Below are 55,879 nucleotides of genomic sequence, written 5' to 3' on the forward strand. Positions count from 1 at the left end.
ATCGCGGCGCCGGCCCACAGATCCTTCTTGCGCATCAGCAACAGGAGGAAGGCAACTTCGCCCAGCAGGACGAGGCCGTTGATGTTGGTGAACACCAACGTGTTGGTGACCGTCTCCGACATGAACGCGCCGAGCACCAGAATCGGCGCCGCGATGGAACTGATCGTCAGGTCGAACAAGCGCAACAGCAGGTAGAGAGCCACGAGAATGGCGACGGCATTGACACCGATGAACAGCCACCGTGAGCGCTCGGGATCGAGGATCGCCAGGGGTGCCATCAACAAGGAACCCGATGGTGGGTACAGGTAATGGGGGTCTACGGAGTTGAAATCTGCGGTGTAGACGTCGCGCCCGTTCCAGAACGCCAGCGCGGCGTTGTAGACCGGTCGGAAGTCATCGGTGATGGCGCCGTTGACTGCTGTGACGATGACACGATTGAGCACTGTCATCACGGCGATCGGCCACAAAACGAAGTTGACGACTTGTTGGGTTGTCCGCCCGGTACGCGGCTCGAGCTGTCGAAGGAACACTTCGGCACGGTACACCGGAGCAGGGTGTGATCGGGGGATGCACCCCTTTTCGGTCGTGGTGGACGAGCGCCCGAGTCAGGCCGGGCACACGCTTCCGTTACTGGGAAGGGAGGCGTCGCTGAGGTAGAGGCGCATCGCCTGTTGAGCGCAGGTGGATTGTGCCGCGGGGTGACCCGCACCTTGCCAGTCCAGAGTTGCGAAGCGCGATCCTGCATTGGTCACGACGCCGGTGACGGTCGAGAGTCCGGAGTTCCCGACGGCCGGGTCACCCTGACCGCTCAGCACGAGGACTGGGGGCTTCAACTGATTCGGCAGGGGGGAGTTGGCGGTCGACGGCCAGCTGGCGCACGCCAGCAACCCGAGCGCGGCTTCTCGCCCGAACACCGGATAGTTGGTGCCCCAGGTGTCCGCAAGCTCGCGCGCACGCCCGATGCCCGGCCATTGCATGCCGTCGGTGCACCGTCCGATGAACTGGCCGTCGCCGTCCACCTCGTTCTCCGCCCGGGCGGCGCGCTCTCGAATCGGCGAAGCGTTGCCGGTACCGAGCGCGGACAGAGCGTCGGACAGTGAGCGGGTCTCCTGCTCACGGTTGGTTCCGGCAGTCCACAGGCTGGCCGAAATCGCGTTCGACACCGCAGCGGCGGACAGCGGCTGGAATTCATCGGCTCGAGCGCGCTCCATCAAGTCCGTGACCGATTTCTTCGGATCAGGTCCGAGCGAGCACCCCAGCGCCACACATCGCTGAGCGAATGCCGCCAATGCCGCTTCCTCGCCCTGCACGCGACTCTCTGCCTCGGTGGCAGCGTCGGTGGCCACCGGAGCGGGAGAATCGAGGATCAACCTCGCGAGGTTGTTCGGGTGGGCCGCCGCATAGCTCAGCGCGATGTCCGAGCCGGACCCTGCCGACCACAGAGCGATGGTCTCGACGCCCCACCGCGTACGTAGAGCGTCGATGTCCTCGGCAGCGGAGTCCGCGCCGAACTTCAGTTCTTGAGGGTCGAGGTAGTCGGTGCAGGCAATGGTGGCGTCGTGACCGAGAGCGGCGACCGCATCGGCGGCGTCACCGGTGGAATCCGCGTCGAACTGGCCCAGATCGTGAAGGCCGCGCCGAATTTCCGGCGTCATGCAGTCGATTGCGGTGGACCTGTCGATTCCGCGTCGATCGAGGGCAACCACGGGATGTTCGGCGAGAACCGTGTTCAAGCCGGATGCGGCGAGCATGGCCAGAGAGTTTCCCGACGAACGATCGGTGCCCGATGTGAACACGATCGGATACGCGTCGGCAGGCGTCGACGAGGTCCGAGCGCGGGTCAAGCCGGCAGTGAAGTTGCCGTCGATGGCGCCGGTCACGTCGATGGGGGCATTGAATTCCGCGCATTCGAGAATGACGCCGGCGCTCGACGCCGCGAGAGCCTGGTCGGCGAGTGACGTGCCGGTGCAGTCTCGCCACGGTATGTCATCGGTCGGGACGCCAGGGTCAACCGGCGGCGCATCGGGCGACGGTCCCTCGCTCTGGGCAGGGCTGCCGTCGGTGCGGCCTTCGACCGCGACGGCGGGCCGAAGCGACGGACCGGCGCCGCACGCACAACACGTCGCGAGGACGACGGCCATCAAAGCAACTCTGCGCATGCCGACCAGAGTGCCAGGTTCACCGACGTGGCTGCTGACGAACCCATCGAGTGAGGATCGTGCCGTCCGTATCACCGAGAATGTGCGCGGGACGCATGGCTGTGGGCATTGCGTTGGGGGAGAGTGAGATTCGGCCGACTTTGCTCCCCACCAGTTGAGGTGACGTGGTGATGCAGAGTTCGTCGACGGCATTGTCCTCGATCAACTGCCCGAAAAGTGACGGTCCGCCCTCGCACAGCACGCGACGGAGCTTGCGAGCCGACAAGGCCCTGTCGATGTCGCCGCTGGTGACGTTCGGTGAGTCCGTCACCTCCACCTGCGCTCCGGCAGATCTCAGCGCCGAAATTGCCGCGGAGTCCGCGTCGCGACCGACAACAAGGATCGGTGGAACTTCGGTATCGCGAAGGAGTCGGCTTTCGGGGTCGATCGACGCGTGCGCCGAGACGACGAGGATCGGTGGGACCGGAGCGAGGCCGCTCGCCTTTCGTCGCGCCCGGGCTTCGTCCGAGACCTGCACACCCCCGTAGTTCTCGGCTCGCGCTGTGCCTGCGCCGACCACGACGACGTCACAAAGTTCGCGCAAGATCCCGAATACCGACTTGTCTGCCGGTGTGCCCAGTCCACCGCTCACTCCGTCGACGGCGACGCACCCGTCGATGCTGGAAACGAAGTTCACGCGCATCCAGGGTTGCGAGAGGTTCTCCGGATAGGCGTACAAGCCGCGGAGTTCGTCGTCGTGGCCTGGTGTGAAGTAGGTCGCAATATCCATACGGTGCACATGAGAGATCACATCACGTAGATACCCTTGACGGATGCATGAACGTCTTGTCGATCGCAGCCCGGTGGTACCCGCCGATCAACTGGTAGCTCAAATGGTGCCTCCCGCAATGTTCGACGAGGTGAGTTTTGCGTCCTACATTCCTGATCCGAAGGAACCGAGCCAGGCAGCTGCTGTCGCCAAGGCCGAGGAATTCTCCAAGCGCGTCACCAAGATCCGTAGTGGTGGACGCCGCGGACTGTTCGGCAAGAAGACTCAGGCGACCGGCGCCGGCCTGTACCTCGACGGCGGGTTCGGTGTCGGTAAGACTCACTTGCTGGCGTCGATCTTCCACAGCGTTCCGTCGCCGAAGGCTTTCGGAACCTTCGTCGAGCTGACGCACGTCGTCGGCGCTCTCGGCTTCAACAAGGCGGTCGAAGCGCTCGCCGACCACAGCGTTCTCTGCATCGACGAGTTCGAGCTCGACGATCCGGGCGACACCATGCTCGTATCCCGCCTCCTTTCGGAGCTTTCCGCGCGAGGCGTGTCCATCGTCGCGACGTCGAACACGCTTCCCGGCCAGCTCGGGGAGGGTCGCTTCGCCGCCCAGGACTTCCTGCGCGAGATCAAGAAGCTCGGCTCGATCTTCGAGACGATTCGCGTCGACGGCCCCGACTACCGTCACCGCGATCTCCCGCCCGCACCCGAGCCCATCTCCTCGGAGGAGTTGGTCTCTCGGGCCGACGCCATCGACGGCGCCACGCTCGACAACTTCGACGAGCTGTGCAAGCACCTCAGCACCCTGCACCCGTCGCGGTACAACAAGCTGGTCGAGGGTGTGAAGGCCGTGTTCATCGACGGTGTCCACCCGGCAACGGATCAGTCCGTTGCACTGCGCATCGTGGTTCTCGCCGACCGCCTGTACGACGCGAGCATCCCGGTCACCGTTTCCGGCGCACGCCTCGACGAGATCTTCACCCCCGAGATGCTCGCCGGTGGGTACAAGAAGAAGTACTTGCGCGCGACCTCGCGCCTGCTCGCACTTTCTCGTTTCGAGGTCGCGGCCGGCTAGTCTGCACGCCTGTCAGCTGACGGGGCGCTCCATCACGAAATCGTGGTGGAGTTGTGCGCCCACGAGGAAAGTCTTCGTGCCGACCTGTGTGAAACCGTGCTTTGCGTAGAACTTCTGGGCGCGCAGGTTCTCCTGATTGACGCCCAGCCAGATCCCGGCACTTCCGCTGCGTCGCGCGTGGTCGACAACCGCGTCCATCAAGGATGCTGCCGCGCCGGTTCCGTGGTTACCCGGAAGCACGTACAACTTGCTCAGTTCCGTTGTCGGGCGAAGTGTCACAGCAGCTTTGACGTCCGGGTCGGAGGGCTCGTCGTCGACAAGCATCGCGTAGCCGACGATCGAACCGTCGCGAATGACCTTGAGAACGGTTCGTGTCGGATCGGTCAGGTACTCGGAGAACTTGTCGACGGAGAGAACGTTGTCGATGAAGGCACTGATGTCGTCGTCGGATGCGTCCGGCGGACACGCCAGTGGAAATGTCACCGCTGCCACGTCGGCTATTGCTTCGGAATCCCAGATCCCGGCCCGGTCAACGGTGATCGTCACGTCAGTTTCTGCCTCTCGTGCACACAATTCGGTCGATCAAGTACACCACTTTCCTCGGGCGCAATGCTCAAGCGGCGTTCTCGGCGACCGGAGTTGTGGCTCGTTTCGGTGCGAACGCGGGAGCAAGAACTATCAAGATCGCGCAGAACGCCAGCGGAATCAGGAACCCGATTCGAAGGTCACTGAAGGCAGCGACCGCGCCGACGATGCCGCCGCCGACGACTGTGCCGACGTAGTTGAAGAGGTTGATGCGTGCGATCACCGCATCGACCTGATCCGGGGGAGCCATCCTGCCGGCAGCGCTGAAGCAGATCGGAGCGATCACCGGTACCCCGAGCCCGACGATGAGGAACCCGGCGATGGCAACGGCGGGAGATTGCGCGAGGACGACAACTGTCATACCGACTACGCCGATGAGAGAGCCGATCCGCACGACGGTGGTCTCACCGAATTTCCCGACCCAGTAGTCCCCGGTCAGTCGTGCGACAAGTGCTGCGATCTGATACGCCGCCACGGAAAGGGCAGCGGTCCCGGCGTCGGCGAGCAGTTCGTCTTTGACGTACAGAGTCGACCAGTTTCCGACGCTGAAGTCGACCGCGTAGAACAATGCCATCGCGACGCCGAGGAGGACGAAGGCGCGGGTGGGTACCGCGAATTTTGCGGTGCTCGTGATGTTTGCCTCGGCAACCGGAGACTCGGACCGATCGAGCAGTTGCGGGCCGAAGGCCAGAAGCATCAGTCCGACAACAACTCCCGCGATCACCTGCGTGACGCGGATCGAAATGTCGAGGCCTGCGGTAGCAGAGATGAACAGGGCGCCGACAATCGCTCCGACGCTCCAGGAAGCATGGAACGAGGAGAGGATGAAGCGGCCCTTGGCGTGTTGGATCGAGACTGCCTGCATGTTGGCGGCCGCGTCGACCATGCCGAGTCCGATGCCGTAGATCGCCAGGAAGACGAAGAACATCGCTGCGTTGGGCGCAATTCCGGTTGCCCCGCCGAAGACTGCGATGACGGCGAGCCCAGTTCGCAGGGTCATCTTGCTCGACGTTCTCACGGCCAGCATCTCGGCGAGCACGCTGCCGAGCCCGGCGATGACGGACACGGTGACAACCGCAACCACAACCAGTGTCTCGCTCAGCTCGAACAAGTCCTTGTACTGCGGCAGCTGCGTCAGAATGGCGGCGAGCAGAAATCCTTGAAGTCCGAAGGCCACCGAAGTGGCGATCCGAGCCCTCGTCAGGGTGCGGGTGTTATCCGTCATCAAGCAGGGCCTTTGTCTCGTTCGTTCGGTTAGGCCGAACGGTACTGGATCTTGATACTGGTCGAGTGTCCAACAAAGCTGCGTGTTTTGCACGGTTCTTTGATTAACTGACCGACATGACTCGGCAGCCGACACCAGAATTTCCGACTTCCTTCGTCTGGGGAACCGCCACTGCGGCCTATCAAATCGAAGGAGGTGTGGCCGAAGACGGTCGCGGACCGTCGATCTGGGACGAGTTCTGTGACCGTCCCGGTGTTGTCGTCGGGGGCGACACCGGGACGGTCGCTGCCGATCATTATCACCGCTGGGAGTCGGACATCGAGCTGATGAATCAGCTCGGGCTCGACGCTTATCGGCTGTCTCTGTCGTGGTCGCGCATTCTGCCCACCGGATCGGGGGCAGTGAATGCCAAGGGGCTCGACTTCTACGACCGCCTGATCGACCGACTGTGTTCGGCGGGAATTACTGCCGCTGTCACGCTCTTTCACTGGGATCTGCCCCTTGCCTTGCAGGAGCAGGGCGGCTGGATGAACCGCGACACCTCGTATCGGCTGGGGGAGTATGCGCAGGTCGTCGGCGAGCGGCTGTCGGATCGGGTCGGAATGTGGATGCCGCTCAACGAACCAGTTGTGCACACGCTTTACGGGCATGCCCTCGGAGTTCACGCCCCCGGACTGGCCTTGGGGTTCGAGGCTTTCCAAGCCGCACATCACCAGCTGCTCGGGCATGGCCTCGCTGTCGAAGCGCTTCGGGCAACCGGATGCACGAACATCGGAATCGCCTCGAACCATGCTCCGGTGCGTGCCGCTTCGGATTCGCCGGAAGACGTGATGGCTGCCGACATCTACGACCACGTCGTCAATTGGATGTTCGCCGACCCGGTTCTGGTCGGGAAGTACCCGGCCGACGAATTCGCTCAGCTGCTCAGCGGTCCTGTCGACGAGGACTTGAAAATCATCGGGGCGCCGCTCGACTGGTACGGGATCAACTACTACGAGCCGACGATGATTGCTGCTCCGGTGGAAGGCCAGGGGACCGAAGGTGTGCTCGAAGTCGACCTGCCCCCGGGCCTGCCCTTTGCCCCTGTCGCGATTACCGGTTATCCCACAACCGATTTCGGTTGGCCGATCGTTCCCGAGGGGCTGGGCGAGATCTTGCGGACGTTCCACGCCCGCTTCGGTGACGCACTGCCGCCGATCTACATCACCGAAAGCGGATGTTCATTCCACGACGCCCCGGATGCCGCAGGCGTCGTCGACGACGAAGCACGAATCGACTACCACGATGCGCACCTTCGCGCCCTCCGATCGGCAATGGACGACGGTGTCGACGTCCGCGGTTATTTTGTGTGGTCATTTCTCGACAACTTCGAATGGGCTGCGGGATACAAAGAGCGATTCGGCCTGGTGCACGTCGATTTCGACACCCAGAAGCGCACTCCGAAGACCTCGTTCGAGTGGTATCGCGCCCTCATCGCCGAGCACAAAGCGGCTCAGGTCTGACCTGTGCGGAGGCGGTCTGGGTTGCATTCTCGAACCGGGCCGCCTAGCCTCGTCTCTCATGAAGCGAATTCTCGTAGTAAGCCGCCGTAGCGGGGTCTGAATCGGACCGACCCCTCGCTGCGGGTCGTCTTGCTACCAGTTGGTCCTCCACTTCATTCCAGGAAGACCACGATCATGACTTACAACTTCGCTTTCGCTTCTGATTCTTCTTCTGCTGCTGATCCCTTCGCGGCGCGTCACGGCAAATCTCTGCCCGCCGGCTTGCGTGCCGAATGCTCAGCGATGTCGTGGACCGAGTTCGAGTCCACGTATGCGGCCATGAGCGGCCCGATCCGTCTGGGTGCGTGGTCCTCCGAGAAGATTGCGCCGGGTCGTTGGACCTTCGAAGCGACTCTCGGTCTGGGGGAGCGTATCCAGAAAGCGTCCGCCACCTCGACCGGCGCGATCTCGGCCATGACGTCGATGCTGCACGACGCGGGAATCTCGCTCGAGATCCTGTCTTTCCATCAGCACCAGATCGGCCACCGCACTGCGACGTTCATCTTCACCGAGTGCGACGGCCGTCGGAGCTGGGCGATGGGTATTGCGGAGTCGTCGACGGAGTCCTCGCTGCGCGCGATGACTTCGGCAGCGAACCGCTTCTCTCACTGAGCAGTTACAACAATCTGATCAGCTACATCAACCGCAGTACTGACGTGGATTCCCGAGGGGCTTGCGTCAGTACTGCGGCCCGTGTGTTCGGCGCTCGAACGCAAAAAGCCGGAACCCTGAGGTTCCGGCTTCTTGCATTCTCAAATGGTGCGCGATACTGGGATTGAACCAGTGACCTCTTCCGTGTCAGGGAAGCGCTCTCCCGCTGAGCTAATCGCGCGGGTTCTGGAGAAAAATGGAGCGGACGACGGGATTCGAACCCGCGACCCCAACCTTGGCAAGGTTGTGCGCTACCAGCTGCGCCACGTCCGCATGAGCAATGAACTCCGTTACCGGAACTCAGTACTTTTCTAACTTATCAGACCTGCAAGCAGGTCTTGACCATCAGGCCCTGGGGCCTGACGTGGTGCGCGATACTGGGATTGAACCAGTGACCTCTTCCGTGTCAGGGAAGCGCTCTCCCGCTGAGCTAATCGCGCGAGGTGGAGACGGGAATCGAACCCGTGTGCACGGCTTTGCAGGCCGTTGCCTCACCACTCGGCCACTCCACCGTAAAAGGTTGAGTCACACCTCTCGAGCGGACGACGGGATTCGAACCCGCGACCCCAACCTTGGCAAGGTTGTGCGCTACCAGCTGCGCCACGTCCGCATCGCACCGTGTTGCTTGGGGAGCTGCTCGCTCTCCTCGGTGCGTTGGAAACATTAGCCGACCGTGTCGGATACACACAAATCCCCAGCTCAGTGGCGTGTTCGGAGTCGAATCGGCCCGTCGCGCGCGTTGCAACTGTCCGTCTTGGCGATGAATACGGTCTGAAATCAGTTCGAAATTCGTAGATTTCGGAGCGGCCTGGATGCAAAACGAATGCCAACCTGGTGATTCGTATTCATCGCGCAGCCGTGTTAATGTTCCAACTCGTTCGAGCGCATGCGTTCGTATGACTTACGGTCCCGTGGCTCAGTGGGAGAGCGTCCGCTTCACACGCGGAAGGTCGCTGGTTCGATCCCAGCCGGGACCACAGAAAAACACTGAAGGCGTTCCCGATCATCGGGGACGCCTTCAGTCGTTCGAGAGCACAGCTGTTCGAGGGCACGGTTATTTCGGGATGCAGACCGTCGTCGCAGGTCGCCGGGCGACGATTTCGGTAGCCTGGTCGAAGAGACATTTCGCGACCGAAAAGGTGACTGCTTTGAGTACCGAAAAGGTCGATTCTTCCGTCGACGATTCAGACCTGTCCGTCTTCCAGGACGCAGAGTCCCGCTGGGAGCGGTGGCGCGCGGGAATCGCCGCGCGGCCCACCCTCAATCTTGCGTACCGCATCGGCGTCGGAGTCGTGGGCACGATCGTGTTCGCCGCCGGCATCGTGGCTATTCCGTACCCCGGGCCCGGTTGGCTCATCGTTTTCGCCGGCCTCGGCATCCTGGCGTCGGAGTTCGCGTGGGCACATCGACTCCTTCATTTCGCGAAGGCTCGATACGACCGGTTCATGGAATGGTTCGGCAAGCAGTCGCTGTTCGTCAAAGGGTTGGGCGTTCTGTTCACCACAGTGATCGTCTTGGCGACTTTGTGGGTGCTCGGCACTTTCGGCCTGATCGGGACATGGGTGGGCCTGGACTACTCGTGGCTCGAGTCGCCGCTGTGAGTTGAACGCGGCCCGGTTTCCTTCACTCGGTTGTCTCACCATGTCGGTAGGGCCGATAACATGATCGTGCGCGTGCTCGCAGTGGGTACGACGCCTGTCTAACTTGTCGCAATACCTTTAGGAGCACATCGCCGTGACCAGTCCCGCGCCAGAGCACTCAGCCGCCCCACTTCGGGTGCCCGCGGGGACGACCGCCGGGACTGCAGTGCGCGAAGCCGGATACCCCACGAAGGGGCCCGACGTGATCGTCGTTGTCCGCGATGGCGAGGGAACGCTCAAGGATCTGTCGTGGACACCTGAGGTCGATGTCGACGTCGAGCCGGTGGCAGCATCCACCGAGGACGGCCGCAGCGTCATCCGGCACTCCGCGGCCCACGTCCTCGCGCAGGCGGTTCAGAAAGAATTCCCCGACGCGAAGCTCGGCATCGGTCCGCCGATCAAGGACGGCTTCTACTACGACTTCGCGGTGGACCGCCCGTTCACTCCGGAGGATCTGGCCAAGCTCGAAAAGCGTATGAAGCAGATCATCAAGGGATCACAGCGCTTTTCGCGTCGAGTGGTCGATTCGATCGAGGACGCTCGGGTCGAGTTGGCCGACGAGCCCTTCAAGCTCGAATTGATCGACGACAAGTCCGGTATCGACGATCCCGAGATCATGGAGGTGGGCGGCAACGAGCTGACCATCTACGACAATCTCGATCCTCGTACCGGCGACAAGATCTGGTCCGATCTGTGCCGCGGCCCGCACATTCCGACCACCAAGCACATCCCGGCCTTCAAGTTGACCCGAAGCTCCGCCGCCTACTGGCGTGGCAACCAGGACAACGCCGATCTTCAGCGTGTCTACGGCACCGCGTGGGAGTCCACTGAGGCTCAGGACGAATACCTCGAACTGCTCGCCGAGGCCGAGCGTCGTGATCACCGCAAGCTCGGTACCGAACTGGACCTCTTCAGCTTCCCCGACGAGCTCGGTTCGGGTCTGCCGGTGTTTCATCCCAAGGGCGGCATCATCCGCACCGAGATGGAGAACTACTCGCGCAGCCGTCACATCGAGGCGGGCTACGAGTTCGTCAACACTCCGCACATCACCAAGGGGCATCTGTACGAGGTTTCCGGTCACCTCGACTGGTACCGCGACGGCATGTTCCCGGCGATGCACGTCGACGAGGAACTGAACGAGGACGGCACCGTGCGCAAGCCGGGCCAGGACTACTACCTCAAGCCGATGAACTGCCCGATGCACAACCTGATCTTCCGTGCTCGCGGACGCTCGTACCGTGAATTGCCGTTGCGGCTCTTCGAATTCGGCTCGGTCTACCGCTACGAGAAGTCCGGCGTCATCCACGGCCTGACCCGCGTGCGCGGCATGACCCAGGACGACGCTCACATCTACTGCACCCGTGAGCAGATGCGCGACGAGCTGACCACCACCCTGCAGTTCGTTCTGAACCTGCTCAAGGACTACGGCCTCGACGACTTCTACCTCGAGCTGTCCACCAAAAACCCGGACAAGTTCGTCGGTAGCGACGACGTCTGGGAAGAGGCGACCGCAACGCTCGCCGAGGTCGGCGAAGCTTCCGGCCTGACTCTGGTGCCGGATCCGGGCGGAGCCGCGTTCTACGGTCCCAAGATCTCCGTTCAGGTCAAGGACGCACTCGGCCGCACCTGGCAGATGTCGACCATCCAGCTCGACTTCAACCTGCCCGAGCGGTTCGAGCTCGAATACACCGGCAACGACGGCGTCAAGACTCGTCCGGTCATGATCCACCGCGCGCTGTTCGGCTCGATCGAGCGGTTCTTCGGTGTCCTGACCGAGCACTACGCGGGCGCGTTCCCGGCGTGGCTGGCGCCGGTGCAGGTCGTCGGAATCCCGGTGGCCGAGGCGTTCGCCGATCACCTGTTCGACGTCACGAAGAAGCTCAAGGCAGCCGGTGTTCGCGCCGAGGTCGACTTCAGTGACGACCGTATGCAGAAGAAGATCCGTAACCACACCACGCAAAAGGTCCCGTTCATGCTCCTCGCGGGCGAGCGTGACGTGGAGGCCGGCGCGGTCAGCTTCCGTTTCCGTGACGGCACGCAGATCAACGGCATTCCCGTCGACGACGCCGTCCGGATCATCACCGAGTGGATCGGCCGCCGCGAGAACGCCTCGCCGACAGCCGAACTGGTGCAGCCAAGCGTGGCGCAGTGAGCGCCCCCGGTGACGACGGTCCGGGTTCGCTGATCGACCACGGCGTCGGTGACCCTGACCATTTGCAGCGCATTTGGTCGCCGCATCGGATGTCGTACATCACCGAGGCGCCCAACACCCCGGGCACGACAGGTGAACCGTTCATCGACATTCCGAAGATGTCGGACGAAGAAGGACTGATCGTTGCCCGCGGTGAGCATGTCTATGCGGTTCTGAACCTGTATCCGTACAACCCGGGGCACCTGATGGTGGTTCCGTACCGCAAGGTCGCGGCACTCGAAGACCTGACGCCGGAGGAGAGCGCCGAGTTGATGGCGTTCACCCAGCAGGCGTTGCGGGTGATCAAGAGCGTGTCGAATCCTCACGGATTCAACGTCGGCCTGAATCTCGGTGCCGCTGCGGGCGGTTCGCTGTCCGAGCACCTTCACCAACACGTAGTGCCACGTTGGGGCGGCGACGCCAACTTCATCACCGTGCTCGGTGGGGTAAAGGTGATGCCGCAATTGCTGCGGGAGACCAGGGGACTACTCGCCGGTGCCTGGCAACAATAGGTTGACGCATCCGGCTTCATGGCAGGATGCATTGCTGCAACGAGTTCCGAACCGGAACTCACGACGGGGAGGGTTCCTGCGGTGTTGAGCTTCTTCGGGCGCGCATCGGTGTCCAAGGTGACGGCACCTATGGGGAAGGCGCTGGTCAAGACCGGTCTGACGCCGGACTCGGTGACGGTGATCGGCACGGTGGCAAGCGTCGCCGGTGCGGTGACGCTGTTTCCGTCCGGACATCTGTTCTGGGGAACCATGTTCATCTGGTTCTTCGTCATGTTCGACATGCTCGACGGCGCAATGGCTCGTGCTCGCGGCGGCGGAACGCGGTACGGGGCGGTACTGGACGCGACCTGCGACCGCGTCGCCGACGGCGCGATTTTTGCCGGCCTGGCCTGGTGGGCGGTCTACCACGAGAACAGCAAGTGGCTGCTCGTCGCGACGCTCATCTGCCTCGTCACCTCGCAGGTCATCTCGTACGCGAAGGCGCGCGCGGAGGCGAGCGGGCTGACTGCGGACGGCGGGTGGATCGAGCGCCCGGACCGATTGATCATCGTGTTGGTCGGATCCGGCCTGACGGGTATGGGTCTTCCGTGGGCAATCCACATCGCGATGTGGGTACTTGCCGCCGGAAGCATCGTGACGGTCTTCCAGCGAGTGCTCGCGGTGCGCAATTCCCCTGGCGCCCGGGAACTTCTGCCGATCGCCCCGGCCGCATCGACGGTCGAAGGTGCGCCGAACACGGACGGCGAGGCAGAGAAATGAGCTTTGCCGAGCGTGCAACCGACCTGGGATACGCCGCGGGTTGGCGTCTGGTGCGAAGCCTGCCGGAATCGGTGGCGGTCAAGCTGTTCGACGCCGGAGCGGATTTCGCGGTACGCAAGGGCGGACCCGAACAACTCAGGAAGAACCTCGCGAGAGTTCTGGGCACGACGCCGGAGGAAGTTCCGGATCAGTTGATCAAGGATTCTATGCGCTCGTACGCCCGGTACTGGCGTGAGGCATTCCGTCTACCGTCGATGGACCTGGTCGCGACAGGTAAGGCGTTGCATGCGCTGGTCGAGGGCCAGGAACATCTGGAAAAAGCAATGGCAGCAGGTCATGGCGCGGTATTGGCGCTGCCCCACAGCGGTAATTGGGACATGGCCGGCGTGTGGTGTGTTCAGCAATGGGGTGGGTTGACCTCCGTTGCCGAACGGCTCAAGCCCGAATCCCTGTACGAACGGTTTGTCGAATACCGCGAGAGTCTCGGTTTCGAGATCTTTCCGCTCAGCGGCGGGGAGCATCCTCCGTTCGTCGAACTGTCCAAGCATCTGCGCGAGAACAAGATCGTGTGCTTGCTGGGGGAGCGCGATCTGGCGAAGAAGGGTGTGCCCGTCACCTTCTTCGGAGAACCCACTCGCATGCCCGCCGGCCCGGCGAAGCTCGCGATCGATACCGGCGCGCCGCTACTTCCGGTCCACTGCTGGTTCACTCCCGACGGTTGGGGTTTCAAGATCGACCCGCCGATCGACGTATCCGGCGGAGTCGGCCCGGCCACGCAAGCACTTGCCGACCGTTTCGCGGTCAACATCGCAGCGCACCCCGCTGACTGGCACATGCTTCAACCGCTGTGGCGCTCGGACCTTTCCGAATCGCGGCTCGCCCGCATGGAGGGTGAATGAAAATCGGCATGATCTGCCCGTACTCCTTCGACGTCCCCGGCGGCGTCCAGGCGCACGTGGTGGATCTGGCCGAGGTGCTGATCGAACGTGGTCACAAAGTGAGTGTGCTTGCGCCGTCGTCCGATGACGACGAGTTGCCGGATTTTGTGGTTTCCGCAGGTAAAGCCGTCGCGATTCCCTACAACGGTTCTGTTGCGCGGTTGTCTTTCGGCCCGACGGCGAACAACCGCCTCCGCAAGTTCATCGCGGAAGGTGACTTCGACGTTCTACATATCCACGAACCCAATGCGCCGAGTCTGTCCATGCTCGCGTTGCGCATCGCGGAAGGCCCGATCGTCGCCACCTTCCACACGTCGACCACGAAGTCGTTGGTGCTGAGCACGTTTCAGGGTGTCTTGGCTCCGTATCTCGAGAAGATCAGCGGCCGGATCGCAGTCTCTGAGTTGGCGCGTCGTTGGCAGGTCGAGTCTCTCGGATCCGACGCGGTCGAGATCCCCAACGGCGTCGATGTCGCAGCGTTTGCCGAGGCCGATCTGTTGCCCGGCTACCCGCGCGAAGGTGGAACCATTCTGTTCCTCGGTCGCTACGACGAACCGCGCAAGGGGATGGCCGTCCTCCTCGGTGCGCTGCCGGAGTTGGTCGAGCGTCACCCGGATCTCGAAGTGATCGTGGTCGGACGCGGCGACGAGGAGAAACTCCGCAAAGAGGCGGGTAAGTACTTCAAGCATCTCCGCCTGCTCGGGCAGGTCAGTGACGAGGAGAAAGCGTCGGCGCTTCGCAGTGCGGACGTCTACTGCGCGCCCAATCTCGGCGGTGAGAGCTTCGGGATCGTGCTGGTCGAGGCCATGGCGGCCGGTACCGCCGTCGTCGCGAGTGAGTTGGACGCCTTCCGTCGTGTTCTTCGCGACGGCCAGGCCGGCTTGCTGGTCCCCATCGGGAACTCCGATGCCCTGGCCGAGGCAATCGATTCCGTTCTCGGTGACCCGGATCGACGACGCGCGCTGGTCAACACCGCGACAAGTGTTGTTGCCGAATACGACTGGCCGGTGGTGGCCGAACAGATCCTGCGTGTCTACGAGACCGTCACGGTTGGCGGCGCCGGCGTACGCGTGGTGGGTTCATGACCTTCTCCGCTCTGACGATCTTCATTCTCGGGCTTGTCGCTGCCGTCGTCCTGGTCGTCGGACTGTGGGCGTACGGGACGGCGAACCGACTCGATCGACTGCATGTGCGTTCGGATCAGTCGTGGTTGGCGCTCGATGCGGCTCTGTCCCGTCGTGCCGCGGTTGTCCGCGCGGCGGCGGTGGACATGAACGCCGACGACGCGCGCAGATTCGTCACCTTGGCGGACGCCGCCGAACGTGCGGATCGTCAGGATCGCGAGCTTGCCGAGAACCGGCTGTCCAATGCTCTCGCTGCCTACGGCACGACGTCGCTGCGACCTCAACTGGTGGCCGAGTTGGCCGATGCCGAGGCGAGGGTCCTGATCGCTCGGCGGTTCCACAACGACGCGGTGCGCGACACTCTCGCGTTGCGTACGCGTCGACTTGTTCGCTGGCTGCACCTCGGGGGAACGGCACCGCTACCTCAGTACTTCGAGATATCGGAGCGCACGACCGCGGCGGCGGTGCCCGAGGGCATCACCGTGGATACGTCACGGACCTCTGCCCGCGTGGTGATGCTGGACGAGGACGATCGGGTGCTGCTGTTGCGCGGCCACGATCCCAAGATCCCGAACACTTACTTCTGGTTCACCGTCGGCGGCGGGCTCGAACGGGGCGAACACCTGCGGGCGGCTGCCGTTCGTGAGATCGAGGAGGAGACCGGATTCGTCGTGGCTCCGGAGAATCTGCGAGGTCCACTCTGGCGTCGTGTGGCGATTTTCCCGTTCGACGGTGAGCTGATCCGTTCGGAAGAGCTGTTCTTCGCTACGCGCACTCACGGCTTCGAGCCGGTCTTCCAAGGCCACACGGAATTGGAGCAGCGTGCCATCACCGGCCATCGCTGGTGCAGCGCCGACGAGATCCGCCAATTGGCCAAGTCCGGTGAGCCGGTCTACCCGTTGGATCTGGCAAACCTCCTGGTGGAAGCGGCGACGATCGCGGACGGTACCGAGGATCCGGAAGTGCGTTCCATCCGCTGATCTTTCGGTCGTTCAGTGCTCGCGGGCAGTCTAAGGCCAGCAATGGCAAATTGGATACGGAATCGAAGGCCGGTTAGTCCTAGAGTTCTGGCCAGAGGCCTCCGAGCGAATGAACTCGTGTGTTCGCCGTGCCTCGTTTCTTTTGTCACGCCACTACTGCAGGAGTTTGCTGTGAGCACCCCCGACTCTGCCCCCACCACCGCCATCGGCACCGCCCGCGTCAAGCGCGGCATGGCTGAAATGCTCAAGGGCGGTGTGATCATGGACGTGGTCACCGCTGAGCAGGCCAAGATCGCCGAAGACGCAGGCGCCGTCGCCGTCATGGCACTCGAGCGGGTCCCCGCAGACATTCGCGCACAGGGCGGCGTCTCGCGCATGAGCGACCCGGACATGATCGACAGCATCATCTCCACCGTCAGCATCCCCGTCATGGCCAAGGCACGCATCGGTCACTTCGTCGAAGCGCAGATCCTGCAGAGCCTCGGCGTCGACTACATCGACGAGTCCGAGGTCCTGACCCCGGCCGACTACGCCAACCACATCGACAAGTGGAAGTTCACCGCTCCCTTCGTCTGTGGCGCCACCAACCTCGGCGAAGCGCTCCGTCGCATCAACGAAGGCGCGGCCATGATCCGCTCGAAGGGTGAAGCAGGCACCGGAGACGTCTCCAACGCCACCACCCATATGCGCACCATCCGCGGCGAGATCCGCCGGTTGACCTCGCTGAGCGAGGACGAACTGTACGTAGCCGCCAAGGAACTGCAGGCCCCGTACGAACTGGTCGTCGAGGTCGCCAAGGCCGGCAAGCTGCCGGTCACCATGTTCACCGCGGGCGGCATCGCCACCCCGGCAGACGCTGCCATGATGATGCAGCTCGGCGCCGAGGGCGTGTTCGTCGGATCGGGCATCTTCAAGTCCGGCAACCCGAAGCAGCGCGCCGAGGCCATCGTCAAGGCCACCACGTTCTACGACGACCCGGACGTGCTCGCCAAGGTCTCGCGCGGACTCGGCGAGGCAATGGTCGGTATCAACGTCGACGACCTGCCCGTCGGACACCGCCTCGCAGAGCGCGGTTGGTGACAGCAGGTTCGACGACCGGGCTCAGTGCCTGAAAGTCCTCACAGACGAAGGGGCGGCGGTTGCGTTGGCAACCGCCGCCCCTTCGGGGTGTGGCAGACCGATCAGATGCTGTCCGATACCTCGAACACGAACTCGACCTCGACGGCACTGTTTCGGGGTAGTTCGGCGACGCCGATCGCGGAGCGTGCGTGTTGTCCTGCCGTGCCGAAGATCTCGGCCAGCAGGTCGGAGGCGCCGTTGATCACCTGGGGTTGCTGCGAGAATCCGGATCCGGAAGCAACAAATCCAACAACCTTGACGACGCGAACGATGCGATCGAGCCCGACCAAGGCATCGACGGCCGCGAGTCCGTTGAGTGTGCACAACCGCGCCGCCTGGGCGGCGTCTTCGACGGAGACACCTTCGCCCAACTTGCCGATGCACGTCGTAGTGCCGTCGACGAGCGGCAATTGTCCCGACGTGTAGACGTATGCCCCCGTCTGAACAGCGGGGAGGTAGGAGCCTGCCGGGGTAGCGACCGGCGGGAGGGTCAGGTCGAGTGCTGCGAGTCGTGCGGTCCAGGTACTAGCGTCGTTCATCGAGTTCCTCAATGGATTCTTTTGTCTGGGAATGATGCTCGAGTCTGTCATCGGGAGTCTCGGCAAGTCCAAGTCGTATTTGCGCCCACCCCATCACTTTTGGTGATATTCGCCGTCGTCGGATTCAAAATGGTGTTCGAGTTGGCTACCTAAACTGTGTCGTATGTCGTCAATTCGTAACATCTCACTGGGGATACCTGTCCGTTCCGGTCACATACTCATACTCGACGGCACGGACTCTGTCACGGGGGAGAACTTTCATCGATTGATCGGTGGCGGTATCGAGTTCGGTGAGACGGCCGAGGCAGCGCTGCGGCGCGAGTTCGCGGAGGAACTCGGCGTCCCGTTGGGAAGCGTCGAGTTGCTCGAGGTCGTAGAGAACATCTTCGAGTTCGAGGGGCGACCTGGGCATGAGATTGTCCATGTCTTTGGAGTCGACTCGGCTGACATCGATGCGTTTCCGCTCGACGTGCAACTCCGAGTCCTAGACGAAGGTAGTCCAGTCCACTGGGTATTGAGTGGTGGGTCCGACCGCCCTATCTACCCGGCCGAAGCTGCCCGCATTATCAACGCCCTGGTTCAGTAGGGGAATCCGTTGCCGGAACACGAGTGGCCGCAAAGGTTGCTCCGCAACAATTTTCGGTCAATCAGGATTGTTCGGACTGATTCCTGGAAATCATGGATATCGAACGTATATTCGAATAATGTTGAGGAATGTTCGATGATGGAGTAGGAAGTTCGGGTACCGCAGCGCAGCTGTCCGGTGCTGAATCCGACTGCGCCCTCATCGATCTCATCGCCGATCTGCATGCGCGCGAATCGATGCTCGTGGAACGGAAACTGGCTGCCATTGCCGAGTTTTTCGAGCGTCGCAGCGCTGACCACACTGATAACGGTGCTTGGTCGTCTACCGCTCACGAACTGGCTGAGGCCGAGCTCGGCGCGGCATTGACCATGGGCCGTGCCGCAGCGGGAAAGTTGATCGGTCTCGGCTTTTCTCTCAAGACTCGCCTCCATCGCACGCGTGCCGCCATGGCGCGCGGAGAACTGGATTTGTATCGAGTCGGATTGATCGACTCCGCTACGGCCAACGTAGCCGACGATTTGATCGACGAGGTGGAACGGCAACTCCTCGAAAAGATTTCAGCACCACCGATACATGGCGGTACCGGCATGACGGGCCGCCGATTGACGGCGGCCATCGACCGTATCGTCGCCGTGGTGGATCCGGAGGGGATGCGCGAGCGTCGACGCCGCGCCCTCGCTGACCGGTTCGTGGGTGTGAGCGCTGCCGAAGACGGAATGGCGCGGATATTGGGGAGTATTCCGGCGGAGGAAGCACGGGCTTTCGACCGTCGGTTGCGGGAGTTGGCAATGTCGGTGTGTCGACACGATTCCCGTAAGTACGAGCAACGACGAGCTGACGCATTGGGAGCGTTGGTATCCGGGTCGACGATTCTGCCGTGCGATTGCGGCCGGGACGAGTGCCCACAAGATCGAAGCGGGATTGTGGTGGTGCGTCGGCCGTTGGTTCACGTGGTCATGCTGGAATCAACGCTTCAGGGCGGTGACGCACCAGGTGCAGACGAACCCGCTCACCTCGACGGTTATGGAGTGATCAGTGCAGAGCATGCACGTGACATCGCCGCGGGTGCGCTGATTCGGAATGTGAAGGTACCAGCCGACGCCGCGCTCGAGGCTGCCGGTATGGGCGAGCCAGTACCTTCGCCCGTCGTTCCTTCTGCGTTCGTGTACCGCCCGGGCGCTGTCCTCGACACCTGGGTGCGGGTGATCGCAGGAAGCTGCCAGTGGTTGCACTGCGATGTCGCTGCGTGGAATTCAGATCTCGATCACACTGAACCCTTTGATCATCGCGATCCCACTCGTGGTGGAAAGACCGTGGCCTCGAACTTGAGTGCCTATTGTCGAAATCATCACCGCCTCAAGCACTCCGGTCAGTGGGTGCACACCTCGAACCCGGACCGCAGCGTCATGCTGACCTCGCCGACCGGACATTGCTACCGAACGAGGCCGTCAGGTCTGCTGGCGGGAATGCTCGAGCCTGTACTGCCCGAGGGTGGTCGGCGTCGGCGCACACGTCTGGAAAACAAAGCCGCTCGTGTGCGGGGTGAACGCCGGCGGCAGCGGTTACGAATGCACCTCCGAATGAAGAAGAAGGCCCGGAGGAGGACCTTCGACGGCGGAGGCGATCCACCCCCATTCTGAGTAGGGCGGCATGCAACTCCATGATTTTGTATGCCCACTTTGGTGGCCGGGGGTGCGTCAGGCATTGTGTGAAGGTCGGTAGACGTCGGTACACGGGAAGATGTGGAGCATCGATGGCGAGGATCGAAGAAATTCTGGAGTTGGAACGCCTCGAGCGGGACATCTTTCGAGGAATCATCGCGGAGACCACCCTGACCCGCACTTTCGGCGGCCAGGTCGCCGGACAGGCATTGGTGTCGGCGGTACGCACGGTCGATCCGGCCTACTCGGTTCATTCGTTGCACGGATATTTCCTGCGTCCGGGAAATCCGATGGAGCCGACGGTTTTTCTGGTTGATCGTGTTCGGGACGGTCGATCGTTCGCGACCCGCTTGGTCACCGGAATTCAAGACGGGCAAGCCATTTTCACGATGTCGGCGTCCTTCCACGTCCAAGACGAAGGCATCGAGCACCAGGACGAGATGCCACCCGTTCCTGACCCCGAGACCTTGGCCATCGCCCAGGATTCGGAGGATCCCGAGACTGCGTGGTTGGCCCGTGAGTGGTCCGATTGGGACCTTCGAATGGTGCCGAAGGCCGACATCGACAAACGTCCGGGCGCTGCCGCGCAGCAGCAAGTGTGGTTCCGTTCCCGCGAGGCACTCCCGGACGACCCGGTATTTCACGTGTGCACGCTTGCCTACATGAGCGACATGACGCTGCTCGGATCTTCTCGCGGCCCCCACATGGACGTCGCCATGCAAAGCGCTTCGCTCGATCACGCCATGTGGTTCCTGCGGCCGTTCCGCGCCGACGAGTGGCTGTTGTACGACCAGACGTCGCCGTCAGCGGGCTTCGGTCGCGCCCTGACGCAGGGACGAATCTTCGACAGCCGAGGAAATATGGTTGCTGCAGTCGTCCAGGAGGGTCTGACCAGGCTGTATCGCCCGAAGTGAGGTCGGCCGACGTGAGATCAATCGCAGTGAGACCTTCACTGGCGAGACCGCACCGCAGGCCGGGCCGGATGGTCGTATCTGACCTCGAAATCGACCTCCTCGGACACTTCTGATCGGTGTTCGAGGAGTGCCTCGACGGTCCACAGATCTGCCTCCGGTGTGTGCCGCCGCATGGCAGGTTCGCTCATGTCCAGGCGGACGCTGACGTCGAACTCCAGCCCGCGCCCGAGCAACATCGGACCGGCGATCACGATGACCGCGCGCTCATGGACGGGGATACGGGTCGACCGAGCCGATCGATCGGTGGGTTCGTCCCAGAGTTTCGGCAAGAACGCCCGTTTTGTGCGGGCTGCGGTGATCACTTCACGATCGAGTGCCGGATAGTCGAACCAGATAGTACGGTAACTCAGCGCATCCTCGTGGCCGAACTCGTATCGCAGCGAAGCCGGCCGCACGTAGTCGTGCAGTGACACAACAGCACTCGGCCTGTTGCGCGACTCGACGGCGGTGCCGACCAGTTCCGCGAGCCGAGACGGCTGTGCACAATCAGGTCCGTCGATCGCTACTACCGCCACCGACGGAAACGATCCGCTCAGCGTTGCAATCTGCTCGGCCAAGGCGAGGGGACTGGACGGGATGAATGTACTCACGCCCACCATGGTGCCGTGCCCGCTCGCCGAGGCGATATTGTGAACCGTCATCGCGCCCAGTGCGGCGGTCTATGTTTTCGGAGGACTCATGGTTGGTATCGAGGAGATCCTCGCGCTCGAACACCTGGAGAAGGACATCTTCCGTGGGGCGGTCCATCCCACCGCACTTCAACGGACGTTCGGCGGGCAGGTTGCCGGGCAGTCGTTGGTTTCTGCCGTGAGCACCGTTGACGAGAGCTACCACGTGCACTCGTTGCACGGATATTTCCTGCGCCCGGGCAATCCGAAGATTCCGACGGTCTACCTGGTGGACCGCATCCGCGACGGGCGCTCGTTCTGCACCCGCCGGGTGAATGCAGTTCAGGACGGCAAGACGATCTTCACGATGTCGGCCTCGTTCCACGTCGACGACGAAGGTATCGAGCACCAGGACCGGATGCCCTCCGTTCCGGCGCCGGAGGACTTGCCGGATGCGCAGACCGTTCCGAAGTTGGCTGAATCGCAGTTCTATCAGGAGTGGAAGAACTGGGACATCAGAATTGTGCCCGCTGAGCAGAGCGCGTCAGCGCCGGATCTCGCCGCGCAACAACGCGTGTGGATGCGCTACCGCGAGGCTCTGCCGGATCGTCCGCTGCTGCACATCTGCACGCTTGCGTATCTCAGTGACATGACCCTGCTCGGAACTTCGAAAGTCCCGCACCGCGGCGTGAAGACGCAGACTGCTTCGCTCGATCACGCGATGTGGTTCCTGCGTCCGTTCCGGGCCGACGAGTGGTTGCTCTACGACCAGACGTCGCCGTCGGCAGGTTTTGGTCGCGCGCTCACCCAGGGGCGTATCTACGATCGCGATGGCAACATGGTGGCAGCGGTGGTTCAGGAGGGTTTGACGCGTCTCGAACGCGAACCCGACAGCCATGAGAGCAAGAACAGCCGTGAGAACAAGACAGGAACTGTGTGATGACGCGTCCGTTGATCGGTGTACTCGCCCTCCAAGGTGATGTTCGCGAACACCTTGCCGCACTCGATGATTCGGGAGCGGATGCGGTGGGTATCCGGCGCCCGGAGGAACTCGACAAGGTCGATGGCATCGTGATCCCCGGTGGCGAATCCACCACGATGAGCCGGCTTCTGCAGGTGTTCGAACTGTTGGATCCGCTTCGTGAGCGTCTTCGCGGGGGGCTGCCGGCCTACGGTTCGTGTGCCGGCATGATTCTGCTGGCGAGCGAGGTACTCGACACCCGGCCGGACGCCGAACATCTCGGCGCCATCGACATGACGGTGCGCCGCAACGCTTTCGGCAGACAGGTCGATTCTTTCGAGTCCGACCTGGAGTTCGAGGGCATCATCGGAGATCCCATCCGCGCCGTCTTCATCCGCGCGCCGTGGGTGGAGCGAGTTGGACCGGGCGTAGAGGTTCTTGCGCAGGTTCCCGCCGCCGCGGGGGAGGCCGCGGGCCGGATCGTCGCGGTTCGGCAGGGCTCGGTGATCGCCACTTCTTTCCATCCCGAGGTTACCGGGGACCGTCGAGTGCACGAGATGTTCGTCGATCTGGTTCGCGGATAACTGGAGTAGTCAGCCTCGGCCGAACCTACAGCTCCAGTTCGCAGGCAAGGATCGCCGCCTGGACGCGTGAGGTGAGGTGCAACTTCGACAGAACTCGCGACACGTGCGACTTCACCGTCGGAGCACCGACACCGAGTTCACGCGACAGTTCGGCATTGGACAGTCCCGTCCCCAACAGCGCGAGCACCTCGCGTTCACGATCGGTGAGCTCGCTCAATCCCAGCGGTTCGGTGGGTTTGGGTGCACGCTGAACGAACTCGCCGATCAGTGCACGCGCCGCGCGAGGAGCGAGCACTGCATCTCCGGCCGCGACGTTGCGGATAGCGCTGGTCAGCTCGTCCGCGGTCGCAGTCTTGAGCAGGAATCCCGAAGCACCGGCGCGCAGGGCCGCGAAGACGTATTCGTCGAGGTCGAAGGTGGTCAACACCAGAACCCGGCTGCGGGTCGTCCCGATGATCTGACGCGTCGCCTCGATGCCGTCGGTGCCTGGCATCCGGACGTCCATGAGTACGACGTCGGGTTGATGCGTGCGGGTGACGGTGATCGCCGACGCTCCGTCACCGGCTTCTGCAACGACATCGATGTCGTCGTGCTGCCGCAGGATCATCGCGAGTCCGGACCGGATCGCGGCGTGGTCGTCGACCAGGGCGACGGTGATCACTGATCCGTTCCGTTCGGCGCGGGGACCGGTAGCTGTGCGCATACCGTCCATTCTCCGTCGACCGGAAGTGCGTCGAGTGAACCGCCCAGCAGTTCGGCGCGGTGACGCATGTTTGCAAGTCCGTGCGTTCCCGCCCGAAAACTGGATGTGTCGCGACCGACGGGGTTTCGGATCTCGATCTGTAATGCATTGTGCTGGAGAGAGATCGACATCGAGATCGGTGCACCAGGCGCATGCTTGAGCGCATTGGTCAACGCCTCCTGGGTGATCCGGTACGCCGTGTGATCGACCACGCTCGGCAGGTCGGCAGTATCGATGTCGATCGCAACGTGCACGGCGGCGCCGGCTGCCCGAACTGCGTCCAGGACGACGGGCAACTCGGTCAGCCGCGGGGGAGAGGAACGCGGGTCCGGGGTCTCGTCGTCCCCGGCGTGGAGCAGTTCGATCATCGACCGCATCTCGGAAAGGCCCGCGAGACTGCTCGATCTGATCGCTCCGATCATCTCCCTCAATCCGTCGTCGGGTTGGCCCCGTTCACCGGAGAGAGCTGAGGTGGACAGTGCCGCCTCCGAATGGATTGCGATGGCGGAGAGGTGGCTTGCGATGACGTCGTGCAGATCGCGCGCCATGGTTGCTCGTTCGTGAGCGACCGCGGCCTCGCGGTCCAGAGCGGCGAGTGCTTCGTGGACTCTGGAACGCTCGCGTTCGGCCTCGGTCAGTTCGACTTGTCGACGGATGACCAGTGCCCACCACACCGGCGTACCGAAGAACAGAGCGGTCACGACGCCTGCCCCAGCCGCAGCGCGGACGTCCTGGGCGGACAGGTAGACGAGGGCTGTGAGCGCGGCAACCGTCACCGCGGTCAGAGAACAGACCACTCGGCCCAACCGCGCCGTCCCGTACAGAACTGCGGCGTAGGTGAGATCCGAGAGGACCAGCCACATCGGCAGAGTCGGGCCAAGGGCGGCGTCGACCGCGACGATGACGGCCCCCGCCGCCAAGGCCGTTGCCGGACGCACCCGCCGGAACGAGTCGATCGCACACAGCAGAGCCAGCATCCCGATCCGAACCCCGGCGGGAACGTCGGCGACACCTCCGACATCGGTCCACATTTGGTACAGGCCGACCAGGTAGAGGAGTACCCCGATCGCGAACAGGCCGAAGGCGATGAGCGGATCGTTCCACTTGCCGACACTCCGACTTCTGGTCACCACAGACTTATCAGAGCACATCGGGGCGCCTGACTTGTCATACCAAATGATGAGGTCGGCGTTGTTCCGATGGCTGATGTGCGGATTCGAGAGAGAAGACAGGCTCGACGTATGAAAATTCGCTTCGAGTTGATGATCGGCATTCTCTTGGTCGTCGGTGGCGGCTGTCTGTGGCTGTTCGCGCGTGACGCCGAGTTCTTCTGGTTTCGCGGCGGACCACTCGGCGTGATCCTCGCGATCATCGGTGCCTTCGACATCGTGAATGCAGTCCGAACGAGGGAGACAGCGATACCCGAGCGCCGAAACGACTGACGTGGAACTCGTCCTGCTCACCACGCTGGGCGGGCTCGCCCTGCTGGACAGTACGAGCATCGGAACATTGGTCGTCCCGGTCTGGATGTTGTTGATGCCGGGACGACCGCAGGTTCGCAGGCTGCTGACGTATCTGGTGGTCATCACGACGTTCTATTTTGTTGTCGGGGTGGCAGTCTGGACGACGGCACGGGCAGGTATGCCTGTCGTCGCCCCGCTGCTCGAAACCCCCGCCGCCCGCGGTGCGCAGTTGATACTCGGTATCGCGTTGTTCGCGTGGAGCTTTCGATTCGATTCCGAGAAGAGGCGCACATCCGGTCAGGCCGATCGAACCCATGTTTGGCGAGAGCGGGTGCTCGGCTCGGGCAGTTCCGCGAGAAGTGTTGTACTTCTGGCAATTGCTGCCGGGACCGCCGAGTTGGTGACGATGCTGCCCTACTTGGCGGCGATCGCGATGATCACCGCTGCTGGGCTGCCCGCAGTCGCGTCTGCGTCGATACTTGCCGGATACTGCCTGATCATGGCCATGCCCGCAGTGCTTCTGTTGTGCGGGCGGGTCGTGGCCGGCAACCGCCTCGACAAGCCGCTGCGCCGAGTGGACTCGCTGATGTCTCGCTACGGCGACAGCGCAATGGGTTGGGTATTCGGCATTGCCGGTTTCTACCTCGCCGGCAATGCCGCTGCCGTGTTGTTCGTGAGTTGACGTTGTTCGTGAATTGACGTTGTTCGTGAATCAACCAGCCTGAACCAACGAATTGATCAGCTTCACACCGTCTTCCGGGTGATCGACGGTTACGGCGAACAGTCGTCCGCTCTCGAGAGTGACCACGATGGCCTCACCCGAGCGGAGAGTGACGGCTGTTCCGCGCGGTGTCATTCGGTAACCCCATCCGCCCCATTCGGCTGGACGTATCGCGTCGACTGATGCGGACTTCACCTTCGAGATGGGGATCTTCTTCCATCGAACGCCCCAGGAACTGATGCCGACACCGTGACGGTCGACGCGCACGGTGATCGACGCGAATGCTGTGACGGCGAGTGTGGACACACCCAGGATCACGGCAACCCACCAATCCGAGTACGCGGCAGTCGCGATCACGAGAACTACGAGGCCGGCGGTAACGATCCACGGCCAGACGCTGCGGACCTGCCCGACCCACACTGCACGTTCGGAGGCCGTCAGCGGAGTGTCGAGCGTCGGGGTCGGCAGTGGCGACTCCGGGCCGCTTCGTTGCTGGTCAGGCAGCGCGTATGCCAGAACTCCTACGAGTACCGCCGCGATCGGCGCAAGAATCCACCAGCCGATACGCGCGGCTTCCGGCGACCCGGCGTCGATCGTCAGGGCGACGCTCAGAATCCAGATCGTCGCCAGTGTCGCACTCGCGATCGAGGTTACGGCGAGAAACAAGGGCGCGTTGTCGCTCGAACGGGCCGCGACGACACAGGCGCAAACGACAGCCACCAGAGAAATCACCAGCGCGATGGCGAAAAACGTCGTCGTGGTGCTGAACCCGTCCGGGGTCGATCCGGACCAATGGCTCGCGACGGTTTCGGGCAGGCGTTCATCCCACGCGAAGCGCGCGAGAACCAGGATCAGGGTCGGGATCAACGTCAGTGAAGCTGCTGTCCAGAGTCGGATCTTGCTGGTCGTCATTGTGTGCTGGTCTCCTTGATGAGGTCGAGCATGTGCGCGGTGTCGAGTCCGAGATTTCGGGCCTGCCGCACGAACTCGCGCGCAGATTCGTTGAGAGCTGTTCTTCCCGAGTCGAACTCGGCGCGAATAACGGCGCCACGTCCGCGTCGGAGGTCGATCAGGCCTTCGTCGCGGAGTGTTGCGTACGCCCGAAGAACCGTGTGGAGATTGACGTCGATCGAGTCGGCGAGAGCGCGAGCGGACGGCAGACGGTCACCGGGACCGATCTCACCGCGGATGACCGAGCCACGAACCCCGGCCGCAATCTGCTCCGCGAGTGGAGTTGTGGAGGCGTGATCTATTCGCACCAACATGTTTGCATTCTATGCAAACAATGCGTGGTTTGACTAATTCGTGTCGGGGGATGCAGCGAGTTGTGACGTGGGACGGGTAACATCGGCAGAGCTGAAAGACGCGCATTCGGCGTGCGCAACGCAGCAGGAAAGGGGCTTGAATCGCATGAGCGGCCACTCAAAATGGGCCACCACCAAGCACAAGAAGGCTGTGATCGACGCACGTCGTGGCAAATCCTTCGCGAAGCTGATCAAGAACATCGAGGTGGCGGCACGAACCGGCGGTGGCGATCCCACGGGCAACCCCACCTTGTACGACGCCATCCAGAAGGCGAAGAAGACGTCTGTTCCCAATGACAACATCGAGCGTGCGCGCAAGCGCGGCGCCGGTGAAGAAGCGGGCGGCGCAGACTGGCAGACCATCATGTACGAGGGCTACGGACCCAACGGCGTCGCCGTTCTGATCGAGTGCCTCACCGACAACCGCAACCGCGCAGCCGGTGAAGTTCGCACCGCGATGACCCGTAACGGTGGCAACCTCGCTGACCCGGGTTCCGTCTCCTACCTGTTTGCTCGCAAGGGTGTCGTCATGCTCGAGAAGAACGGCCAGTCGGAGGACGACGTCCTGATGGCTGTGCTCGACGCCGGTGCCGAGGAAGTCACCGATCTCGGTGAAACCTTCGAAATCGTCAGTGAGCCACAGGATCTGGTTGCCGTACGGTCGGCACTTCAGGAAGCCGGCATCGACTACGACTCCGCCGAAGCCGATTTTCGCGCTTCCGTCGAGGTTCCCTTGGATGTCGACGGCGCACGCAAGATCTTCAAGCTCGTCGACGCGCTCGAAGATTCTGACGACGTGCAGAACGTCTACACCAACATCGATCTGTCCGACGAGGTTCTCGCGGCGCTCGAAGACTGATTGCTTTCAACTCAACCCGGCCCTGACGTCCGCGTCCGGGCCGGGTTGCGTGTTGATGCGGGGTAGTAGTCCCGCGCACCGCTAAGCTATCGAACAGCTGTTCGGTATGGAGAGGTGTGACAAGTGCGCGTGCTCGGAGTGGACCCAGGCTTGACTCGCTGCGGGTTGGGAGTGGTCGACGGGAGCAACGGCAGGAAAGTGCGCCCCATTGCGGTCGACGTGGTGCGGACTCCGGCCGAGATGGACCTCGGTTCTCGGCTTCTGCGGATCTCCGATGCGGCTGAACTGTGGATCGAGCAGTACAAGCCGGAGGTGGTCGCGATCGAGCGCGTGTTCGCGCAGCACAACGTCAGTACCGCGATGGGGACGGCGCAAGCAGGCGGAGTTGTCGCGCTCGCTGCCGCCAGACGCGGCATTCCGGTGTGTTTCCACACGCCCAGCGAGGTGAAGGCCGCCGTCACCGGCAGCGGTAACGCCGACAAGGCGCAGGTCACTGCGATGGTGACGCGAATTCTGAATTTGAAGACGGCGCCGAAACCGGCTGACGCTGCCGACGCTCTGGCGCTGGCGATCTGTCACTGCTGGCGAGCACCGATGATCGAGCGGATGGCCCGCGCCGAGGCGATGGCCGCTGAACAAATGCGTAAGTATCAGGCAAAATTGGCCGAGACGAAGAAGGCAGGTTCACGATGATCGCGTCGGTACGCGGCGAGGTACTCGATATTGCGCTCGATCACGCGGTCATCGAAGCGTCAGGTGTCGGCTATCGGGTCAATGCCACCCCGGTGACTCTCGGTGCGCTGCACCGGGGAAGCGAAGCGCGACTGTTCACGACGATGATCGTTCGCGAAGACTCGATGACGCTGTACGGTTTTTCCGATACCGAGTCGAAGGACCTGTTCAGCCTCCTGCAGACGGTTTCCGGAGTCGGACCGCGCCTGGCGATGGCAACTCTCGCAGTTCTCGAACCGGACGCGCTGCGGCGGGCGCTCTCGGAAGGCAACCTGACGGCGTTGACGAGGGTGCCCGGTATCGGAAAACGCGGCGCCGAGCGCATGGTTGTCGAACTGCGTGACAAGGTCGACGCCGTCGCGACGACGGCCGGCGCGGCGTCCGGCGTCGTCGTCGGCAGCTCGATCCGTGATCAGATCGTCGAGGCTCTCGAAGGTCTGGGCTTCCCGATCAAGCAGGCTGAGCAGGCCACGGATTCGGTTCTGGCGGAATCGCCCGAGGCCACCACGTCGGTCGCACTGCGTTCCGCTCTGTCGCTGCTCGGTAAGACTCGATGAACTTCGACCCGATCGACGATTTCGACGACGAGTCGCAGGTCTCTGCCGAATTGGTGGCGGGAGACGGTGATGTCGAAGCGAGTCTGCGCCCCAAGAGTCTCGACGACTTCATCGGTCAACCTCGTGTTCGCGAACAACTGCAGCTCGTGCTCACCGGAGCAAAACTTCGTGGCAGCACGCCTGATCACATCCTGATGTCCGGTCCCCCCGGGCTCGGCAAGACGTCGATGGCGATGATCATCGCGGGGGAGTTGGGCTCTTCTCTGCGGTTGACGTCCGGACCGGCGCTCGAACGCGCCGGAGACCTGGCTGCGATGCTGAGCAACCTCGTCGAGGGCGACGTGTTGTTCATCGACGAGATTCACCGAATCGCTCGTCCGGCCGAGGAGATGTTGTACCTGGCCATGGAAGACTTCCGTGTCGACGTCGTCGTCGGTAAGGGGCCGGGCGCCACGTCGATTCCTCTGGAGGTTGCACCGTTCACGCTGGTCGGTGCGACTACGCGGTCGGGTGCGCTGACCGGTCCGTTGCGCGACCGCTTCGGGTTCACCGCTCACATGGATTTCTACGAACCCGAAGAGCTGCAACAGATTCTGATGCGTTCGGCCGGAATTCTGGGCGTCGATCTCGAAGTCGATGCCGGTGCCGAAATCGCACGACGCTCGCGGGGGACACCGCGTATCGCGAACCGATTGCTGCGCCGGGTTCGCGACTTCGCCGAGGTGCGCGCCGACGGAATCGTCACCATGGACGTCGCTCAGGCGGCCTTGGCCGTCTACGACGTGGACCAGTTGGGCTTGGACCGTCTCGACCGTTCGGTACTGAGTGCTTTGGTGCGTTCGTTCGGCGGCGGGCCCGTCGGCGTGTCGACGCTTGCGGTGGCCGTCGGCGAGGAACCGTCGACGGTGGAAGAAGTGTGCGAGCCGTTCCTGGTCCGGGCCGGAATGATCGCCCGGACGCCGCGAGGACGTGTGGCTACCGCCGCTGCCTGGACTCAACTCGGAATGACACCGCCGCCGGATGCCGCAGCGGGCGGTATCGAGGTTCGTGTCAACGAACCGCAGGCCACGTTGTTCGATCCGAACGGCGAGTGAATTTCGACTGGAAAGGCCTACTTGAACGGCCGATCTGTCAGGAATCCTCAGCAACTAATGGCACACTGGTGTATTGCGTAGGTCCATCCGGGACCATCGCGGCGTAAAACGTGCAACACAACCGAGGTTGATCAACACATGTCGAGTTTGCTTTTCCCCCTCTTGATCCTCGCACTGCTGGTGCCCATGTTCCTGGGCATGCGCAAGCAGAAGAAGGCCTTGGCCGCGACTTCCGAGATGCAGGACTCGCTGCAGGTCGGCGATCGGGTGCAGACCACGGCCGGGCTCTACGCCACGATCGCTTCCCTGGACGACGACACCGTGGACCTCGAGATCGCGGACGGTGTCATCACCACCTGGTCGCGTCTGGTCATCCGTGAGCGCGTCGTCGAGACGACCGAGACCGACGAGTATGACGACGACTCGATTTCCGAGATCGAAGAGTCTGCTGCCGACACCGAAATCCGGCTCACCAAGGAGTCCTGACTTCGTCGAACTGGTACGTGTTCTAGAGTTGTGAACTCGGACACACGTCCAGATCGGTTTGTCCGCTCTTACACCAGCAGCTCAGTTCGCCCCGTTGATCAATCGTTGCAGTTCGAACGCCGCAGCTCGGGTGGTCGTCGACCACCCGAGCCGTGCACTTACTGAAGCTCTGCACCTACCGAGGAGACTTAAAGATCGTGGCACCTTCCACCGGAACGGTGCATCCGGTCCGCTACCTGGCCCTTTTCGGGGTCCTGGTAGTGGCACTGTATGCCCTGGTGTTCTTCACTGGAGACAAGTCGGCCACGCCGAAGCTCGGCATCGACCTGCAGGGTGGAACGCGCGTCACGTTGACCGCTCGTACCCCGGACGGCAGCGCTCCCAGTCAGGACAGTCTCAAGCAGGCTCAGGAAATCATCGAGACCCGCGTCAACGGTCTCGGCGTTTCCGGTTCCGAGGTCGTTGTCGACGGTGACAACCTCGTCATCACCGTTCCCGGCGACGACAGTGCGCAGGCTCGCTCGCTCGGCCAGACCGCTCGTCTGTACATCCGCCCGGTGACGGGTTCGATCGACGTCGCCACCCGTGACGCGAATCGGACAGCTACGCCTGAGGCGCCGGCGGCCGAAACTCCGGCCACTGATGCACCGGCCCCCGAAGCACCCGCTGACGGGACGCAGACGCCGCAGAACCGTCCGTTCCTGGCTCAGGACCCGACTACTCCCGAGGCAACGCCCGCGCCGCAGACAACGACTCCGGCCCCCACCGGGGACGCGCCGAGCGACGGCACCGACGAAGGCGACGCAGCAGCAGCGGAAATCGCCGCAGCGCGCGCCCTCCGGCAGAGCAGCGATCCGACAGTGCAGCAGCAAGCAGTGGCGAACCTCGACTGCTCCGTCGCGGATCCGCTCCGTGGAAACGACGACCCGACCCTGCCGCTGGTCGCGTGCTCGCAAGACGGACTGAACATCTATCTCCTCGGTCCTTCGATCATCGACGGCCAGGAGATTGCCGACGCGTCTTCGGTCTTCAACTCGCAGCAGTCGCGCCACGAGATCAGCCTCTCGTTCAAGACGACCGGCAGCAACACCTGGGCCGAGTTCACTTCAGCCAACATCGGCAAGCAGGCAGCGTTCACGCTCGACTCGAAGGTCGTCAGCGCTCCCACGATTCAAGGTGCAACGCCTGCGGGTAGCGCCACCTCGATCACGGGCAGTTTCACTGCCGAGAGTGCCAAAGAACTTGCCAACACACTGAAGTACGGTTCGCTTCCGCTCTCGTTCGCAGCCTCTGAGGCCGAGACGGTCTCGGCCACGCTCGGCCTGGCCTCACTGCAGGCGGCATTGATCGCCGGCGCGGTCGGTCTCGTTCTCGTTCTGCTGTACTGCCTCGTCTACTACCGCATGCTCGGCGTCCTGACGGCGTTGTCGCTGATTCTCTCCGGAGTCATGGTCTACGCGATCATGGTTCTGCTCGGCAGATACATCGGCTTCACGCTCGACTTGGCCGGCATGGCTGGTCTGATCATCGGTATCGGTATGACCGCCGACTCGTTCGTCGTGTTCTTCGAACGCATCAAGGACGAAATGCGTGAGGGCCGTAGCTTCCGCTCGGCGGTGCCACGCGGTTGGGCAAGAGCACGCCGAACAATTCTTTCCGGCAACGCGGTGAGCTTCATCGCCGCTGCAGTTCTGTACGTGCTGGCGGTCGGACAGGTGCGAGGATTCGCCTTCACCTTGGGTCTGACGACCATTCTCGACGTGATTGTCGTGTTCCTCGTGACGTGGCCGCTGGTCAGCATGGCGTCCCGTTCGGCGTTCTGGTCCAAGCCCAGCGTCAACGGTCTCGGCGCAGTGCAAGAGGTTGCCCGCGAACGTAAGGTTGCCGCCGCTGCGTCGGCTAAGGAGACACGAGCATGAGCGAGTCCAACAACTCCCCGGTGGGGTCCACCAACAGTTCCGCCGCCGAGTCCGCCGATGCGGCGGCCCGGTCGGAGATCACTGACTCAGGCGTCGATCAGGGCGCGATGCCCAAGCACAGCTGGCTCTCGCGGTTGTACACCGGAACGGGTGCGTTCGAGGTCGTCGGCAAGCGTCGCTTCTACTACGGACTGACCGGCGCTCTGGTCGCCATTGCGCTGCTGAGCATCATCCTGCGCGGCTTCACCTTCGGTATCGATTTCGAAGGCGGATCACGCATTCAGTTCCCGGCCGAGGGCGGAGTCGAGACGTCGGCGGTGGAAACCGTCTACTCCGACACACTCGGGTTCGAACCGGTCAGCGTGCAGACAGTCGGCTCGGGTGCCAGCGCAACCGTGCAGATCCGGTCGGAGACGTTGAACGCGACGCAGATCAACGATCTTCAGTCGGCTCTCTTCGACGAGTTCCAGCCCAAGGACAAGAACGGGAACCCGTCGGCGCAAGCCATCAGTTTTGCGGACGTGAGTGAAACCTGGGGCGGCCAGATCACCAAGAAGGCGCTGATCGCGCTGATTGTGTTCCTGGTGATCGTGAGTATCTACATCGCCATCCGCTTCGAGCGGGACATGGCGGTAGCTGCGATCGTTGCGTTGTTCTTCGACATCATCGTCACTGCCGGCGTCTACTCGCTCGTCGGTTTCGAGGTGACGCCCGCGACGGTGATCGGTTTGCTTACCATTCTCGGCTTCTCGCTGTACGACACCGTGGTGGTGTTCGACAAGGTCGAAGAGAACACCCGCGGTGTTCTGCATCTGACGCGCCGGACGTACGGCGAGCAGGCCAACCTCGCGGTGAATCAGACCTTGATGCGATCGATCAACACGACCGTCATCAGTGTGCTCCCGGTGATCGCTCTGATGGTCGTCGCGGTCTGGATGCTCGGCGTCGGCACACTCAAGGACCTTGCGCTCGTTCAGCTCGTCGGCATCATCGTGGGTGCGTACTCCTCGATCTTCTTCGCGACGCCGCTCCTGGTGTCGATGAAGGAACGCTGGGGACCCGTTGCCGCGCACACTCGTAAGGTGCTCTCGCGCCGGGCTACGCTGGCCGAGAAGGGTACGCAGACGGTTGCCGTCGGCGCACCACTTGCACGCCGTGCGCCGGTTGCTCCGCAGCCGGGTGCGCGGCCGACCGGAAAGCGAAACAAGAAGGGGCACTGAACATGCTCCCAAGAACACGCACACTGGTTCGATCGATGACGTTCGTTGCGGCCACCGCTGTGGCTGCGGGTTCGTTGGCGGCCTGCTCGGAAAGCGCCGAGCAGGTTCCGTCCATCGGATATGCCATCGACAACTCCATCTCCACGTACAACGCCAACACGACAGCTGGATCGGTGTCCGGGGCGATGGCCGCGTTCGGCCGGGTGCTTCCCGGCTTCACGTTCACCGGCCCGGCCGGAGCACCTGTCTCCGACACCGACATCGGAACGGCGTCTGAGTTGCCCGGTGACGTGCTCACGGTCTCGTACAAGCTCAATCCGGCGTCCGTGTACTCCGACGGGATTCCGATGTCCTGTGACGATCTCGTCCTCACCTGGGCGGCGTCGAGTGGCAAGTTCACCGAAGACGTCGATGGTGCCGTGAAGCCCATGTTCGACACGGCGAACAATCTCGGATACGCGGACATCGACCGGATCGACTGCCAGAGCGGGGCGAAGGACGCGACGGTGTTCTTCAAACCCGGGCGATCGTTCACCGATTGGCGGTCGTTGTTCGGTGCGACTGCGTTGATGCCTTCACACGTCGTGACGCAGCGCACGGGTGTCAGCGACCTGGTGAGCGCGGTGAATGCCGGTGACACCGAAGCGTTGTCGAAGATCGCGGACTTCTGGAACACCGGGTGGAACCTGACTCCAGGTCAGGTGGACACCTCCGTACTGCCCTCCGCTGGTCCGTATCGAATCGACTCGTACAGTACCGACGACGGCCTGGTGCTGGTCGCGAACGAGCGGTGGTGGGGCAACAAGCCTGCGACCGATCGCATCGTCGTCTGGCCACGTGGTGTGAATCTGACCGAGGATCTCGACAAGAACTCGATCGAGGTAGTCGACGTCGCTTCCGGCTCGGCTGGCGAACTCGGTACTCCGTCCGGGTTCGACGTCCAACAGATTCCGTCGCGGTCGATCGAGCAGTTCGTTCTCGCGACCTCTGGTTCGCTGGGCGACGAAGCCGCCCGTCGAGCGTTCGCGCATTGTGTTCCGCGTACGACTCTGTTCGAGAAGTTCGGGCAGACGGAGAATGCGCCGCAGGCGGGTTTGGGTTCCGGCGTGGTCGATTCGCGACTGATGGCGCCGGATTCACTCGTTTACAGCGACGCCGCTGCGGTCGACGGTGATCGGTACGCCAATGCCGACATCGAGGCTGCGAAGACGTCGTTGTCGGAAGCCGACCTCGACCAGTTGACCGTCCGGGTCGGGTACCTCGCACCGGACCCGGTGCGGGCGCAGATCGTCTCCGAAGCGAAAGCCGCGTGTGCTCCGGCGGGAATCACGGTCGAGGACGCAAGTAGCGACAGCTTCGATCCTGCGAGTCTGCAGACTGGGGGAGTCGACGCCGTGCTTTCCGGTATGGCAGGCAAAGTCGGCGCAGACGGAACAGCGAGCATGATCGACGCGCGTGGAGCGCTGCGATCGGGCAACGGCGCAAACCTCGGTACGTACGGAAATGCCAGGATCGATCAGATCATCGATCAGTTGAACGTGGATGCGAGCACGAGTGCGCAATTGGGACTCTCGGTGGAGGCGGAGAACATCCTGTGGACCCAGGTGCCTACGATTCCACTGTTCAATCAACTACGAACTGTCGCTGTAGCTCCAGGCATGTCGGCAGTGTTGGTCAATCCGACTCGGGCCGCTACCGGCTGGAACATGGACAGATGGGTACTACGCAGATGAGCGTCTCGAATGGTGTTGCCTTGCACACGACTGAAGAATTGATCGCAATCCACCGGGCTGCCGGGGACGCCGTTGTTCGGCTGACCCGCTGGGCTGACAACTTTCCCGGTCCCGGTGTTCGGTTCGCCGATCTGACTCCGGTGTTCGCCGACGCCGAGGGGTTCGGGGCCGTGCTCGATGCCCTTGTCTCCTGTGCTCCGGACGCCGACACGATCGCCGCCGTCGATGCTCGTGGATTCCTGCTCGGTGCCGGTGCGGCCGCGAAGATGGGTGCGGGAGTCGTTGCCGTGCGGAAGGTCGGCAAACTGCCGCCGCCGGTGCTCTCTCGTTCGTACAGCCTCGAGTACGGATCCTCGACTCTCGAGATTCCCGCAAACGGCTTCGATCTCACCGGGCGGAATGTTCTGGTGATCGACGACGTTCTGGCTACCGGAGGGACACTCGAGGCGGCTGTACAGTTGGTCGAGTTGGGTGGAGCGAACGTCGTCGGCGTCGCAGTGGTGCTCGAGATCGAGGAACTGCGCGGTCGAGATCGCTTCTTGAAGTACCCACTGACATCACTGGTGAAGGTCTGAGTATTAAAGTTGTCTCCTGGGGGTCGAGTTAGACCTCCAGGGCAATTACCCGATGCAGGGCGGTTGCCTCAACCAACTCGGTGGTAGGAGGTGGCGACATGACGTCGAATCTTGATCGATCACAGAACTCGGGTGCAGTGTCGCAGGAGACGGGTGCAGTTCCGGCTCCGGAGACGACACCATCGAAGTCCGCGGTGCCCGACGATTCGGGATCTGCGCAAACTACCGGCAATCGGGGTGGGCAGAATCTGGCCGTGCCCGCTTCCGCCTCCCGTAGGGTGCGCGCTCGGCTTGCTCGACGCATCACCGGTCAGCGCAACGCCACCATCCGCCCGGTGCTCGAGCCGTTGGTCAGCCTCCACCGTGAGCTGTATCCGAAGGCCGACCTCGCGCTGCTCCAGCGTGCGTACGACGTCGCCGAGGACAGACATTCGAGCCAGCGGCGCAAGTCCGGCGATCCGTACATCACGCATCCGTTGGCCGTCGCAAGCATTCTGGCCGAGTTGGGTATGGACACCACCACCCTCGTCGCAGCCCTTCTGCACGACACCGTCGAGGACACCGGTTACTCACTCGAAGAGTTGACCAAGGACTTCGGTGACGAGGTCGCTCATCTCGTCGACGGAGTCACCAAACTCGACAAGGTCGTTCTGGGCACCGCAGCCGAGGGCGAAACCATCCGCAAGATGATCATCGCGATGGCGCGGGACCCGCGCGTGCTCGTGATCAAGGTTGCGGATCGTCTGCACAACATGCGCACGATGCGATTCCTGCCGCCCGAAAAGCAGGCACGTAAGGCGCGTGAGACTCTCGAAGTCATTGCACCACTTGCGCATCGGCTCGGAATGGCGACCGTCAAGTGGGAACTCGAGGACCTTTCGTTCGCGATCCTGCACCCGAAGAAGTACGACGAGATCGTTCGACTGGTCGCCGATCGCGCGCCCTCTCGAGACACTTATCTGGCCAAGGTTCGCGCCGAGATCAACTCGACTCTGTCCGCCTCGCGGATCAATGCCATCGTCGAGGGCCGGCCCAAGCACTACTGGTCGATCTACCAGAAGATGATCGTCAAGGGCCGCGATTTCGACGACATCCACGATCTGGTCGGCGTGCGCATTCTGTGCGAAGAGGTGCGTGACTGTTACGCCGCGGTCGGTGTTGTCCACTCGCTGTGGCAGCCGATGGCCGGACGCTTCAAGGACTACATCGCACAGCCGCGCTACGGCGTCTACCAGTCGCTGCACACCACCGTCGTGGGACCGGAAGGCAAGCCCCTGGAGGTCCAGATCCGGACCCAGGACATGCACCGGACCGCGGAGTTCGGTATCGCCGCGCACTGGCGGTACAAGGAGACCAAGGGCAAGCACGCGGGCGACATCGCCGAGGTCGACGACATGGCGTGGATGCGTCAGCTACTCGACTGGCAACGTGAAGCGGCCGATCCGGGGGAGTTCCTCGAATCGTTGCGTTACGACCTCGCGGTCAAGGAGATCTTCGTCTTCACGCCGAAGGGCGACGTCATCACGTTGCCTGCCGGATCGACCCCCGTCGATTTCGCGTATGCGGTGCACACCGAGGTCGGGCACCGATGCATCGGTGCCAGGGTCAACGGCCGACTGGTCGCGCTGGAACGAACTCTCGAAAACGGCGAAGTGGTGGAGGTCTTCACGTCGAAGGCTGCCACCGCCGGGCCGAGCCGTGATTGGCAGACGTTTGTCGTCTCGCCGCGTGCCAAGGCGAAGATCCGTCAGTGGTTCGCGAAGGAACGCCGCGAGGAGGCGCTCGAGTCCGGCAAGGATCAGATCGCGAAGGAGGTCCGCCGTGTGGGACTTCCGTTGCAGCGGTTGATGAATGCCGAATCGATGAGCACGATCGCGCACGAACTTCGCTATCCCGACGTCTCGGCGTTGTACACGGCCGTAGGCGAGAGTCAGGTGTCGGCGCACCACGTCGTGCAGCGACTGGTTGCTCATCTGGGCGGCGTCGGCGCCGTCGAGGAGGAACTGGCCGAGCGTTCGACGCCGTCGACCATGCCGGTGCGCACCCGCAGTACGGGTGACTCCGGAATTCTGGTTCCCGGAGCACCGGGCACGGTGGCAAAACTCGCGAAGTGTTGCACGCCGGTACCGGGCGATTCGATTCTGGGCTTCGTCACGCGTGGCGGCGCGGTCAGCGTGCACCGTACCGACTGCACCAACGCCAACTCGCTCCACGATCAATCGGAGCGAATCATCGACGTCGAATGGGCACCGTCAGCGACATCGGTGTTCCTGGTCGCGATCCAGATTGAGGCGCTCGATCGTCATCGGTTGCTTTCCGACGTCACCAAGGCGTTGGCCGACGAGAAGGTGAACATCCTGTCGGCCTCGGTCACCACCTCAGGTGACCGAGTGGCGATCAGCAAGTTCACCTTCGAGATGGGTGACCCGAAGCACTTGGGTCATGTTCTCAACGTGGTTCGTAACGTGGAAGGCGTCTACGACGTCTACCGCGTGACCTCTGCTTCGTAAAATGCTGTGCGCCTTTATTAACCGCGGGCGGTTAATAAAGGCGCACAGGGGGTCAGGCGACTACTGCAGTCTCGATGGTGATCGGGGTGTTGGGTGCACCGCCGCCGGTTGCTCCCATGCCACCGTCGTCGCCGTCGGCCGCGATCTTCTCGATCGTCGCCAGGCCGGCGTCGTCGATCTTTCCGAAGACCGTGTAGTTGGGCGGCAAGACCGAATCCTCGTAGACGAGGAAGAACTGACTGCCGTTGCTGCCCGGTTTACCCGAGTTGGCCATTGCCAGCGTGCCGCGGGGGTAGACGGCAGGCAAGGAGAGTGCCGGATCGTTAGCCGGGTAGGCAGTGGTCGGGTACTCGTTGTCGAAGCCATAGCCCGGTCCGCCCGTGCCCTTGCCCGAGGGATCGCCGCACTGCAGGATCTGTAGACCGGGTGTGGTGACGAGTCGATGGCACGGGGTGTCGTCGAAGTACTTCTGCTCGGTCAAGCTCACGATGCTGTTGACCGTGCAGGGGGCTTCCGCCCGGTTCAGTTCCATCCCGATCGGGCCGGCCGTAGTCGTGAGCGCGACGTTGACGGTTCCCTCGGTGGACACACCCGTGGAGTTCGGCGGATTGACGGTTTTTGCTGCACCCGCCGCGCTCGGGTACGAGCAGTCGACGGTCGCCGAGGCCGGAGTCGGGACAGGCGGGAGTGCGTCGAACTGTGACATGTCGAGCGGCGGCATGTCAGCCGTTGTCGTCTTCGCCTTGGAGGTGCTGGACGGCGAGTCCGAGCTACCGGAATCACTGGAACAACCAGCCAGAAGCAGCGCCGCGGCGCTTGCGGCGGCAATAACTACAGGAAAGCGCATCACAGGTTTACGTCGCATCAGTCGAGCCTTACTGTCTTGATGTCGGTGGTCAGATTCGGCTTGCCGTCACCCTCTGGCGTCGATCCGCCGGCCGCGACCTTGTCCAAAGTGGCGAGCCCGGTTTCGTCGATCGTGCCGAAAACCGTGTACTGCGGGGGGAGTTGTGAGTCGCCGTAGACGAGGAAGAACTGGCTGCCGTTGCTACCGGGTGCCCCGGTGTTGGCCATCGCAACCGTGCCGCGCGCGTAGGTGACGGGCTCCTGCGCTGCCGGGTCGGTGGTGGAATACGCCGTGGTGGGGAATTCGTTGTCGAAGCCGTAGCCCGGTCCGCCGGTGCCGGTGCCGGACGGGTCACCGCACTGCAGCACCTGGAGCGAGGGGCTCGTCGTCATGCGGTGGCAGGTGGTGTCGTTGAAGTAGTCCTGCTGCGCCAAGCTCACGAAGCTGTTGACCGTGCACGGAGACTTCGTTCCGTCGAGTGTGAGCCCGATGTTTCCCTGCGAGGTCTCGACGCTGATGCTCGGCGTCGCGTCCGGCGCGGTGGTGGGAATCCCGTCGGTACGAGGAGGGTTGTTGGCCTTGGACGCGGTAGCGCCGTCGGCTGGATACGAGCAGGAAACCGTGTCGGCCAGTGGCGTCGACAGACCGGCCGGCATTGCACCCGCGGTTTGTGGCGTGAGGCTCGAGTCGTCGGCAGCAGTGTTGGTGGTGTTCGCGTCGTCGTCACTGCGATTGCTCAGCCAGATGAGTCCACCGACGACGCCGACTACGACGACCACGCCGAGCGCAGTTCCGGCTATCGTCATCTGCTTGCGCTTGCGGGCACGTTCTGCGCGACGTTCGAGCTGACGCTCGAGCTTGCGTTTCGCCGCCTCGCGGCGTTGCTCGTTACTCGGCACTGCTGTAGTCCTCCGTATCGCGGGTGGATCGTGGTCGGCCGGCCGAGCGACACCCTGGGGGTCGGCTTCGGCAAGCGGCTCTACTCGTCGTCAGAGTCTCCCATTGCAACCTGAGAACTTACTGGCGGGGCAGCAGCTTAGGCTGTAACCGACAGCGTGTTGTTCGTTTCCACCCTTCGAAGAGGAGTTGCCCCCGTGCTCGTCACTGGTTTTCCGGCCGGGATGTTCCAAACCAACTGCTACATACTCGCTCAGGACGACGCGTGCGAGTGCGTAGTCGTAGATCCGGGTCAGGATGCAGCTGAGCCGCTCTTCGAATATCTGGACTCCAAGGACATGTCGGTCACGGCGGTCCTCCTGACGCACGGTCATCTCGATCACGTGTGGTCGGCCCGCGAGGTCTGTGAGCGGTATTCCGTACCCGCGTACATCCATCCCGAGGATCGCTACATGCTCAGCGATCCGGCACGGGGGATCGGCCCGACGATGAAGGAATTCATTCAAGGCATGACGTTCGTGGAGCCGGACGAGGTGATCGAACTGGCCGACGGAGACAAGATCACCGAGGCCGGAATGACGTTCGTCGTGGACCACACACCCGGGCACACGCAGGGATCGGTGGTGTTCCGCACCCAGGCGAACACCGAGAGCGGGCCCGTGGATTTGGCGTTCACCGGTGACACCCTGTTCCAGGGTTCCATCGGGCGCAGCGACCTGCCCGGCGGAAATCACGAGCAGTTGCTCGCTTCGATCGCCCGCAAGCTATTGGTACTCGGTGACGAGACAGTGGTCCTGCCCGGGCATGGCGGAAACAGTTCGATCGGCGCCGAGCGAAGCTCGAATCCGTTTCTCGTTGGACTCAGCGCACAAGAATAAGGAAAAGTACCTCTCGTGAGTAAAGCCAGCACCTTCTCTGCACCCAAGGGCATTCCGGACTACGTTCCGCCGCAGTCAGCCGAATTCGTCGCCGTTCGTGACGGTTTGACGCGCGCCGCGAGGTTGGCCGGATACGGCCACATCGAATTGCCGATCTTCGAGGACACCGGCCTGTTCGCTCGCGGTGTCGGTGAGTCGACCGACGTCGTCAGCAAAGAGATGTACACATTCGCCGACCGCGGTGACCGTTCGGTGACGTTGCGTCCCGAGGGAACCGCCGGAGTCATGCGTGCGGTCATCGAGCACAGCCTCGATCGTGGACAGTTGCCGGTCAAGGTCAGTTACGCGGGCCCGTTCTTCCGCTACGAGCGCCCGCAGGCCGGTCGCTACCGCCAGTTGCAGCAGGTCGGCGTAGAAGCCATCGGGATCGACGACCCCGCGCTCGACGCTGAGGTCATCGCGATCGCCGACGCCGGATTCCGGTCGTTGGGGCTCGACGGCTTCCGCCTCGAAATCACCTCTCTCGGTGACGACACCTGCCGGCCGCAGTATCGCGAACTGCTGCAGGAGTTTCTCTTTGCACTCCCACTCGACGAAGACACGCGTCGACGCGCCGAGATCAACCCGCTCCGCGTGCTCGACGACAAGCGCCCAGATGTACGCGAGATGACGGCCGGCGCACCGCTCATGCTCGATCACCTGTCCGAGAGCTGCAAGGCGCACTTCGACGAGGTGCTAGCGCACCTGGACGCATTGGGCGTTCCGTACGTCGTCAACCCGCGCATGGTCCGCGGCCTCGACTACTACACCAAGACAACCTTCGAATTCGTGCACGACGGACTGGGTGCGCAGTCCGGAATCGGTGGTGGTGGTCGTTACGACGGTCTGATGGAACAGCTGGGTGGACAGCCGCTCTCGGGCATCGGGTTCGGAATCGGCGTCGACCGCACGGTTCTCGCGCTCGAGGCCGAGGGCAAGTCCGTTGGGCCACCGGCGCGTGTCGACGTCTTCTGTGTACCGATGGGTGTCGAGGCGAAGGCTGCACTGGTGAAGATCGCACATCAGTTGCGTGCCAATGGGATTCGCGTCGACCTGGCGTACGGAAACCGTGGCGTGAAGGGCTCGATGAAGGCAGCTGATCGTTCGGGTGCCGCGATCGCTTTGGTTCTCGGCGAGCGTGAACTCGAAGAGGGCGTTGTCGTTGTCAAACAGTTGGCAACAGGTGAGCAGGAGACAGTGGCGCTCGACCAGGTTGTCGACAAGCTCGGGGAACTCGTTGAGCACTGAGGCCGAACCGGTTTCGCTCGATCTGGTTCCCGTGGCGTTGATCGCGCCGCGGCTGAAGAAATTCGCCGTTGTTGTCGTGGTGTTCGGCGTGGTCGTCGGGTTGATCGTCAGTGTGTTCTCGACGGCGACCGTTGGAGTGATCGTCGGCGCCGTCATCGCGGTGCCGACGTCACTGGCGATCCTGATGACGCTGCGCCGGCACATCACGTTGTACGGCAACAGAGTTCGTGCGCAAGCTGGTTTTCGAACCAACGTCGTCGACGTGGCCGAGGTACTCACGGCGGCATTGACGGTGAGGTCCGGCCGGATCAGCGAACTCAGCTTGACGCTCGGCGACGGACGGTCCACCGTGCGGATCCCGCTCGCGCTGTATACCGCGGGGGGTGGGCGCGAGTTGGAGATCCTTGCACTCCGCAAGCTCGCGGACGCGCTGGCGGCCAGCGAGTTGGTACCGGCTGCCGCGTTGTCCTCGGTGCTGATCGAACAGTTGCGTGCCGAAGCCCGCGGCGCCGGACTCGCCGAGCGTCCGCTCTACCGCGCCGTCGAACTCGTGACGGCGGAGGGACGAGTGCCGAGAACCACACTGACAGACCACGAAGTGGCCGGTTTACTCGACTAGCGTGGAAACCGTTCTTACAGCGTTGTAGAACGGACAGTCGTGAAAACGGCAGGTGAGGAGTCGGCAATGAGTATTGCGCCCGTAACCGTCACGGTAACCGGAGCGTCGGGTCAGATCGCATACGGAATGCTTTTCCGCATAGCTGCGGGGGAGATGCTCGGCGCTGACGTCCCGATCAAACTTCGACTGCTCGAGATTCCTGCCGCCGTGTCCGCTGCCGAAGGCGTTGCGATGGAACTCGAAGACGGCGCATTTCCGTTGCTGAGCTCCATCGACATCACCGACGATCCCGATGTCGCCTTCTCCGGCGCGAACGTCGGGATGCTGGTCGGCGCACGTCCGCGGAGCAAGGGGATGGAGCGTGCCGACTTGCTGAGTGCGAACGGCGCGATTTTCACAGCGCACGGGAAGGCGATCAACAACAACGCAGCCTCGGACGTCAAGGTGCTGGTCGTGGGAAACCCGGCCAACACCAACGCGCTGATCGCGATGAACAATGCACCGGATGTACCCGATACTCGGTTCAGTGCGCTGACACGTCTCGACCACAACCGAGCGATCGCGCAGGTCGTGAAGAAGACCGGGGTTCGTGCGTCGTCGGTGCGCAAGGTGTCCGTCTGGGGAAACCATTCGGCGACGCAGTACCCGGACCTGTCCCACGCGACTGTCGCAGGTGAGCCTGCACTCGCGGTGATCGACGACCGCGACTGGGTGGAGAACGATTTCATCCCGACTGTGCAGGTGCGAGGCACCGCCATCATCGCTGCGCGTGGATCGTCCTCTGCGGCGAGTGCGGCCAGCGCGTCGATCGACCACGTCCGCGACTGGGTGATCGGTACCGCCGAGGACGACTGGGTATCCATGGCCGTCTGTTCGGACGGTTCCTACGGGGTGCCCGAAGGATTGATCTCGTCCTTCCCGGTGACCTGTGCCGATGGCGAGTTCGCTATCGTGCCCGACCTCGCGATCGACGACTTCTCACGCGAACGGATCGACCTGTCCGTCAGCGAACTGGAGCAGGAGCGTGCGGCGGTGCGGGAGTTGGGCTTCGTCTGAGGTTTGTCTTGATCAGAGATCTCGGAACAGGTACTGATCGGGATCGTCAGCCCCGAGCACGGGCGGCGACACCATCGGCAGATCGTCGACCATCGAATTCTCGTCGCCGGCAGTGACGAGATACCTCGGGGTAGTGCGTGACGACTCGTCGTCCCGAGATCCGCGGGGTCCACCGCCCAGCATGCCGCCCGGCGACATGCCGCTACTGCCGACTGTCGACGATGGTGCACCCAGGCCGGGCGTTGCTACCGGAACCGGTTGAACTGCAGCAACTCCCGCTGCACCCCTCACCATTCCGCCGGTAGTGCCACCGCTTCCACCCACCCATGCTCCGCCAGAGCTTGCCGTCGCACTGGGTGACGGCGACGCGCCGGCTGCGAGTGACGTCGACGGATTGCCTGCGCCCCACAGCTTGTCGACGCCGGTCGGAAGCCCGGCGCCGGCCTGTGCAGCCGAGGTTCGAACAGCCTCGGTGCCTGGCTGAGTGGAGTCCGGGTGGGTGGAGTACGGCGCATCACCGGCATCGGTTGAGGCAGAAAGAGGTTGGGCGATCTGACGGGCGGCGTTGTTGATTGCCTCCGCACTGACCAGGTTGGAGAGTGCCTCACTGGTCGGTGGGGTCGGCACGGGGATCGGTCCGGCAAGGGCGTTCATGGCTGCGGTGTGCCCGAGCATCTCCCCACGCGTCCGAGTCACCGCCGCGACGGCTGCCTGCATGTGTTCAGCTGCCGAGGCAAGCAACATCGCCTGGCCTGGTGGTGTCCACGCGATGGGCGCGGCAGCTGCAACCGTGGTGGCGAAGGACTGCGCGATTGCCGCGAGATTCGCGTTGCCCCGCTGCACCGATTCCGCGGCGGCGGCAGCAGTTTTCGATATCGCGGTTCCGCGTTCGCTCAATTCTGCGCCGCTGTTCTGGGCGGATCGCGACAGTTCGGTCGCGGCGTCACTGCCGGTGCTGTTCCAGGTCTGGCCCACGTCGGCGACCGCGCTTCGGGACAGTCCCATGGCGTGGTCGATGAGAGTGGACGCCTGATCGAAGATGCCGACGGGATCGATGCCCGCAAAAGTGCCTGTGCCGAGACTCTTCCCGAGTTCGATCAAGGGCGCGAACAGATCTTCGATTCCGGGGAGTGCCGGTACCGGTATGCCGGCGAGCATCGATTCGACCACATTGTTCGGCAGTACCGGGGCAGGAGCGCCACCGTGAAGGAATTCGATGACGGTCGTCGAGTCGTCTTCGGTGCTCACGCGGTCGCGCCCATCGATCCGGCCGCAGCGGTCAGATCTGTTGCGATTGCATGATCTGTGGTGTCGTAGGCCTGCGCGGCTGCACCGGCCGTCGCGGCGTTGCCGGCGTAGAACCTGGCGAGTGCTGCAACATCTTTGGTGTGTGTGGCCTGAGCGCGCGCGAATGCTTCGAGAAATTCGATCCCGACGGGGCCCACGGCCGGTGCGACTGCTGCGATGTTTGCACCCAGATCGACGGCGGCGGCCTGCACGATGCGTCCTGCCGCTTCGGTCGACGTCGAGCCGTACTTTCGGATGCCGTCAGTGGCGACAGTCAATTCGCTCATCATTACCCCCCCAGTTGGTAAGCGTCGTGAGAACTTTAGCGGACCACTGTGGGCCCTTACAGGGAGACGACGCGACCTACTCAGCGGTTCCGGACAACCTGGACGAAGTGGCAGAGATTACATTCGGCTCCGGTGTTGGTATTGCGAGTGCGATCGATTTGGCACACTCGAACCATGCGAACCGCTTCGGACGTCATCCTCCGACTCACGTCCGATCCAGCTCGCTGTGGACTGGTGATGGATTTCGACGGTGTGCTTGCACCCATCGTCGATGATCCGTCGGCGAGTGCACTCCTGCCCGGCGCCGAAGACGTGCTTGCGACCCTGGCCGAGCATCTCGGTGTTGTCGGCTTGCTCTCGGGACGGCCTGTGTCGTTCTTGCGAGAGCGGCTCAGCTTGAATTCCGTTGTGCTCATGGGTTCCTACGGTGTCGAGACCTGGACGGACGACGGAATCGAGGTGCTTCCGGCCGTCGCGGCGTTCAGTGATGCCGTCGCTGAAGCAGAAGCCGACCTGCGCCGCTTGTTCGATTCTCAGGCAGTTCCTGGCATCCATGTCGAGAGCAAAGGCCTTGCGGTGGCCGTGCATTGGCGTCGGGCTGCAGATCGAGCGGCCGCGCAGCGTCTGGTGGAAGCAGCGACAACTGAAATCGCGAGCCGGACCGGGTTGCGGCGTGAGCCCGGGAAGTTGGTCGAGGAATTGCGCCCACCCGTTGAGGAGGACAAGGGGACAGGCCTCCTTCGCGCGATCGCGGCCGCAGGGGTCGACGTCGTCGCGTACGCGGGCGACGACCGGGGTGACCTACCGGCCTTTGCCGCTGTCCTTGCCTCGGGTGGAGAAGCGTTGGTGGTCAAGGGCGACGACATCGCACCGGAAGTGGCTGCTGTCGACGGCGTCCAGTTCGACGGCCCGCAGGCATTCCTCGATTGGATGAAAGAGCTTGCCGCGCAACTGGAACGCTGACGCGTAAGGTCAGTCTGCCAGGAACTCGACCAGGTCTTATTTCGAGGTGCCGCGTCCGCGGGGCAGAGTGACGCGAACCCGCGCGTGCCCTGTTCCTTGGCGTGATCGACAAGCGCTGCGGGTTCTGTCAACGCGAAACTGGCCGCACCGGAAGGGCTCCGGTGCGGCCAGTTTTGGTCTTGGTCGGTTTGCGACTCGGTCAGGCGTCGCGCTTGTTGACGACGGCGATGCTGATTCCGAATATCACCAGCACAAACGCTGCGAAGTAGAACAAGCTTCCCCAAGGGCCCCAATGGAAATTGGTGCTCGAACCCGAAGAGAGGAAGTGGTCGGCGTTGGCGAACGGGAGGAACGGTGTGACGTTTCTGCCGAAGGATCCGAACATGCCGAACAGGCTCTCGATGAGCAGTGGCCACAGCAGCAGTAGTGCAATGGCGCCGGCGGACTGACGAAGGAGTGCTCCGACGGCGATGGCAAGGGCAACGCAGAGGAACGCGAAGATCGGTACGCCGTAAACGGCGCGCCAGGCGTCGGCGTTGTCCAGTGCCAGATTGGTGGAACCTTCAGAGCCTGCCGCAGCTTTGGTGATGAATACCGCGCCGAGCATGAGAACGAAGGACAGCACCGCGCCGAAAGCCCCGATCAGGCCGGCTTTGGCGATCAGAACCGAAGCCCGACTCGGGATGGCCTGGAAGGTGGTACGGATGATGCCGAAGCGGTACTCGCTGGTGATCGCGAGCGCCGCCATGATCATCAGGACCATGACGCCGAATCCGGATACTCCTAGCCCCGCGTCGTTGAACGTGGGGAGGAATTTCTCGAAATCAGGAGTTCCTGATGCGGCTTCGTCGTTGTACGCCTGAATGCTCGAACTCGACGAACGCCCGATCATCCAGGCGACGCCCAACCCTAGGACGATGATTGTGATCGTGCACCACAGCGGCGACTTGGTCGTGGTGATCTTGATACGTTCAGCACTGAGAACAGCCATTACAGTGCACCTCCCATAGCGTGCTGTGTGTTTGCGTGGTGGGCTCCGGCGCCCGGATCGATACCGGATGCGTGGTACTGGACATCGTCCCCGGTCAACTTCATGAACGCATCCTCGAGCGATCCCTGCACAGAAGCCAACTCGTGCAACACGATTCCCTGCGAACCAGCCAAACCACCGATCACATCGGTGGTCGAATCCACGACCACCAACACCGGCTCCGATCCTGAATGTTCCTCGCGGACAGTCAGTCCCTGGGCAGTCAATGCGGCATGGAGAGCGTCCAATTGTGGGCTGCGCACGCGCACCGTCGACTCCGACGAACGATCCACGAACTCCGCGACCGTCGAATCCGAAATCAACCGACCCCGACCGATCACCACCAACTGCTCCGCCGTGAGCGCCATCTCCGACAGGAGGTGACTCGACACGAGCACCGTGCGGCCCTCGGCCGCCAACCGCTGCATGAACTTACGAATCCAGACGATGCCCTCCGGATCGAGACCGTTGACCGGCTCGTCGAACAACAACACCTTCGGATCCCCCAACAACGCACCCGCCAACCCCAGACGCTGCGACATACCGAGCGAGAACCCGCCGGCCTTCTTGCCCGCCACCTCGGACAATCCGACCAACCCGAGCACCTCGTCGACGCGGGACTTCGGGATCCCGTTCGAAGCAGCCATCCACTGCAGATGTGCACGCGCACTGCGATTGGGGTGCACCCACTTCGCATCCAGCAACGCACCCACCGTCCGCAACGGCGTCTTGAGCTCGCGGTACGGCTTGCCCTCGATCAACGCCGCACCCGACGTCGGCTGATCCAGACCCAGGATCATCCGCATCGTCGTCGACTTGCCTGCACCGTTCGGGCCCAGGAAGCCCGTCACGATGCCCGGCTTGACCGTGAACGACAAGTCGTCCACCGCTTTCGTCGGTCCGTAAACCTTGGTCAATCCCCTCAGTTCAATCATGAGGAGAACTGTGCCCTACCGGCACTGACCAGCACATCGGTCCCGAGGATGACATGAACCCTGAGATGTGAATACGGCAGTTCAGGGAAAACCCTGTGCTCGACCGGAAGTCGGAACTGGCGCGGCATGCGGGTAGGGCGCATCGAAGTCGCCGTCGAACAATCGCCAGTAGAAGTCGTTCATCTTCGCAGCGGCGGGCGCGTGCCGTGTCACGATCGCGGCCACCTCTGGTGTCACATCACCTGGAATATGACCTGTGGCGCATCGTCGTACGTACTGGTTGCGGGCGACTGGTCCGCCGCTCGTCGGCCTCGGTACCCCGCAGACCTCGGTCACCAGCCAGTTGACCAGAAGCATGGCGGCGTAGTCGGCGTCATGAGTGGCGTGGCGCAGGACGAAGTCGTGCTCGGCAGTCGACAGGTCGAAGTGTGGGGATGTGGCCAGTCCGAAGTCGGTGAGATAGATCCGCTCCATGTCGGTGCGCATGTTGCCGAAATGTCCGTCCATGTGCAGCAACTGTCGATCGCGCAAGAATGCCACGATCTCCGAAAACTGTCGCTCGACTTCGGCAGCTTTGGCGGACGGGTTGTCTTCCAGCCAATTCGAGATCGGGTGTTCGATGTACTCGCAGAACAGTACGAGGCTGCACGGCGCAGCGACAAGCGCTTCGAGACGGGTCCGCACTTCACGGCTGGCGCCGGCGGTGTGAACGGAATCGATGTCGGCGTGTTCGGCCGCAACGGGCGAACGTCCGGGAAGTATCCGCCAGTGGTAAAGCATTGGGAACGACTGTGTTTCGCCGGCCAGAACGGCATCGGTGACCACGATGTTCGCGGCCAGTTCTCGCCAGGCGTTGAAGCTTGGGCCACCAATGCCGTACTGGCAGAACGTCGGCAGATCGAAATGGTTGGAAGTAGAGCCCACCTCGGCGATTTCCCGCACGCTCAGTGGGATGCGTTTGGTGAATACCGGAACGCCGTTGAGCCTGTTGTCATAGACCCTGATCACTCCTGCGGCGCCGCCTACGCCGACACTCGAGATTTGAACGGTGTCGACCAGTCGGGCCAGTTCGACATCGTTCTGGGAAGACAGGAACGCCGACAGCTTTCGGTGGCGGTCAATCCTGACGTCTGTCATTCCACGACTGTGCCACAGGCTCGTCCGGCTTCGATTTCGCGGAGCCGCCTGTCGAAGTCACCGATTCTGGCGGTGTCCTCGTAGTAGTCCTCTTGCTCGATGATCTTTCCCACTTGGTCCGAACGAGAAGCACTGTTCGATTTCGATAGATGACGGCGCCGTCGGGGCCAAGGGCTCGGTCGTCGAAACGGGCGAGCAGGGTCATGCGCCAGAGTGGACCACCGAAATACGCTTCGGTGACCGCGCCTTGAAGCCCCGCATCGACAAATTGTTGGAGAAACGTCTCGATTCGGTCCCCATCGTTTCATCTTCGAAGCTTGTCGTGGCATCGAATGCCCTGTCAACGATGTGCCCTGGTCTGCTGATATCTGACAGAGAATTGGATATTGACAGTGACTGTCACAATAGGTGAGACTCGCATTATCGAGAACGGCCGGATCTCGGCCGAGGCGGGAGGACGTTGCTGATGTCACTACGGGAGAGACAGCGGTTGCAGGTGCGAGCAGACATTCAACGTGCGGCATTCGATCTGTTCGCGCGTGACGGTTTCGAGGACGTGACCACCGAGCAGATTGCGGCGGCAGCGGGGGTGTCGGCGAGTACGTACTTTCGGCACGTTCGTAACAAGGAGGATCTGCTGTTGGAGCCGGTCAGGCAGGGCGGTGCCGGAATCGTGACGTTGCTCGAGGATCGCCCACCGACCGAGTCGGCTGATCTTGCGATCTCACGGGCAATCCTCGAGCGTTCCAATGCTTTCGAGTCCTCGGAGATCGATCAGTGGCGATCGGCGTTCCGTACCGCGCCGCACCTGATGGATCGAGTCGCGCTGATCGCGCCCGAACATCGTGATCGGCTGGTCGAGTTGGTGGCACAACGTATGCAACTCGATCCGGAAAACGACAGCCGCCCAGGACTTCTCGTTCATTTGATGTTGGCGGCGGCGGAGTTCGGTTATCGGCAATGGATACGTAACCCTCACAAGCGCGGGGCATCACTTCCCGTGTGCGTCGAGGGGGCGCTCGACGCTGTTCGAGGATCCCGGTGGCACACGCAGGACGAAGATGACACGAAAGGTCGTGACCAGTGATGGACGAGAACTCTCCGGGCGCCGTGCCGCCCGTAGTAGATGTGCCCGTAGTGGATGTCGTTGTTGTCGGATCGGGGGCTGCCGGCATGTCCGCAGCCATCACCGCAGCCCGCAACGGACTCTCGACGATACTCGTGGAGAAGTCCGAATACTGGGGCGGTTCGTCGTCCCGGTCCGGGGGCGGCGTGTGGATTCCGGGAAACTCGATACTTCGCCGCGAGGCACCGACAGATGATATCGACTCTGCGCGAACATATCTGAAGAGCATTGTCGGAGAGGATGCAGACGCCGACCGAATCGACACGTATATCGATCGGGGTCCGGAAGCCCTCGATTTCCTGATTCGTCACTCTGCGTTGGAGCTCGAATGGGTGAAGGGGTACTCCGACTACTTTCCCGAGGCACCTGGCGGACGTGCAAGCGGCCGCTCGTGCGAGCCGCGCCCGTTCGACGCGCGAGCTCTGGGCGACGATCTTGCGACACTTCATCCGCCGTACATGAAGGTTCCGCTCAACATGGTTGTCCAACAATCTGATTACCGTTGGCTGAGCACGGGGATCCGGCATTGGCGGGGTCCGGTGCGGATGCTTCGGGTAGGAATGAGATCCCTGGCCGCAAGAGCTCGGAAGAAGAAGCTGATCGGGCTCGGGCCGGCGCTCATGGCCGAACTGATGCTCGGAGTTCGGGACGCCGGAGTGACGGTGGAGCTCGGGACGAGGCTTGTGGATTTGGTAACCGACAGTGATCGTGTCGTGGGTGTGCGACTCGAGTCCGGGGGAGTGCAGACCACCATGCACGCTCGATGCGGTGTCATCCTCGCGTGTGGCGGGTTCGACAACAACGACGACATGCGAGGCGAGTACCAGCGCCGGCCGAGTAGCGCGCAGTGGACTCTCGGGGCACCGACCAATACCGGGGACGGTATCCGTGCAGCTCTACGCGTCGACGCCGCAATTTCGTACATGGACGACGCGTGGTGGGCCCCGTCGATTCCACTGCCCAAAGGCCCGTGGTTCGCCTTGGCGGAACGCTCGTTGCCTCGCAGCCTCATGGTCAACGCCAGCGGTCAGCGCTTCATGAACGAGTCGCTTCCCTATGTCGAAGCGGCACACGCCATGTTCGGCGGAAAGTACGGCCGAGGTGAAGGACCCGCTGAGAACATCCCGGCTTGGCTGATCTTCGATCAGACGTACCGTGACCGTTACCTGTTCGCGGGGGTTCCGGCGCGCAGGCCGATACCTCGGTCGTGGATCGAATCGGGTGCGATCGTGCGAGCTGGATCGATTGCCGAACTCGCTGCCGAGATCGGAGTGCCGGGCGATGCGCTGTCCGCGACCATCACACGATTCAACAGTCACGCGCGCGACGGAGTCGATCGCGACTTCGGCCGTGGGACAAGCAGATACGACCACTACTACGGCGACTGCACCAACAAGCCCAACCCCAGTCTCGGAGAACTCACGAAGGGTCCGTTCTATGCCGCGAAGATGGTGCCTGGAGACCTGGGGACCAAAGGCGGCATCAACACGGACGCTCGCGCGCGAGCGTTGCGCGCCGACGGTTCGGTCATCGACGGGCTCTATGCAGCAGGTAACACCAGCTCACCGGTGATGGGTCATACCTATGCCGGTCCAGGTGCAACTATCGGTCCCGCAATGGTTTTCGGATATCTGGCGGCGCTCGATGCGGTTGGACGATCCCGCGACGGTAGTGAGCTCGAGACCGAAGGCAGGAATAATGGTTTGGCAGATCGCCGTGGGTAGGGTTCTCTTGACAGCGTGACCCACCTCAACATCGCCGACGTCGACTACTTTCTCCTGATGGTCGGCAACTGCTCAGCGGTGTCAGCTTTCGGGTCGGCAACGGTGCAAAAACTGCACTGATAGGCCCCAACGGGACTGGTAAGACGACGTTGCTCCGCATTGTCGCCGGAGACGTCGTCGCCGACGAGGGCGCTGTCACTCGATCCGGAACACTGGGCGTGATGCGGCAATTCGTCGGCCAGGTTCGCGACGAGTCCACCGTGCGCGATCTTCTGTTGTCCGTCTCGCCGGCACGGATCCGGGACGCAGCACTGGCGCTCGATACGGCAGAAAACGCGATGATCGAGCGCGACGAGGAATCAACTCAAATGAAGTATTCGCATGCGCTGGCCGATTGGGCCGACGTGGGCGGCTACGAGACCGAAGACTTCTGGGACAAGGTCACTACCGCGGCTCTCGGTGTTCCCTATGACCGTGCGAAGTGGCGCGCGGCCAACTCCCTCAGTGGTGGCGAGCAGAAACGGTTGGTTCTCGAAGCACTGTTCGCTGGGCCCGACGACGCACTCCTACTGGACGAGCCGGACAACTACCTCGATGTTCCGGGCAAGCGATGGCTGGAAAAGACGATCTCGGAATCGTCGAAAGTGGTATTGTTCGTCAGCCACGACCGCGAACTGATCGCCAACGCGGCCACCCACATCGTGACGCTCGAGCCCGGAATCAGCGGCGCAACGTCGTGGACGCACGGCGCTGGGCTGGCCAGCTACCACCAAGCCCGCGAGGATCGCAACGCTCGATTCGAAGAACTGCGCCGACGCTGGGACGAGGAGCACGCGAAATTACGTGCCCTGGTTCTGCGATTGCGTGAAAAGGCCAAGTTCAACGACGGCGTCGCTGCGCGGTATCACGCCTCGCAAACCAGGTTGGCGAAGTTCGAGGAGGCAGGGCCACCCGAAGCGATTCCACTTCAGCAGAAGGTGACGGTTCGGCTGGCGGGCGGGCGAACCGCCAAGCGCGCGTTGGTATGTCAAGATCTCGAGCTGACCGGATTGATGAAGCCTTTCGACACCGAGATCTGGTACGGAGATCGGGTTGCCGTGCTGGGCTCCAATGGATCCGGAAAGTCGCATTTCCTTCGGCTCTTGGCGGGTGGGGGGACCGATCCGGGGAGCGAGCATCTGCCCGTCGAGGCGCTCGACATCGCGCCGGTCGAGCACGGGGGTAATGCGACGCTGGGTGCCCGGGTACGTCCCGGATTGTTTGCGCAGACACACTCCAGGCCCGATCTGACCGGAAACACGCTGCTCGAGATCCTGCACATGGGCGACGAACACCGCAGCGGAATGGGACGCGAAGCGGCGAGCCGCGCGCTGGACCGTTACGGATTGTCCCAAGCTGCGGAACAGAAGTACGACGACCTGTCCGGCGGTCAGCAGGCACGATTGCAGATCCTGCTCCTCGAGCTCTCCGGCGCCACGATGTTGTTGCTCGACGAACCGACCGACAACCTTGACCTTCATTCGGCTGACGCGCTCGAGCAGGGCATTGCTCAGTTTGCCGGCACGGTCATCTCGGTCACGCACGATCGCTGGTTCGCGCGCGGGTTCGACAGGTTCCTCGTCTTCGGATCGGATGGGAACGTGTACGAGAGCGAGTCGCCGGTGTGGGACGAGGCCAGGGTCGAACGAGCGCGCTGAGATCGAGCAGCCACTCCCTACCTGGGGAGAGGCGGCAGCTCGTTGATCATCGCGCGAAGGAGGCCCGGATCGCTGCGATCCGATCGAGGCGGGGGACAGCGCGAAAGATCGAGCTGTGTCGGAAAGCGCCACACAACGCGACCTGGATCTACCCTGTTCACCGCCGAGTACCAGTGGGTGAGGGGCTCGGCGAGCGCCGCGTGAAGCTCGAAATGCCGTCGTCGGCGGCTGGGGTCTCCTTCGCGCTGAAGTAGAAGCTGCCCCGGTGACGGTATCGAGATGACGGTCAGATCCGCGAAACCCAGTTCGAGGTGCTCGAAAGCTGTCTCGACTGCCGCGAGCTCGTACTCGAATCGCTCCCGAGGTGCTGCGCCCACCGCAGCGAGACACCAGCTGTAGTGCAGTTTCAGCGGGTCGCTGTCGCAGAGCGCGATACCGGTTCTCGCTTCGAGATCTTCCGCTTGCGACCATCGCTTCGAATTGACCGTTGTCCAGTAACTTGCCTGCACTTCGAGGTTGGTTCCATCCGGTTCGAACCCGGTGGGCTGATATTCGGCCACGAATTCCTCGACGACCGATTCATTCGTCATCTGGGCTCGGCACCAAGTGGTCTTGCCGGCGGCGCTGGGTCCTTCTACTGCGATGATCACCAGTTGATTCTCCATAACGATTGGGGCGGTTGGTTTTTGCCGGTTGCCAGGAATCTCTTAACATCCGAAGGGGGCTCCTTCGTGGTCCGACACGGCCTTTTTCGGTGCGGTGGGTCACAAAATCGCAGTGACGGTTGACACATAACGGACGGATAACGATCGGTATGGTTGAACCTCGAATCAACTAGTTGACCTGTGGTTATTTCTTGAAACTCGACTGAATCTGGTACGGTAGTGCCGGAAAACTGCCCCGTGACCAATCCGTGACCATCGCCTACGGTCGTTGACAGCCCGAAACTACCGGGCAAACACCGACCCGCAACTGCGTGCTTCTGCCCCGCGGGTCCGGTACTCCCGAAACCTTCGCGGGGCAGGAGT

55 protein-coding genes and 6 tRNA genes (1 of these 61 running past the window's edge) are annotated in these 55,879 nt (G+C 62.7%); 37 read left to right on the top strand and 24 right to left on the bottom strand.

Going from position 1 to position 55,879, the window contains the following annotated elements:
* The 3 genes in view from ACVZUB_RS13925 to ACVZUB_RS13935 are tightly spaced (at most 60 nt apart) and all read right to left on the bottom strand, a layout consistent with a single transcriptional unit that may run on beyond the window.
* Positions 1–545: the 5' end (the start) of a glycosyltransferase family 87 protein gene (locus tag ACVZUB_RS13925; RefSeq protein WP_042449935.1), read on the bottom strand. It extends 739 nt beyond the left edge of the window; only the first 545 of its 1,284 coding nucleotides appear in the window; its start codon is at positions 543–545; the stop codon falls past the left edge of the window.
* Between the two features lie 60 nt (positions 546–605).
* Complete coding sequence (locus ACVZUB_RS13930) at positions 606–2,159, bottom strand: alpha/beta fold hydrolase (protein WP_208689564.1); 1,554 nt, start codon at positions 2,157–2,159, stop codon at positions 606–608.
* Between the two features lie 19 nt (positions 2,160–2,178).
* Positions 2,179–2,928, bottom strand: coding sequence for a pyrimidine reductase family protein (locus tag ACVZUB_RS13935; RefSeq protein WP_064075373.1), 750 nt, complete (start codon positions 2,926–2,928; stop codon positions 2,179–2,181).
* Positions 2,929–2,971: 43 nt separating this feature from the next.
* Here ACVZUB_RS13935 and zapE point away from each other — a divergent pair, with 43 nt between their 5' ends.
* On the top strand, positions 2,972–3,988 hold the full coding sequence (gene zapE, locus ACVZUB_RS13940; RefSeq protein ID WP_003942629.1) for a cell division protein ZapE: 1,017 nt from the start codon (positions 2,972–2,974) through the stop codon (positions 3,986–3,988).
* Positions 3,989–4,000: 12 nt separating this feature from the next.
* Here zapE and ACVZUB_RS13945 read toward each other — a convergent pair whose 3' ends face one another.
* The gene (locus ACVZUB_RS13945) at positions 4,001–4,534 is read right to left on the bottom strand and encodes a GNAT family N-acetyltransferase (RefSeq protein WP_007732909.1); all 534 of its coding nucleotides are present in this window, start codon (positions 4,532–4,534) and stop codon (positions 4,001–4,003) included.
* 67 nt (positions 4,535–4,601) lie between these two features.
* Positions 4,602–5,798, bottom strand: coding sequence for an MFS transporter (locus ACVZUB_RS13950; protein WP_007732911.1), 1,197 nt, complete (start codon positions 5,796–5,798; stop codon positions 4,602–4,604).
* A gap of 116 nt (positions 5,799–5,914) precedes the next feature.
* On the opposite strand from ACVZUB_RS13950, the gene ACVZUB_RS13955 reads away from it, so the two are divergent.
* Positions 5,915–7,300: a GH1 family beta-glucosidase gene (locus ACVZUB_RS13955; RefSeq protein WP_482628490.1), complete on the top strand. Its 1,386-nt coding sequence runs from the start codon at positions 5,915–5,917 to the stop codon at positions 7,298–7,300.
* 174 nt (positions 7,301–7,474) lie between these two features.
* On the top strand, positions 7,475–7,951 hold the full coding sequence (locus ACVZUB_RS13960) for an alpha-isopropylmalate synthase regulatory domain-containing protein (protein WP_003942597.1): 477 nt from the start codon (positions 7,475–7,477) through the stop codon (positions 7,949–7,951).
* A gap of 145 nt (positions 7,952–8,096) precedes the next feature.
* Here ACVZUB_RS13960 and ACVZUB_RS13965 read toward each other — a convergent pair.
* The 5 genes from ACVZUB_RS13965 to ACVZUB_RS13985 all read right to left on the bottom strand — a co-directional run bounded on the left by ACVZUB_RS13965 (position 8,097) and on the right by ACVZUB_RS13985 (position 8,600).
* A tRNA-Val gene (locus ACVZUB_RS13965) sits at positions 8,097–8,171 on the bottom strand.
* 16 nt (positions 8,172–8,187) lie between these two features.
* Positions 8,188–8,263 (bottom strand) — tRNA-Gly (locus ACVZUB_RS13970).
* A gap of 92 nt (positions 8,264–8,355) precedes the next feature.
* Positions 8,356–8,430: transfer RNA gene (locus tag ACVZUB_RS13975), tRNA-Val, on the bottom strand.
* A gap of 1 nt (position 8,431) precedes the next feature.
* Positions 8,432–8,502, bottom strand: a tRNA-Cys gene (locus ACVZUB_RS13980).
* A 25-nt stretch (positions 8,503–8,527) separates the two neighbouring features.
* Positions 8,528–8,600: transfer RNA gene (locus tag ACVZUB_RS13985), tRNA-Gly, on the bottom strand.
* Positions 8,601–8,895: 295 nt separating this feature from the next.
* Between ACVZUB_RS13985 and ACVZUB_RS13990 the strand changes: the two genes are divergently transcribed.
* From ACVZUB_RS13990 to pdxS, 9 genes are all read left to right on the top strand, one after another.
* Positions 8,896–8,967, top strand: a tRNA-Val gene (locus ACVZUB_RS13990).
* Positions 8,968–9,180: 213 nt separating this feature from the next.
* Positions 9,181–9,591, top strand: coding sequence for a TIGR02611 family protein (locus tag ACVZUB_RS13995; protein WP_085989954.1), 411 nt, complete (start codon positions 9,181–9,183; stop codon positions 9,589–9,591).
* A 133-nt stretch (positions 9,592–9,724) separates the two neighbouring features.
* Positions 9,725–11,782 carry a threonine--tRNA ligase gene (gene thrS, locus ACVZUB_RS14000; protein WP_007732914.1) on the top strand — a complete coding sequence of 686 codons (2,058 nt, stop codon included), beginning with the start codon at positions 9,725–9,727 and terminating at the stop codon, positions 11,780–11,782.
* On the top strand, positions 11,779–12,333 hold the full coding sequence (locus ACVZUB_RS14005; RefSeq protein WP_003943307.1) for an ATP adenylyltransferase: 555 nt from the start codon (positions 11,779–11,781) through the stop codon (positions 12,331–12,333). The genes thrS and ACVZUB_RS14005 overlap by 4 nt, the downstream gene beginning before the upstream one ends.
* A gap of 81 nt (positions 12,334–12,414) precedes the next feature.
* Positions 12,415–13,092: a phosphatidylinositol phosphate synthase gene (gene pgsA / locus ACVZUB_RS14010; protein ID WP_037130749.1), complete on the top strand. Its 678-nt coding sequence runs from the start codon at positions 12,415–12,417 to the stop codon at positions 13,090–13,092.
* On the top strand, positions 13,089–13,991 hold the full coding sequence (locus ACVZUB_RS14015) for a phosphatidylinositol mannoside acyltransferase (protein WP_042919909.1): 903 nt from the start codon (positions 13,089–13,091) through the stop codon (positions 13,989–13,991). The genes pgsA and ACVZUB_RS14015 overlap by 4 nt, the downstream gene beginning before the upstream one ends.
* The gene (locus ACVZUB_RS14020) at positions 13,988–15,115 is read left to right on the top strand and encodes a glycosyltransferase family 4 protein (protein ID WP_063316452.1); all 1,128 of its coding nucleotides are present in this window, start codon (positions 13,988–13,990) and stop codon (positions 15,113–15,115) included. The genes ACVZUB_RS14015 and ACVZUB_RS14020 overlap by 4 nt, the downstream gene beginning before the upstream one ends.
* A complete protein-coding gene (locus tag ACVZUB_RS14025) occupies positions 15,112–16,134 on the top strand; it encodes an NUDIX hydrolase (protein ID WP_047269324.1) in 1,023 nt (340 codons plus the stop codon). Before ACVZUB_RS14020 ends, ACVZUB_RS14025 begins: the two co-directional genes overlap by 4 nt.
* A gap of 171 nt (positions 16,135–16,305) precedes the next feature.
* On the top strand, positions 16,306–17,214 hold the full coding sequence (gene pdxS / locus ACVZUB_RS14030) for a pyridoxal 5'-phosphate synthase lyase subunit PdxS (protein WP_003943338.1): 909 nt from the start codon (positions 16,306–16,308) through the stop codon (positions 17,212–17,214).
* 101 nt (positions 17,215–17,315) lie between these two features.
* Here pdxS and ACVZUB_RS14035 read toward each other — a convergent pair whose 3' ends face one another.
* Positions 17,316–17,792 carry a RidA family protein gene (locus tag ACVZUB_RS14035; protein ID WP_047269323.1) on the bottom strand — a complete coding sequence of 159 codons (477 nt, stop codon included), beginning with the start codon at positions 17,790–17,792 and terminating at the stop codon, positions 17,316–17,318.
* 163 nt (positions 17,793–17,955) lie between these two features.
* On the opposite strand from ACVZUB_RS14035, the gene ACVZUB_RS14040 reads away from it, so the two are divergent.
* The 3 genes from ACVZUB_RS14040 (at position 17,956) to ACVZUB_RS14050 (ending at position 20,953) form a co-directional block, all read left to right on the top strand.
* Entirely contained in the window at positions 17,956–18,378 is a 423-nt protein-coding gene (locus tag ACVZUB_RS14040) for an NUDIX domain-containing protein (protein ID WP_482628491.1), read from the top strand.
* A 128-nt stretch (positions 18,379–18,506) separates the two neighbouring features.
* Positions 18,507–20,018 (top strand): HNH endonuclease signature motif containing protein, encoded by a 1,512-nt coding sequence (locus tag ACVZUB_RS14045; protein ID WP_482628492.1) that lies wholly within the window; start codon positions 18,507–18,509, stop codon positions 20,016–20,018.
* Positions 20,019–20,131: 113 nt separating this feature from the next.
* Entirely contained in the window at positions 20,132–20,953 is an 822-nt protein-coding gene (locus tag ACVZUB_RS14050; RefSeq protein ID WP_003943337.1) for an acyl-CoA thioesterase, read from the top strand.
* A gap of 35 nt (positions 20,954–20,988) precedes the next feature.
* Here ACVZUB_RS14050 and ACVZUB_RS14055 read toward each other — a convergent pair whose 3' ends face one another.
* The gene (locus ACVZUB_RS14055; RefSeq protein ID WP_003943324.1) at positions 20,989–21,612 is read right to left on the bottom strand and encodes a nucleoside/nucleotide kinase family protein; all 624 of its coding nucleotides are present in this window, start codon (positions 21,610–21,612) and stop codon (positions 20,989–20,991) included.
* 79 nt (positions 21,613–21,691) lie between these two features.
* On the opposite strand from ACVZUB_RS14055, the gene tesB reads away from it, so the two are divergent.
* Both tesB and pdxT read left to right on the top strand, forming a co-directional pair.
* A complete protein-coding gene (gene tesB, locus ACVZUB_RS14060) occupies positions 21,692–22,561 on the top strand; it encodes an acyl-CoA thioesterase II (protein WP_007732935.1) in 870 nt (289 codons plus the stop codon).
* A complete protein-coding gene (pdxT, locus tag ACVZUB_RS14065) occupies positions 22,561–23,166 on the top strand; it encodes a pyridoxal 5'-phosphate synthase glutaminase subunit PdxT (RefSeq protein WP_047269319.1) in 606 nt (201 codons plus the stop codon). Before tesB ends, pdxT begins: the two co-directional genes overlap by 1 nt.
* A gap of 25 nt (positions 23,167–23,191) precedes the next feature.
* On the opposite strand, the gene ACVZUB_RS14070 is transcribed toward pdxT, so the two are convergent.
* Complete coding sequence (locus ACVZUB_RS14070; protein WP_054782270.1) at positions 23,192–23,869, bottom strand: response regulator; 678 nt, start codon at positions 23,867–23,869, stop codon at positions 23,192–23,194.
* On the bottom strand, positions 23,824–25,038 hold the full coding sequence (locus ACVZUB_RS14075) for a sensor histidine kinase (protein WP_223304454.1): 1,215 nt from the start codon (positions 25,036–25,038) through the stop codon (positions 23,824–23,826). Before ACVZUB_RS14075 ends, ACVZUB_RS14070 begins: the two co-directional genes overlap by 46 nt.
* Before the next feature lie 111 nt (positions 25,039–25,149).
* On the opposite strand from ACVZUB_RS14075, the gene ACVZUB_RS14080 reads away from it, so the two are divergent.
* Positions 25,150–25,350 carry a hypothetical protein gene (locus ACVZUB_RS14080; RefSeq protein WP_003943331.1) on the top strand — a complete coding sequence of 67 codons (201 nt, stop codon included), beginning with the start codon at positions 25,150–25,152 and terminating at the stop codon, positions 25,348–25,350.
* A 1-nt stretch (position 25,351) separates the two neighbouring features.
* Positions 25,352–26,053, top strand: coding sequence for a GAP family protein (locus tag ACVZUB_RS14085; protein ID WP_482628493.1), 702 nt, complete (start codon positions 25,352–25,354; stop codon positions 26,051–26,053).
* Positions 26,054–26,083: 30 nt separating this feature from the next.
* Here the strand turns inward: ACVZUB_RS14085 and ACVZUB_RS14090 are convergent, their stop codons facing one another.
* Together ACVZUB_RS14090 and ACVZUB_RS14095 are read right to left on the bottom strand one after the other, a co-directional pair.
* A complete protein-coding gene (locus ACVZUB_RS14090) occupies positions 26,084–27,004 on the bottom strand; it encodes a hypothetical protein (RefSeq protein ID WP_312639346.1) in 921 nt (306 codons plus the stop codon).
* Complete coding sequence (locus ACVZUB_RS14095) at positions 27,001–27,357, bottom strand: GntR family transcriptional regulator (protein WP_047269313.1); 357 nt, start codon at positions 27,355–27,357, stop codon at positions 27,001–27,003. Before ACVZUB_RS14095 ends, ACVZUB_RS14090 begins: the two co-directional genes overlap by 4 nt.
* A gap of 145 nt (positions 27,358–27,502) precedes the next feature.
* Between ACVZUB_RS14095 and ACVZUB_RS14100 the strand changes: the two genes are divergently transcribed.
* The 10 genes from ACVZUB_RS14100 (at position 27,503) to ACVZUB_RS14145 (ending at position 39,081) form a co-directional block, all read left to right on the top strand.
* Complete coding sequence (locus tag ACVZUB_RS14100; protein WP_058038733.1) at positions 27,503–28,255, top strand: YebC/PmpR family DNA-binding transcriptional regulator; 753 nt, start codon at positions 27,503–27,505, stop codon at positions 28,253–28,255.
* Positions 28,256–28,378: 123 nt separating this feature from the next.
* Entirely contained in the window at positions 28,379–28,948 is a 570-nt protein-coding gene (ruvC, locus tag ACVZUB_RS14105) for a crossover junction endodeoxyribonuclease RuvC (RefSeq protein WP_003943325.1), read from the top strand.
* Entirely contained in the window at positions 28,945–29,544 is a 600-nt protein-coding gene (ruvA, locus tag ACVZUB_RS14110) for a Holliday junction branch migration protein RuvA (protein WP_007732953.1), read from the top strand. Before ruvC ends, ruvA begins: the two co-directional genes overlap by 4 nt.
* Positions 29,541–30,638, top strand: a complete 1,098-nt coding sequence (gene ruvB / locus ACVZUB_RS14115; protein WP_003943304.1) for a Holliday junction branch migration DNA helicase RuvB — start codon at positions 29,541–29,543, stop codon at positions 30,636–30,638. Before ruvA ends, ruvB begins: the two co-directional genes overlap by 4 nt.
* A 138-nt stretch (positions 30,639–30,776) precedes the next feature.
* Positions 30,777–31,124 carry a preprotein translocase subunit YajC gene (yajC, locus tag ACVZUB_RS14120; RefSeq protein WP_003943339.1) on the top strand — a complete coding sequence of 116 codons (348 nt, stop codon included), beginning with the start codon at positions 30,777–30,779 and terminating at the stop codon, positions 31,122–31,124.
* Between the two features lie 197 nt (positions 31,125–31,321).
* A complete protein-coding gene (gene secD, locus ACVZUB_RS14125) occupies positions 31,322–33,043 on the top strand; it encodes a protein translocase subunit SecD (protein ID WP_007732956.1) in 1,722 nt (573 codons plus the stop codon).
* Entirely contained in the window at positions 33,040–34,263 is a 1,224-nt protein-coding gene (secF, locus tag ACVZUB_RS14130; RefSeq protein ID WP_482628494.1) for a protein translocase subunit SecF, read from the top strand. Before secD ends, secF begins: the two co-directional genes overlap by 4 nt.
* A 2-nt stretch (positions 34,264–34,265) precedes the next feature.
* Complete coding sequence (locus tag ACVZUB_RS14135; protein ID WP_482628495.1) at positions 34,266–35,996, top strand: ABC transporter substrate-binding protein; 1,731 nt, start codon at positions 34,266–34,268, stop codon at positions 35,994–35,996.
* The gene (locus ACVZUB_RS14140) at positions 35,993–36,571 is read left to right on the top strand and encodes an adenine phosphoribosyltransferase (protein ID WP_165638376.1); all 579 of its coding nucleotides are present in this window, start codon (positions 35,993–35,995) and stop codon (positions 36,569–36,571) included. The genes ACVZUB_RS14135 and ACVZUB_RS14140 overlap by 4 nt, the downstream gene beginning before the upstream one ends.
* Positions 36,572–36,669: 98 nt before the next feature.
* Positions 36,670–39,081, top strand: a complete 2,412-nt coding sequence (locus ACVZUB_RS14145; RefSeq protein ID WP_003943344.1) for a RelA/SpoT family protein — start codon at positions 36,670–36,672, stop codon at positions 39,079–39,081.
* A 52-nt stretch (positions 39,082–39,133) separates the two neighbouring features.
* Here ACVZUB_RS14145 and ACVZUB_RS14150 read toward each other — a convergent pair whose 3' ends face one another.
* Positions 39,134–39,946, bottom strand: coding sequence for a peptidylprolyl isomerase (locus ACVZUB_RS14150; RefSeq protein WP_371748384.1), 813 nt, complete (start codon positions 39,944–39,946; stop codon positions 39,134–39,136).
* A complete protein-coding gene (locus tag ACVZUB_RS14155; protein WP_003943303.1) occupies positions 39,946–40,827 on the bottom strand; it encodes a peptidylprolyl isomerase in 882 nt (293 codons plus the stop codon). Before ACVZUB_RS14155 ends, ACVZUB_RS14150 begins: the two co-directional genes overlap by 1 nt.
* Before the next feature lie 195 nt (positions 40,828–41,022).
* Between ACVZUB_RS14155 and ACVZUB_RS14160 the strand changes: the two genes are divergently transcribed.
* The 4 genes from ACVZUB_RS14160 to ACVZUB_RS14175 all read left to right on the top strand — a co-directional run bounded on the left by ACVZUB_RS14160 (position 41,023) and on the right by ACVZUB_RS14175 (position 44,665).
* Positions 41,023–41,703, top strand: a complete 681-nt coding sequence (locus tag ACVZUB_RS14160; RefSeq protein ID WP_007732970.1) for an MBL fold metallo-hydrolase — start codon at positions 41,023–41,025, stop codon at positions 41,701–41,703.
* Between the two features lie 15 nt (positions 41,704–41,718).
* Positions 41,719–42,990: a histidine--tRNA ligase gene (gene hisS, locus ACVZUB_RS14165; RefSeq protein ID WP_482628496.1), complete on the top strand. Its 1,272-nt coding sequence runs from the start codon at positions 41,719–41,721 to the stop codon at positions 42,988–42,990.
* Entirely contained in the window at positions 42,980–43,609 is a 630-nt protein-coding gene (locus tag ACVZUB_RS14170; protein ID WP_482628497.1) for a hypothetical protein, read from the top strand. Before hisS ends, ACVZUB_RS14170 begins: the two co-directional genes overlap by 11 nt.
* Positions 43,610–43,675: 66 nt before the next feature.
* Positions 43,676–44,665, top strand: coding sequence for a malate dehydrogenase (locus ACVZUB_RS14175; RefSeq protein ID WP_042452093.1), 990 nt, complete (start codon positions 43,676–43,678; stop codon positions 44,663–44,665).
* A 12-nt stretch (positions 44,666–44,677) separates the two neighbouring features.
* Here ACVZUB_RS14175 and ACVZUB_RS14180 read toward each other — a convergent pair whose 3' ends face one another.
* Both ACVZUB_RS14180 and ACVZUB_RS14185 read right to left on the bottom strand, forming a co-directional pair.
* On the bottom strand, positions 44,678–45,913 hold the full coding sequence (locus ACVZUB_RS14180) for a hypothetical protein (protein ID WP_234551402.1): 1,236 nt from the start codon (positions 45,911–45,913) through the stop codon (positions 44,678–44,680).
* Entirely contained in the window at positions 45,910–46,239 is a 330-nt protein-coding gene (locus tag ACVZUB_RS14185) for a type VII secretion target (RefSeq protein WP_482628498.1), read from the bottom strand. The genes ACVZUB_RS14180 and ACVZUB_RS14185 overlap by 4 nt, the downstream gene beginning before the upstream one ends.
* A gap of 174 nt (positions 46,240–46,413) precedes the next feature.
* Here ACVZUB_RS14185 and otsB point away from each other — a divergent pair, with 174 nt between their 5' ends.
* The gene (gene otsB / locus ACVZUB_RS14190) at positions 46,414–47,202 is read left to right on the top strand and encodes a trehalose-phosphatase (RefSeq protein ID WP_482628499.1); all 789 of its coding nucleotides are present in this window, start codon (positions 46,414–46,416) and stop codon (positions 47,200–47,202) included.
* 199 nt (positions 47,203–47,401) lie between these two features.
* Here the strand turns inward: otsB and ACVZUB_RS14195 are convergent, their stop codons facing one another.
* From ACVZUB_RS14195 to ACVZUB_RS14205, 3 genes are all read right to left on the bottom strand, one after another.
* Complete coding sequence (locus tag ACVZUB_RS14195) at positions 47,402–48,193, bottom strand: ABC-2 transporter permease (RefSeq protein ID WP_003943323.1); 792 nt, start codon at positions 48,191–48,193, stop codon at positions 47,402–47,404.
* Positions 48,193–49,167, bottom strand: coding sequence for an ABC transporter ATP-binding protein (locus ACVZUB_RS14200; RefSeq protein ID WP_042919882.1), 975 nt, complete (start codon positions 49,165–49,167; stop codon positions 48,193–48,195). Before ACVZUB_RS14200 ends, ACVZUB_RS14195 begins: the two co-directional genes overlap by 1 nt.
* An 81-nt stretch (positions 49,168–49,248) precedes the next feature.
* Positions 49,249–50,304, bottom strand: coding sequence for a BUD32 family EKC/KEOPS complex subunit (locus tag ACVZUB_RS14205; protein WP_482628500.1), 1,056 nt, complete (start codon positions 50,302–50,304; stop codon positions 49,249–49,251).
* Between the two features lie 466 nt (positions 50,305–50,770).
* Between ACVZUB_RS14205 and ACVZUB_RS14210 the strand changes: the two genes are divergently transcribed.
* From ACVZUB_RS14210 to ACVZUB_RS14220, 3 genes are all read left to right on the top strand, one after another.
* A complete protein-coding gene (locus ACVZUB_RS14210; protein ID WP_482628501.1) occupies positions 50,771–51,391 on the top strand; it encodes a TetR/AcrR family transcriptional regulator in 621 nt (206 codons plus the stop codon).
* A complete protein-coding gene (gene kstD / locus ACVZUB_RS14215; RefSeq protein ID WP_482628502.1) occupies positions 51,391–53,154 on the top strand; it encodes a 3-oxosteroid 1-dehydrogenase in 1,764 nt (587 codons plus the stop codon). The genes ACVZUB_RS14210 and kstD overlap by 1 nt, the downstream gene beginning before the upstream one ends.
* Before the next feature lie 68 nt (positions 53,155–53,222).
* Positions 53,223–54,851 (top strand): ATP-binding cassette domain-containing protein, encoded by a 1,629-nt coding sequence (locus ACVZUB_RS14220; RefSeq protein ID WP_202426856.1) that lies wholly within the window; start codon positions 53,223–53,225, stop codon positions 54,849–54,851.
* Positions 54,852–54,868: 17 nt separating this feature from the next.
* Here the strand turns inward: ACVZUB_RS14220 and ACVZUB_RS14225 are convergent, their stop codons facing one another.
* Complete coding sequence (locus ACVZUB_RS14225) at positions 54,869–55,516, bottom strand: hypothetical protein (RefSeq protein ID WP_058038739.1); 648 nt, start codon at positions 55,514–55,516, stop codon at positions 54,869–54,871.
* Positions 55,517–55,879: the final 363 nt, after the last annotated feature.

This window comes from Rhodococcus sp. OS5, from assembly GCF_056837585.1.

Excerpts from the sequence above, each read along its gene's own strand:
- ACVZUB_RS13930 (WP_208689564.1), bottom strand. The coding sequence starts at position 2,159 with ATGCGCAGAGTTGCTTTGATGGCCGTCGTCCTCGCGACGTGTTGTGCG.
- ACVZUB_RS13935 (WP_064075373.1), bottom strand. The coding sequence starts at position 2,928 with ATGGATATTGCGACCTACTTCACACCAGGCCACGACGACGAACTCCGC.
- zapE (WP_003942629.1), top strand. The coding sequence starts at position 2,972 with ATGCATGAACGTCTTGTCGATCGCAGCCCGGTGGTACCCGCCGATCAA.
- ACVZUB_RS13950 (WP_007732911.1), bottom strand. The coding sequence starts at position 5,798 with ATGACGGATAACACCCGCACCCTGACGAGGGCTCGGATCGCCACTTCG.
- ACVZUB_RS13955 (WP_482628490.1), top strand. The coding sequence starts at position 5,915 with ATGACTCGGCAGCCGACACCAGAATTTCCGACTTCCTTCGTCTGGGGA.
- ACVZUB_RS13960 (WP_003942597.1), top strand. The coding sequence starts at position 7,475 with ATGACTTACAACTTCGCTTTCGCTTCTGATTCTTCTTCTGCTGCTGAT.
- ACVZUB_RS14015 (WP_042919909.1), top strand. The coding sequence starts at position 13,089 with ATGAGCTTTGCCGAGCGTGCAACCGACCTGGGATACGCCGCGGGTTGG.
- ACVZUB_RS14020 (WP_063316452.1), top strand. The coding sequence starts at position 13,988 with ATGAAAATCGGCATGATCTGCCCGTACTCCTTCGACGTCCCCGGCGGC.
- ACVZUB_RS14025 (WP_047269324.1), top strand. The coding sequence starts at position 15,112 with ATGACCTTCTCCGCTCTGACGATCTTCATTCTCGGGCTTGTCGCTGCC.
- ACVZUB_RS14035 (WP_047269323.1), bottom strand. The coding sequence starts at position 17,792 with ATGAACGACGCTAGTACCTGGACCGCACGACTCGCAGCACTCGACCTG.
- ACVZUB_RS14040 (WP_482628491.1), top strand. The coding sequence starts at position 17,956 with ATGTCGTCAATTCGTAACATCTCACTGGGGATACCTGTCCGTTCCGGT.
- ACVZUB_RS14045 (WP_482628492.1), top strand. The coding sequence starts at position 18,507 with ATGTTCGATGATGGAGTAGGAAGTTCGGGTACCGCAGCGCAGCTGTCC.
- ACVZUB_RS14050 (WP_003943337.1), top strand. The coding sequence starts at position 20,132 with ATGGCGAGGATCGAAGAAATTCTGGAGTTGGAACGCCTCGAGCGGGAC.
- ACVZUB_RS14055 (WP_003943324.1), bottom strand. The coding sequence starts at position 21,612 with ATGGTGGGCGTGAGTACATTCATCCCGTCCAGTCCCCTCGCCTTGGCC.
- tesB (WP_007732935.1), top strand. The coding sequence starts at position 21,692 with ATGGTTGGTATCGAGGAGATCCTCGCGCTCGAACACCTGGAGAAGGAC.
- pdxT (WP_047269319.1), top strand. The coding sequence starts at position 22,561 with ATGACGCGTCCGTTGATCGGTGTACTCGCCCTCCAAGGTGATGTTCGC.
- ACVZUB_RS14070 (WP_054782270.1), bottom strand. The coding sequence starts at position 23,869 with ATGCGCACAGCTACCGGTCCCCGCGCCGAACGGAACGGATCAGTGATC.
- ACVZUB_RS14080 (WP_003943331.1), top strand. The coding sequence starts at position 25,150 with ATGAAAATTCGCTTCGAGTTGATGATCGGCATTCTCTTGGTCGTCGGT.
- ACVZUB_RS14090 (WP_312639346.1), bottom strand. The coding sequence starts at position 27,004 with ATGACGACCAGCAAGATCCGACTCTGGACAGCAGCTTCACTGACGTTG.
- ACVZUB_RS14095 (WP_047269313.1), bottom strand. The coding sequence starts at position 27,357 with ATGTTGGTGCGAATAGATCACGCCTCCACAACTCCACTCGCGGAGCAG.
- ACVZUB_RS14100 (WP_058038733.1), top strand. The coding sequence starts at position 27,503 with ATGAGCGGCCACTCAAAATGGGCCACCACCAAGCACAAGAAGGCTGTG.
- ruvA (WP_007732953.1), top strand. The coding sequence starts at position 28,945 with ATGATCGCGTCGGTACGCGGCGAGGTACTCGATATTGCGCTCGATCAC.
- ruvB (WP_003943304.1), top strand. The coding sequence starts at position 29,541 with ATGAACTTCGACCCGATCGACGATTTCGACGACGAGTCGCAGGTCTCT.
- yajC (WP_003943339.1), top strand. The coding sequence starts at position 30,777 with ATGTCGAGTTTGCTTTTCCCCCTCTTGATCCTCGCACTGCTGGTGCCC.
- secF (WP_482628494.1), top strand. The coding sequence starts at position 33,040 with ATGAGCGAGTCCAACAACTCCCCGGTGGGGTCCACCAACAGTTCCGCC.
- ACVZUB_RS14135 (WP_482628495.1), top strand. The coding sequence starts at position 34,266 with ATGCTCCCAAGAACACGCACACTGGTTCGATCGATGACGTTCGTTGCG.
- ACVZUB_RS14140 (WP_165638376.1), top strand. The coding sequence starts at position 35,993 with ATGAGCGTCTCGAATGGTGTTGCCTTGCACACGACTGAAGAATTGATC.
- ACVZUB_RS14145 (WP_003943344.1), top strand. The coding sequence starts at position 36,670 with ATGACGTCGAATCTTGATCGATCACAGAACTCGGGTGCAGTGTCGCAG.
- ACVZUB_RS14150 (WP_371748384.1), bottom strand. The coding sequence starts at position 39,946 with ATGCGACGTAAACCTGTGATGCGCTTTCCTGTAGTTATTGCCGCCGCA.
- ACVZUB_RS14175 (WP_042452093.1), top strand. The coding sequence starts at position 43,676 with ATGAGTATTGCGCCCGTAACCGTCACGGTAACCGGAGCGTCGGGTCAG.
- ACVZUB_RS14185 (WP_482628498.1), bottom strand. The coding sequence starts at position 46,239 with ATGAGCGAATTGACTGTCGCCACTGACGGCATCCGAAAGTACGGCTCG.
- otsB (WP_482628499.1), top strand. The coding sequence starts at position 46,414 with ATGCGAACCGCTTCGGACGTCATCCTCCGACTCACGTCCGATCCAGCT.
- ACVZUB_RS14195 (WP_003943323.1), bottom strand. The coding sequence starts at position 48,193 with ATGGCTGTTCTCAGTGCTGAACGTATCAAGATCACCACGACCAAGTCG.
- ACVZUB_RS14200 (WP_042919882.1), bottom strand. The coding sequence starts at position 49,167 with ATGATTGAACTGAGGGGATTGACCAAGGTTTACGGACCGACGAAAGCG.
- ACVZUB_RS14205 (WP_482628500.1), bottom strand. The coding sequence starts at position 50,304 with ATGACAGACGTCAGGATTGACCGCCACCGAAAGCTGTCGGCGTTCCTG.
- ACVZUB_RS14210 (WP_482628501.1), top strand. The coding sequence starts at position 50,771 with ATGTCACTACGGGAGAGACAGCGGTTGCAGGTGCGAGCAGACATTCAA.
- kstD (WP_482628502.1), top strand. The coding sequence starts at position 51,391 with ATGGACGAGAACTCTCCGGGCGCCGTGCCGCCCGTAGTAGATGTGCCC.
- ACVZUB_RS14225 (WP_058038739.1), bottom strand. The coding sequence starts at position 55,516 with ATGGAGAATCAACTGGTGATCATCGCAGTAGAAGGACCCAGCGCCGCC.